Source organism: Pseudomonas sp. FG98, assembly GCF_057808595.1.
This window is the reverse complement of sequence record NZ_JBMDIJ010000002.1, coordinates 167,291-221,909: the sequence shown is the minus strand read 5'-3', so window position 1 is coordinate 221,909 and position 54,619 is coordinate 167,291. Positions and strand designations below refer to the sequence as shown.

At 60.5% G+C, this 54,619-nt stretch carries 61 protein-coding genes and 3 tRNA genes (2 of these 64 cut by a window edge); 55 read left to right on the top strand and 9 right to left on the bottom strand.

The window, feature by feature from the left end; all coding sequences use genetic code 11:
• From ACODSK_RS02700 to ACODSK_RS02485, 44 genes are all read left to right on the top strand, one after another.
• A protein-coding gene (locus tag ACODSK_RS02700; RefSeq protein ID WP_489013688.1) for an ATP-binding protein crosses the window boundary here: on the top strand, positions 1 to 769 show its 3' portion. 41 nt of this gene lie to the left of the window's left edge; the window shows 769 of its 810 coding nt (coding positions 42–810); its start codon lies beyond the left edge, outside the window; the stop codon is at positions 767 to 769.
• A complete protein-coding gene (locus ACODSK_RS02695; RefSeq protein ID WP_489013686.1) occupies positions 766 to 954 on the top strand; it encodes a DUF1382 family protein in 189 nt (62 codons plus the stop codon). Before ACODSK_RS02700 ends, ACODSK_RS02695 begins: the two co-directional genes overlap by 4 nt.
• Complete coding sequence (locus tag ACODSK_RS02690; protein WP_489013684.1) at positions 951 to 1,286, top strand: hypothetical protein; 336 nt, start codon at positions 951 to 953, stop codon at positions 1,284 to 1,286. The genes ACODSK_RS02695 and ACODSK_RS02690 overlap by 4 nt, the downstream gene beginning before the upstream one ends.
• Positions 1,286 to 1,438 carry a hypothetical protein gene (locus ACODSK_RS02685; protein WP_489013682.1) on the top strand — a complete coding sequence of 51 codons (153 nt, stop codon included), beginning with the start codon at positions 1,286 to 1,288 and terminating at the stop codon, positions 1,436 to 1,438. The genes ACODSK_RS02690 and ACODSK_RS02685 overlap by 1 nt, the downstream gene beginning before the upstream one ends.
• Positions 1,438 to 1,875 carry a phiTE_015 family protein gene (locus ACODSK_RS02680; RefSeq protein ID WP_489013680.1) on the top strand — a complete coding sequence of 146 codons (438 nt, stop codon included), beginning with the start codon at positions 1,438 to 1,440 and terminating at the stop codon, positions 1,873 to 1,875. Before ACODSK_RS02685 ends, ACODSK_RS02680 begins: the two co-directional genes overlap by 1 nt.
• Complete coding sequence (locus tag ACODSK_RS02675; RefSeq protein ID WP_489013678.1) at positions 1,872 to 2,342, top strand: ead/Ea22-like family protein; 471 nt, start codon at positions 1,872 to 1,874, stop codon at positions 2,340 to 2,342. Before ACODSK_RS02680 ends, ACODSK_RS02675 begins: the two co-directional genes overlap by 4 nt.
• Positions 2,335 to 2,589, top strand: coding sequence for a hypothetical protein (locus tag ACODSK_RS02670; RefSeq protein ID WP_489013676.1), 255 nt, complete (start codon positions 2,335 to 2,337; stop codon positions 2,587 to 2,589). The genes ACODSK_RS02675 and ACODSK_RS02670 overlap by 8 nt, the downstream gene beginning before the upstream one ends.
• Positions 2,582 to 3,052 carry a hypothetical protein gene (locus ACODSK_RS02665; protein WP_489013675.1) on the top strand — a complete coding sequence of 157 codons (471 nt, stop codon included), beginning with the start codon at positions 2,582 to 2,584 and terminating at the stop codon, positions 3,050 to 3,052. Before ACODSK_RS02670 ends, ACODSK_RS02665 begins: the two co-directional genes overlap by 8 nt.
• Positions 3,049 to 3,327 carry a hypothetical protein gene (locus ACODSK_RS02660; protein WP_489013674.1) on the top strand — a complete coding sequence of 93 codons (279 nt, stop codon included), beginning with the start codon at positions 3,049 to 3,051 and terminating at the stop codon, positions 3,325 to 3,327. The genes ACODSK_RS02665 and ACODSK_RS02660 overlap by 4 nt, the downstream gene beginning before the upstream one ends.
• Positions 3,318 to 3,899: a recombination protein NinG gene (locus ACODSK_RS02655; RefSeq protein ID WP_489013672.1), complete on the top strand. Its 582-nt coding sequence runs from the start codon at positions 3,318 to 3,320 to the stop codon at positions 3,897 to 3,899. Before ACODSK_RS02660 ends, ACODSK_RS02655 begins: the two co-directional genes overlap by 10 nt.
• Entirely contained in the window at positions 3,896 to 4,045 is a 150-nt protein-coding gene (locus tag ACODSK_RS02650; RefSeq protein ID WP_489013671.1) for a hypothetical protein, read from the top strand. The genes ACODSK_RS02655 and ACODSK_RS02650 overlap by 4 nt, the downstream gene beginning before the upstream one ends.
• A complete protein-coding gene (locus tag ACODSK_RS02645; protein WP_489013670.1) occupies positions 4,042 to 4,728 on the top strand; it encodes a hypothetical protein in 687 nt (228 codons plus the stop codon). Before ACODSK_RS02650 ends, ACODSK_RS02645 begins: the two co-directional genes overlap by 4 nt.
• Before the next feature lie 216 nt (positions 4,729 to 4,944).
• Positions 4,945 to 5,325, top strand: coding sequence for a hypothetical protein (locus ACODSK_RS02640; protein WP_489013669.1), 381 nt, complete (start codon positions 4,945 to 4,947; stop codon positions 5,323 to 5,325).
• Between the two features lie 3 nt (positions 5,326 to 5,328).
• Positions 5,329 to 5,398 (top strand) — tRNA-OTHER (locus ACODSK_RS02635).
• A gap of 80 nt (positions 5,399 to 5,478) precedes the next feature.
• The gene (locus ACODSK_RS02630; protein WP_489013668.1) at positions 5,479 to 5,802 is read left to right on the top strand and encodes a peptidase M48, Ste24p; all 324 of its coding nucleotides are present in this window, start codon (positions 5,479 to 5,481) and stop codon (positions 5,800 to 5,802) included.
• A gap of 1 nt (position 5,803) precedes the next feature.
• On the top strand, positions 5,804 to 6,067 hold the full coding sequence (locus ACODSK_RS02625) for a hypothetical protein (protein WP_489013667.1): 264 nt from the start codon (positions 5,804 to 5,806) through the stop codon (positions 6,065 to 6,067).
• Positions 6,068 to 6,124: 57 nt separating this feature from the next.
• Positions 6,125 to 6,472: a crAss001_48 related protein gene (locus ACODSK_RS02620; RefSeq protein WP_489013666.1), complete on the top strand. Its 348-nt coding sequence runs from the start codon at positions 6,125 to 6,127 to the stop codon at positions 6,470 to 6,472.
• Between the two features lie 8 nt (positions 6,473 to 6,480).
• Complete coding sequence (locus ACODSK_RS02615; protein WP_489013665.1) at positions 6,481 to 6,939, top strand: Ntn hydrolase family protein; 459 nt, start codon at positions 6,481 to 6,483, stop codon at positions 6,937 to 6,939.
• Positions 6,905 to 7,513, top strand: coding sequence for a putative metallopeptidase (locus tag ACODSK_RS02610; protein WP_489013663.1), 609 nt, complete (start codon positions 6,905 to 6,907; stop codon positions 7,511 to 7,513). Before ACODSK_RS02615 ends, ACODSK_RS02610 begins: the two co-directional genes overlap by 35 nt.
• 31 nt (positions 7,514 to 7,544) lie before the next feature.
• The gene (locus ACODSK_RS02605; RefSeq protein WP_489013662.1) at positions 7,545 to 8,066 is read left to right on the top strand and encodes a DUF2280 domain-containing protein; all 522 of its coding nucleotides are present in this window, start codon (positions 7,545 to 7,547) and stop codon (positions 8,064 to 8,066) included.
• Positions 8,041 to 9,321 carry a terminase large subunit domain-containing protein gene (locus ACODSK_RS02600; protein ID WP_489013660.1) on the top strand — a complete coding sequence of 427 codons (1,281 nt, stop codon included), beginning with the start codon at positions 8,041 to 8,043 and terminating at the stop codon, positions 9,319 to 9,321. Before ACODSK_RS02605 ends, ACODSK_RS02600 begins: the two co-directional genes overlap by 26 nt.
• Before the next feature lie 2 nt (positions 9,322 to 9,323).
• Positions 9,324 to 10,703 carry a DUF4055 domain-containing protein gene (locus ACODSK_RS02595; protein ID WP_489013658.1) on the top strand — a complete coding sequence of 460 codons (1,380 nt, stop codon included), beginning with the start codon at positions 9,324 to 9,326 and terminating at the stop codon, positions 10,701 to 10,703.
• A complete protein-coding gene (locus tag ACODSK_RS02590; RefSeq protein WP_489013657.1) occupies positions 10,703 to 11,779 on the top strand; it encodes a putative phage head morphogenesis protein in 1,077 nt (358 codons plus the stop codon). The genes ACODSK_RS02595 and ACODSK_RS02590 overlap by 1 nt, the downstream gene beginning before the upstream one ends.
• A gap of 148 nt (positions 11,780 to 11,927) precedes the next feature.
• Positions 11,928 to 12,692 carry a DUF6651 domain-containing protein gene (locus ACODSK_RS02585; protein ID WP_489013656.1) on the top strand — a complete coding sequence of 255 codons (765 nt, stop codon included), beginning with the start codon at positions 11,928 to 11,930 and terminating at the stop codon, positions 12,690 to 12,692.
• Between the two features lie 99 nt (positions 12,693 to 12,791).
• Entirely contained in the window at positions 12,792 to 13,955 is a 1,164-nt protein-coding gene (locus ACODSK_RS02580) for a major capsid protein (protein ID WP_489013655.1), read from the top strand.
• Between the two features lie 45 nt (positions 13,956 to 14,000).
• Positions 14,001 to 14,327 (top strand): HeH/LEM domain-containing protein, encoded by a 327-nt coding sequence (locus ACODSK_RS02575; RefSeq protein WP_489013653.1) that lies wholly within the window; start codon positions 14,001 to 14,003, stop codon positions 14,325 to 14,327.
• Complete coding sequence (locus ACODSK_RS02570; RefSeq protein WP_489013651.1) at positions 14,327 to 14,698, top strand: hypothetical protein; 372 nt, start codon at positions 14,327 to 14,329, stop codon at positions 14,696 to 14,698. Before ACODSK_RS02575 ends, ACODSK_RS02570 begins: the two co-directional genes overlap by 1 nt.
• Position 14,699: 1 nt before the next feature.
• A complete protein-coding gene (locus ACODSK_RS02565; protein WP_489013649.1) occupies positions 14,700 to 15,083 on the top strand; it encodes a glutamate 5-kinase in 384 nt (127 codons plus the stop codon).
• A gap of 2 nt (positions 15,084 to 15,085) precedes the next feature.
• Positions 15,086 to 15,475: an HK97 gp10 family phage protein gene (locus ACODSK_RS02560; protein WP_489013647.1), complete on the top strand. Its 390-nt coding sequence runs from the start codon at positions 15,086 to 15,088 to the stop codon at positions 15,473 to 15,475.
• Positions 15,472 to 15,879: a phage tail terminator-like protein gene (locus ACODSK_RS02555; RefSeq protein WP_489013646.1), complete on the top strand. Its 408-nt coding sequence runs from the start codon at positions 15,472 to 15,474 to the stop codon at positions 15,877 to 15,879. Before ACODSK_RS02560 ends, ACODSK_RS02555 begins: the two co-directional genes overlap by 4 nt.
• Positions 15,879 to 16,070 carry a hypothetical protein gene (locus tag ACODSK_RS02550; RefSeq protein ID WP_489013644.1) on the top strand — a complete coding sequence of 64 codons (192 nt, stop codon included), beginning with the start codon at positions 15,879 to 15,881 and terminating at the stop codon, positions 16,068 to 16,070. The genes ACODSK_RS02555 and ACODSK_RS02550 overlap by 1 nt, the downstream gene beginning before the upstream one ends.
• A 66-nt stretch (positions 16,071 to 16,136) precedes the next feature.
• Positions 16,137 to 17,306: a phage tail tube protein gene (locus tag ACODSK_RS02545; RefSeq protein ID WP_489013642.1), complete on the top strand. Its 1,170-nt coding sequence runs from the start codon at positions 16,137 to 16,139 to the stop codon at positions 17,304 to 17,306.
• Between the two features lie 57 nt (positions 17,307 to 17,363).
• Positions 17,364 to 17,804: a hypothetical protein gene (locus tag ACODSK_RS02540; RefSeq protein ID WP_489013640.1), complete on the top strand. Its 441-nt coding sequence runs from the start codon at positions 17,364 to 17,366 to the stop codon at positions 17,802 to 17,804.
• Between the two features lie 419 nt (positions 17,805 to 18,223).
• Positions 18,224 to 18,550 (top strand): superinfection immunity protein, encoded by a 327-nt coding sequence (locus ACODSK_RS02535; protein WP_489013638.1) that lies wholly within the window; start codon positions 18,224 to 18,226, stop codon positions 18,548 to 18,550.
• A gap of 60 nt (positions 18,551 to 18,610) precedes the next feature.
• On the top strand, positions 18,611 to 21,634 hold the full coding sequence (locus tag ACODSK_RS02530; RefSeq protein WP_489013636.1) for a phage tail length tape measure family protein: 3,024 nt from the start codon (positions 18,611 to 18,613) through the stop codon (positions 21,632 to 21,634).
• Entirely contained in the window at positions 21,634 to 22,101 is a 468-nt protein-coding gene (locus ACODSK_RS02525; RefSeq protein WP_489013635.1) for a hypothetical protein, read from the top strand. The genes ACODSK_RS02530 and ACODSK_RS02525 overlap by 1 nt, the downstream gene beginning before the upstream one ends.
• Entirely contained in the window at positions 22,098 to 22,601 is a 504-nt protein-coding gene (locus tag ACODSK_RS02520; RefSeq protein ID WP_489013633.1) for a DUF1833 family protein, read from the top strand. The genes ACODSK_RS02525 and ACODSK_RS02520 overlap by 4 nt, the downstream gene beginning before the upstream one ends.
• Positions 22,601 to 22,981, top strand: a complete 381-nt coding sequence (locus tag ACODSK_RS02515; protein WP_489013631.1) for a nitrite transporter — start codon at positions 22,601 to 22,603, stop codon at positions 22,979 to 22,981. Before ACODSK_RS02520 ends, ACODSK_RS02515 begins: the two co-directional genes overlap by 1 nt.
• The gene (locus ACODSK_RS02510; protein ID WP_489013629.1) at positions 22,978 to 26,004 is read left to right on the top strand and encodes a host specificity factor TipJ family phage tail protein; all 3,027 of its coding nucleotides are present in this window, start codon (positions 22,978 to 22,980) and stop codon (positions 26,002 to 26,004) included. Before ACODSK_RS02515 ends, ACODSK_RS02510 begins: the two co-directional genes overlap by 4 nt.
• Positions 26,005 to 26,062: 58 nt before the next feature.
• On the top strand, positions 26,063 to 28,408 hold the full coding sequence (locus ACODSK_RS02505; protein ID WP_489013627.1) for an SGNH/GDSL hydrolase family protein: 2,346 nt from the start codon (positions 26,063 to 26,065) through the stop codon (positions 28,406 to 28,408).
• Positions 28,409 to 28,463: 55 nt separating this feature from the next.
• Positions 28,464 to 28,952, top strand: coding sequence for a glycoside hydrolase family 24 protein (locus ACODSK_RS02500; protein ID WP_489013626.1), 489 nt, complete (start codon positions 28,464 to 28,466; stop codon positions 28,950 to 28,952).
• Positions 28,949 to 29,464, top strand: a complete 516-nt coding sequence (locus ACODSK_RS02495; protein ID WP_489013625.1) for a DUF2514 family protein — start codon at positions 28,949 to 28,951, stop codon at positions 29,462 to 29,464. The genes ACODSK_RS02500 and ACODSK_RS02495 overlap by 4 nt, the downstream gene beginning before the upstream one ends.
• Positions 29,465 to 29,583: 119 nt before the next feature.
• Positions 29,584 to 29,687, top strand: a tRNA-Leu gene (locus ACODSK_RS02490).
• A 73-nt stretch (positions 29,688 to 29,760) separates the two neighbouring features.
• Positions 29,761 to 29,836 (top strand) — tRNA-His (locus tag ACODSK_RS02485).
• Between the two features lie 99 nt (positions 29,837 to 29,935).
• Here the strand turns inward: ACODSK_RS02485 and ACODSK_RS02480 are convergent.
• Positions 29,936 to 30,331, bottom strand: coding sequence for a hypothetical protein (locus ACODSK_RS02480; RefSeq protein ID WP_489013623.1), 396 nt, complete (start codon positions 30,329 to 30,331; stop codon positions 29,936 to 29,938).
• Positions 30,332 to 30,610: 279 nt separating this feature from the next.
• Here ACODSK_RS02480 and ACODSK_RS02475 point away from each other — a divergent pair, with 279 nt between their 5' ends.
• From ACODSK_RS02475 to ACODSK_RS02445, 7 genes are all read left to right on the top strand, one after another.
• On the top strand, positions 30,611 to 30,916 hold the full coding sequence (locus ACODSK_RS02475) for a DUF6388 family protein (protein WP_489013621.1): 306 nt from the start codon (positions 30,611 to 30,613) through the stop codon (positions 30,914 to 30,916).
• A 219-nt stretch (positions 30,917 to 31,135) separates the two neighbouring features.
• Positions 31,136 to 32,449: a trigger factor gene (gene tig / locus ACODSK_RS02470; RefSeq protein ID WP_489013619.1), complete on the top strand. Its 1,314-nt coding sequence runs from the start codon at positions 31,136 to 31,138 to the stop codon at positions 32,447 to 32,449.
• A 90-nt stretch (positions 32,450 to 32,539) separates the two neighbouring features.
• Entirely contained in the window at positions 32,540 to 33,181 is a 642-nt protein-coding gene (gene clpP, locus ACODSK_RS02465) for an ATP-dependent Clp endopeptidase proteolytic subunit ClpP (protein ID WP_489013618.1), read from the top strand.
• A 108-nt stretch (positions 33,182 to 33,289) separates the two neighbouring features.
• Positions 33,290 to 34,573: an ATP-dependent Clp protease ATP-binding subunit ClpX gene (gene clpX, locus ACODSK_RS02460; RefSeq protein ID WP_330075345.1), complete on the top strand. Its 1,284-nt coding sequence runs from the start codon at positions 33,290 to 33,292 to the stop codon at positions 34,571 to 34,573.
• 151 nt (positions 34,574 to 34,724) lie between these two features.
• Entirely contained in the window at positions 34,725 to 37,121 is a 2,397-nt protein-coding gene (gene lon / locus ACODSK_RS02455; RefSeq protein WP_489013617.1) for an endopeptidase La, read from the top strand.
• Positions 37,122 to 37,258: 137 nt separating this feature from the next.
• Positions 37,259 to 37,534, top strand: coding sequence for an HU family DNA-binding protein (locus tag ACODSK_RS02450; RefSeq protein ID WP_489013615.1), 276 nt, complete (start codon positions 37,259 to 37,261; stop codon positions 37,532 to 37,534).
• Positions 37,535 to 37,725: 191 nt separating this feature from the next.
• A complete protein-coding gene (locus ACODSK_RS02445; protein ID WP_489013613.1) occupies positions 37,726 to 39,597 on the top strand; it encodes a SurA N-terminal domain-containing protein in 1,872 nt (623 codons plus the stop codon).
• 136 nt (positions 39,598 to 39,733) lie between these two features.
• Here ACODSK_RS02445 and fabI read toward each other — a convergent pair whose 3' ends face one another.
• From fabI to gloB, 8 genes are all read right to left on the bottom strand, one after another.
• Complete coding sequence (fabI, locus tag ACODSK_RS02440) at positions 39,734 to 40,528, bottom strand: enoyl-ACP reductase FabI (RefSeq protein WP_042126258.1); 795 nt, start codon at positions 40,526 to 40,528, stop codon at positions 39,734 to 39,736.
• Between the two features lie 13 nt (positions 40,529 to 40,541).
• The gene (locus ACODSK_RS02435; RefSeq protein WP_489013612.1) at positions 40,542 to 42,158 is read right to left on the bottom strand and encodes an ABC transporter ATP-binding protein; all 1,617 of its coding nucleotides are present in this window, start codon (positions 42,156 to 42,158) and stop codon (positions 40,542 to 40,544) included.
• A 1-nt stretch (position 42,159) separates the two neighbouring features.
• The gene (locus ACODSK_RS02430; RefSeq protein WP_489013610.1) at positions 42,160 to 43,179 is read right to left on the bottom strand and encodes an ABC transporter permease; all 1,020 of its coding nucleotides are present in this window, start codon (positions 43,177 to 43,179) and stop codon (positions 42,160 to 42,162) included.
• A 1-nt stretch (position 43,180) separates the two neighbouring features.
• Positions 43,181 to 44,254, bottom strand: a complete 1,074-nt coding sequence (locus tag ACODSK_RS02425) for a microcin C ABC transporter permease YejB (RefSeq protein ID WP_489013608.1) — start codon at positions 44,252 to 44,254, stop codon at positions 43,181 to 43,183.
• Between the two features lies 1 nt (position 44,255).
• The gene (locus tag ACODSK_RS02420; RefSeq protein ID WP_489013606.1) at positions 44,256 to 46,109 is read right to left on the bottom strand and encodes an extracellular solute-binding protein; all 1,854 of its coding nucleotides are present in this window, start codon (positions 46,107 to 46,109) and stop codon (positions 44,256 to 44,258) included.
• Positions 46,106 to 47,935: an extracellular solute-binding protein gene (locus ACODSK_RS02415; protein ID WP_489013604.1), complete on the bottom strand. Its 1,830-nt coding sequence runs from the start codon at positions 47,933 to 47,935 to the stop codon at positions 46,106 to 46,108. The genes ACODSK_RS02420 and ACODSK_RS02415 overlap by 4 nt, the downstream gene beginning before the upstream one ends.
• A gap of 121 nt (positions 47,936 to 48,056) precedes the next feature.
• Complete coding sequence (locus ACODSK_RS02410; RefSeq protein ID WP_489013603.1) at positions 48,057 to 49,496, bottom strand: lytic transglycosylase domain-containing protein; 1,440 nt, start codon at positions 49,494 to 49,496, stop codon at positions 48,057 to 48,059.
• A gap of 100 nt (positions 49,497 to 49,596) precedes the next feature.
• Entirely contained in the window at positions 49,597 to 50,376 is a 780-nt protein-coding gene (gene gloB / locus ACODSK_RS02405; protein ID WP_489013750.1) for a hydroxyacylglutathione hydrolase, read from the bottom strand.
• Positions 50,377 to 50,455: 79 nt separating this feature from the next.
• Between gloB and ACODSK_RS02400 the strand changes: the two genes are divergently transcribed.
• The 4 genes from ACODSK_RS02400 to ACODSK_RS02385 form a co-directional block, all read left to right on the top strand.
• Positions 50,456 to 51,250, top strand: a complete 795-nt coding sequence (locus ACODSK_RS02400; RefSeq protein ID WP_489013601.1) for a class I SAM-dependent methyltransferase — start codon at positions 50,456 to 50,458, stop codon at positions 51,248 to 51,250.
• Positions 51,247 to 51,693, top strand: a complete 447-nt coding sequence (rnhA, locus tag ACODSK_RS02395) for a ribonuclease HI (protein ID WP_489013599.1) — start codon at positions 51,247 to 51,249, stop codon at positions 51,691 to 51,693. Before ACODSK_RS02400 ends, rnhA begins: the two co-directional genes overlap by 4 nt.
• Before the next feature lie 86 nt (positions 51,694 to 51,779).
• Positions 51,780 to 52,526, top strand: coding sequence for a DNA polymerase III subunit epsilon (gene dnaQ, locus ACODSK_RS02390; protein ID WP_489013598.1), 747 nt, complete (start codon positions 51,780 to 51,782; stop codon positions 52,524 to 52,526).
• 87 nt (positions 52,527 to 52,613) lie between these two features.
• Positions 52,614 to 54,619: the 5' portion of an Orn/Lys/Arg family decarboxylase gene (locus tag ACODSK_RS02385; protein WP_489013597.1), read on the top strand. It continues 250 nt past the right edge of the window; the window shows 2,006 of its 2,256 coding nt (coding positions 1–2,006); its start codon is at positions 52,614 to 52,616; its stop codon lies beyond the right edge, outside the window.

Genomic DNA, 54,619 nt, shown 5'->3' with positions numbered 1-54,619 from the left:
GCGCCGCCTCGGCGTGATCGCCAAGCAGCCCGGCAACTGCGAGAAGCATGGTGAGTTCGCGGTGATCATCCGCAAGCAGGGGCAGAGCGGATGCCCTGAGTGCGCCAGTGAAGCCCGTGAGGCGCAGGACCTGCACGAACAGCAGGAAGCCCAAGAGCGGATGGCCGCAGCACGCCTGGAGCGCAAGCTGGGCGCCTCCCTGATACCTCGCCGATTCATGGACAAGACCTTCGCCAACTACCGCGCCGAGACTGACAACCAGCGCCAGAATCTGGCTGGCAGCAAGCGGTATGCCGCCAATTTCCGCGACCACCGCGCCGCCGGACGTTGCCTGGTCATGACCGGAACCCCGGGTACTGGGAAGACCCACCTTGCAACCGCCATCGCCGGCGCAATCATGCTGAGCACCGGCATGACCGCTGTCTACCGAACCGTATCCGGCCTCCTGCAGTTCATCAAGGGCAGCTACAGCGACAAGTCCGACTACACCGAGGCGCAGGCCTTCGCCTCTCTGGTCGACCCCGATCTTCTGATCATCGACGAGGTCGGCGCAACCAAGCCGTCAGAGTTCGAACTGGCGACCCTGTTCAACGTGATCAATGGCCGGTACGAGGACCAGCGCCCGACCATCGTGATCTCCAACCTCGACTTCGAGCGCCTGGGCGAAGTGCTGGGCGAACGGTCCGTGGACCGCCTCCGTGAGGCGCGGGGGATCGGTCTGGTCTTCGAGGGCCAATCTGAGCGTCTGCGCAAGGAGACCCTGCAATGAACCGCGCCCACCCAGCCCAGCTCCGTGGAGCGGGAGAAGTAGCCCAGGCCTTCATCAAGGCCGGGATCTTGTTCGTCTGCATTCCGGTGCTGAGCGGCCAAGACCACATTGACCTTGCTCGTCAGTCGGAAGAGCGCCTTGAGCGCCTGGCGCAGATCGCTGAAGAAGAGGAGGCCCGCAAATGAATCTCCGTCGAGACGAATTCGAAAAAGCCTACGCCGAAGCTCATGACATTCCAGTCGAGGAAATCGAGAAGTACCGCATGGCTGACACCTACCGCCTTCCGATGATCGCCAAGTGCTGGAGGTTCTGGCAGATGGCGATTCAGATCGGCCTCAGCCCTGAGCAGTCCACGGCAATCCCCAAGTCAGCTTGCAAGCGCTGCGACGACAAGGGTGAAGTCTTCTCCGGTGACTACCACTACTACGGCGAGTTCGACCCACCGGAGCCGATCATGGAGCCGTGCCCAGATTGTGAAGAAGATCGAGCTGGGCAGCCGGCCGGGGAGGGGGTGTGATGAACAGAATCCACATGTGGCACCGCATGGCCTACATGGGCCTCGTCGCAGTGAAGTGCGGACGACTGGTCAAGGCCAGTCAGTTCACCCCCGAGCGGACCAGCGTCACCTGCAAGGCCTGCTTGAACGCCATGGCCAAGGAGAAGCACTGATGGACACCAACAAGATGCGCGAGCAGTTCGAGTCGACATTCCCAATTCCTGCCGGTATAGCCTGGGACGAAAGCCTTGGAATGTACAAGGTCGTCGATATTTGGAAGCTGGTGAGCACTCTGCAAATAGGCATCCACAACTCACGGTGGGAAGGCTGGCAGGCCTCCCGCGCCGCGTCCTGGCAGCCGATGGAATCCTGCCCCAAGCATGTCGAGGTTCTGTTCTACCGCGAGGACTGCGGCGTGATCAGCGGGCAGCTCACCTGCGCCGACACGTTCATGACAGACAAAGATCGAGAAAGCGGAGAGTACAGCGAGCAGGAGCAGTACAGCGAAGACGCATGGTGCTATGGCTCTGACGGCGTTGAGCGCCTGGATGGTGATCTTGTGCCAACGCATTGGATGCCTTACCCATCCGCGCCGGGAGATCAGCCATGACCATCGACAAAGCACAACTCAAGGCGCTGGCAGAGGCCGCTGGGTTCGGTGAGTGGTACGCCTCTGGCGACCTCCGTTACTGCGAAGACAAGACCGGTGAAGTCCATGGCCTGCACCATGACGACGGGCGCCTCATCGCCGCCGCCAGCCCGGCCACCATCTTGGCGCTACTCGCGGAGATCGAGCGGCTGAATTCAGAAGCCATGCATTCGGCAGCAGGCTCTCAGTCGGATCGTGAGCAAATCGGCGCGCTCAAGGCCGAACTCGCCGGCCTGCGCACCGGCTACGAAGCGCAGAACGAGGTCATTGCGGCGCTGAAGTCTCAGAACGAGGCGCTGCGCTTACCGCTCCAGTACCTGGTCCAAAACGAGGACAATCACGAAGAAAACCAAGCCGAGCGCCACATGGTAATAACCGAGGCCCAGTGCACGCTGGCAGCTATGGCCAAGGAGGCATCCCATGGGTGACCTCAACGAAATGTCTCAGGCTGCGCGCGCCGCTGCAATGCGTGGCGGCATGAATGGCTGGGGTCAAATCGGCGGGCTGCCGGGGCAGATCCGTTATCACGAGCCAGTCGGCGCGAAGTCGCGTCGCCGGTGTGGATGTGGTTGCCGCCAGCGCGCCACTCGCCGCGGCATGACCAATGGCGTTTGCCTAGTCATGGGCTGCGATCTGTCGGTGCGCCGCTGGGTGAAGGAGCAGAACCATGGCTGAGAAGATCTCCGTCAACAGCGCCAGCAAGCTCTCCGAGGCGATCACCATGCTGACCCAGCTCTACCGCGAGAAGAAATTCGTAGTGGTGAGCATGCGCCCAGGCAAGGACCGCACCTTGGATCAAAACGCACTGTGGTTCGCCATGTACGACCGCATCACCAAGACAACCGATATGGGCGACGTCGAGGATGTGCGCCGGTACTGCAAGCTGCACTTCGGCGTGCCGATCATGCGGTCTGCAGATCGTGACTTCTTCGAGGGCTGGGCTACCAGCTTCGTGCACCTGACCTACGAGCGGAAGCTTCACCTCATGGGCGCCTGCGCAATGTTCGGCCCCGATGGCTTCCCGGTGACCCGCCTGTTCAATCGCGAGCAGGGCTGCATCTACACGGACAAGATCGCCGCGTACTTCGGCGGCAAAGGCGTCTACTTCGATGATCTGCTTGGGGAGGCTGCGGCATGAGCCATAACTTCAAGCCGGGCGACCTGGCGCTGGTGATCAATCACACGTTCCCGCCAGTAATCGGTACTTGCGTAGAGCTGATCAGCCGCCACTGCGTAGGGCCTGTTGATCGGCGAGACCCGATGGACCCAGGTGTCTACGAGAAGGAGGGCGGCGAGGTCGTATGGGTGATCAGCGAGGACAAGGCCATTGTCTGGGAAAAATGGCTCATGCCCCTGCGCGGCGACTTCGATCCCGAGCAGCAGAAAGCCAAGGAGGCCGAGCCATGCGCGTAGCTGAGATCAAGCCGAAGAAGTGCAAGGCACCAGGTTGCGGAAAGCTCTTCGAGCCGGCCATGTCCACGCAGAAGGTGTGCAGCGTTGCCTGTGCGCTGGCTTTAGCCAAGAAGCCAGAGAACCAAGCAATGGCCCGCAAGGCGATTGCCCAGCGTGAGCGCCGCGAGATCCAGGTGCGCAAGCAGAAGCTCAAGAGCCGGGCCGACTACGTACGCGAGGCCCAGGCGGTATTCAACCAGTGGGTGCGCCTGCGCGATGAGGCGCAGCCATGCATCAGCTGCGGCCGGCACCACCAGGGCAAGTACGACGCCGGGCACTACCGCACCGTTGGTGGAAACCCGGAGCTGCGCTTCGAGCCGCTCAATTGCCACAAGCAGTGTGTGCCCTGCAACCAGCACAAGTCGGGCGACATCGTGAACTACCGGATCAACCTCGTGCAGCGCATCGGCGCCGAGCAGGTTGCCTGGCTGGAAGGCCCTCATAAGGCCCAGCGCTACACCATCGACGAGCTCAAGGCCATCAAGGCCGAGTACCGCGACAAGATCAAGCAGCTGAAGGAGAAGGCAGCATGACGCCAGCATGGGCATTTTTCATTTTGGCCGCCCTCACGGTGGTCAGCGGCGGGGCCCTGTCTTGGGCTGGCGCAGTGCGCCGCAAGCGCAGCTACGAAGAAATTTTGCTGAAGAAGAAAAATCGCATCCAGGGGGAACAGCCATGAAAGTAATCAGCGCTCGCCAAGTTTGGCACGACGCACTGCACGAGAATCGCGCATCCGCCCTGGCCGTGGCTGCGGAGCAAGCAGCACTGGGCAAGAAAGGTGGCTCTGGCGATGTGAAGATCATGGTCATGCTGGAGAACCACGACGGGCAGGAGGTGTGCAAGGTGTATGAGGTTCGCAAGGAAGGGGTGCAGGAGACCCGCCCGGGGCGCCGCCTCACCAACGACCGCTGCGCGCACATGCTGACTGCCGGGTTGGTCATTCAGGCGATCGATTCCCTGCCAAAGTCGCTGCGCCACCTGGGAAACTTCATGTACTCGCCCGTGGCCAGCGGAAACGACCTGAGCATTGCCCATGGACTGGTGTGGCTTGGAAGCGGCCTGGAAGCGCTCACAGACCGCAAGAAGCAGCGCGCCTACTGGATGGCCATGGCTGCGCTCCAATCGCACAAGATGATCGTCCATGGCGGCGAGGCGATGGGTCCCGGAGCGGTGTGCATGTTCGTTGAGGATCGCACCGGCGAGAAGATGAACCCGCAGAACTGGGCAAGGGACTGGCAGGAGGTATGGGATGCTCTCGGCGCTCAGGTCGACAAGCTCGACAAGCAGGCGCTCAAGCCTGTCGCTCGGGTGGTGGAAAGGCTCCGTGAACGAAATGACGAGACGCAGGAAATAGCCGCTTGACAGTTTGAGGAGTGTTTTGGCACTATTTCGCCATCGTCATAATTTCGCCTTTGGCGAAAACATTCAAAGCCCGGCCCAAAAAGCCGGGTTTTTTATTGCCCGAAGAGGGCCTCAAGAGTCCCGGCCAAGTGCCGGGATTTTTGTTTCTGGTGCGGGACCCACAGCCAGAGTGGCCCGAAAGGGGTATCTGGACGCGGATAAGCCGGTAGTGCCGCGATGCAGAAAAACACCGGCAGCCCGCGCACCCATTCTCACTGTGCTTGTGGGTGGCGCGAGACTGGATTGGCGAGACTGGTGCATTGGGGTGCCAGCGCTGCTAAGGTCTTTGGCGGACAGGCGGGGAAAGACCCGCGCTACTTCCTGAGGAATGCCATGAACTGTTTGACTGTTGGCGACCTGCGTAAGGCGCTGGAAGGCGTTGAGGATGATCGCGTGCTCGTTCTCCGCATTTACGATGAGCGAGACCAGAGCGAGTTCGTGTATTCGAGCGAAATCGACCTCACGTCGTTCAGTATCGACTTGCAAGGCGCCAGGCAAACGGCTGACGGAGACAAGGATATTGCCCGTCTTCACATGACCATTGATCTCGAAGACTGAATTGCGGGTAGCGCAGGTCGCTAGACAGCCTTCCAAGCTGACGATCGGGGTTCGATTCCCCGTATCCGCTCCAATTCGTTATGTGCTGCTCCGCACGCTTGCCCTGGTCCTCATTAGGGACTCCCCAGGGCCTTTTATTCCAAGGGACACCCCATGGCCGAACCAACCAGCACCGCTGCGAGCGTAGTGCTCGGCAAGTACGGGGTAGTGATGGCAGCATTCATTGGCTCCATTCTCTCCCTTGGCTTCCTGAAGGATCTGACCCGGTTCCAGGCTGCCACAGCGGTCGCCACCGGTTTCGGGTTCTCCACGTACCTGACGCAGCCGGTAACCATGTGGCTCGCCCCCAAGCTTGAGATGGCCGTAACCGACGACCTCCTGTGCGGGGTTGCCTTCATTCTCGGCCTCACGGCCATGAACATCATCCCGGCCATCAAAGCCGCCATGGGCTCGTTCGTGGCTGCGCGAGGTGCCTGACATGAATTCCATCCTGACATCGGCGCTGACTGCGCTGGATGCGTTCCTGTGCGTGATGGTCGTGCTTGCCGCGTGTGAGTACCTGCGCAAGGTTCGCCCGGTTGACCAGCCTCTTCTGAGCATCGCTTTCTACCTGGTCGCGATTGGCGGGTTCGGCGCATTTGTCACCGCCCTGCAAGGCCACTGGGTCAACCCTTTCGGTGTGATGCTTCATGCCGGGGTTGTCGCCTATGCCTGGGCTCGTCGCGGCCACGTCTTCACCTGATCCGCGCCACAGATTTGACCTGCGCCGTATCGTGGCGCGAAAACACGAGGAATAGGCATGACTCAGGAATACATCGGAACCAAGCAGATCACCGGCTGGCCATTCGAGAAGGACGGCGAGCAGGGATACAAGGTGCAGTACGAGGATGGCTATACCAGCTGGAGTCCGAAGGACGTGTTCGAGAAGGCCTACATCGGCATCGGCCACGTCAAGCACCTGCCGCCCCACGTCCAGCGCATGATCGGCGAGAAGGCTCAGAACGATGATCGCCTGGCGAAGCTGCGCGCCTTCATCGAATCCCCGGCCTTCCGCGACCTGAGCGTCAAGTCCCAGGAACTGCTCACCACTCAGGCCGGCGCCATGGGCGAACTGTCGGAAATCCTGGCCGAGCGTATCGCTCTTTGAGGTGAAGATTGACAACCATCGCCTACAAGGACGGCATCATCGCCTACGACTCCCGCGTCACCCGAGGCGACCTGATCACCGATGACGACTGTGACAAGTGCATTGAGCGCGACGGCGTGAAGTTCTTCATGTCGGGCGCCCTTTGTGACTATGACGCATTGGTCGGGGCCTACTTCGGCACTGCGCCATCCGGGAAGGTCGACGCATCTGCAATTGTCGTGGATGCCGGCAAGCTGATGATGGTGGCGGTGGATGACGATACCGGTCTGTGGAAGTCGCCAATCAAGCCTGATCGTCCGTACGCCATCGGTAGCGGCACGCCATACGCATTCGCTGCGATGGACATGGGCGCATCTGCCGAGAAGGCCGTCGAGATGGCGGCAAGGCGCGACACCAGCACTGGCGGAAAGATCAGAACAGTGAGGATCGGGTATGAGTCGGCCAATTCCACCGGCGGATCTGCTTGATTCAGTCTGGCTTACCCTCCGCCCGGCTCCCGAGGTCTGGGAGTGGATCCAGAGCGAAGTCCTGGCCGAGACCGGCAGCATCCACAACCCAGAGCATTCTCACCTCATCGACGCCAGCATCGGCGTGCTCTGGGCATCGTCTGCTTTCAACAAGAAGGGTCGCTCAGTGCTGGGCCAGGCCGAGCAGTTGATGATCCGAGCAGGCGGCTGGCAGAAGGCGCGCCAGGAACAGCAGATGCGGGACTGGTTTGGCGAAGAGCCAGATTTCCTCATTACGCTGGCCGCCGACTACTGTGCCGAGTGCTCCGACATAGAATTCTGCGCGCTCGTTGAGCATGAGCTATTCCACATAGGCCAGAAGCTCGACAAGTACGGTGCTCCCGCGTTTACCGAATCAGGCATGCCGAAGCTTGAGTTGCGTGGCCACGACGTCGAGGAATTCGTTGGCGTGGTCCGCCGCTACGGTGCCAGCCATGACGTACAGCAGCTGATCGACGCTGCAAGCCGGCCGCCTGAGGTGGCCAAGATCAACATTTCGAGGGCCTGCGGAACCTGCCTGCTTAAGTCGGCTTGATATTTGACAGGCGATTGACGGAACCCAACTTATGGCAGCCCTGAGCAACGAGGTGAAGGCCTTCATCGTTCAGGCGTTGGCCTGCTTCGATACACCGTCTCAGGTGGCCGAGGCCGTCAACAAAGAATTCGGCATTGAGATCAGTCGCCAGACGGCTGAAAGTCACGATCCCACTAAGCGGCAGGGGCGCAACCTGGCCAAACGCTGGGTAGTCCTGTTCGAAGACACCCGCAAGCGCTTCCGTGAGGAGACGGCAGAGATCCCCATTGCCAACCGGGCCTATCGGCTCCGCGCTCTCGCCAGGATGGCCGAAAAGGTCGAAGGCATGCGCAACTACGGGTTGGCCCTGCAAATCCTTGAGCAGGTCGCCAAGGAGGTTGGAGATGTCTATGTGAACCGTAAGGTCGAGCCTGACAAGTCTCTGGACGATGAGATCAAGCGACTGAACATCCAGAAGCTTCAGCGCGAACTGGCAGATCCAGACAAGGATGTGCCGGAGCCCAAGCAAGTAATCATTGGGGTTGAAGATGCAAGCAACCCTGAAGCTGAATAAGCCCCAGTTCGAATTCATCAGCCACCCGAAGAAGTTCTCCGCGTTCGTGGGTGGATACCGTAGCGGCAAGACTTTCGTCGGCTGCGTGCGCATGTGCATCAACGCACTGGAGCACCCGAGAATCCCCCAGGGTTACTTCGCGCCGACTTACCCGCATATTGCGGACATCTTCTATGACACCATCCCGGTCGTTGCCGAGGCGTTTGGGCTGGTCGCGGACATTGTGCCGAGCAACAAGCGCGTCCACCTGAGAGATCGTCGCGGGCGCCTGCTATCGACGATCATCTGCAAGAGCATGGAGCACCCGCACAAGATTGTGGGCTTCAACATCGCCCATGCCCTGGTGGATGAGATCGACTGCATGCCGATCAAAAAGGCCGACAGTGCGTGGAAGAAGATTATCGCGCGGATGTCGACTGTCTGGCCGAGTCGCAGCGAGAACACGGTGGATGTGACCACCACGCCAGAGGGGTTCAACTGGGTCTATCGCAAATTCGTGCGCGAGATCGCCGAGGATCCCGAGCAGGCAGGGTTGTACGGCATAGTCCACGCCTCAACGCGCGACAACGCCAAGAACCTGCCGCTCGATTACATCCCATCGCTGCGCAAGTCCTACCCAGCCAACCTGGTGGATGCTTACATCGACGGGAAGTTCGTCAACCTGACCTCTGGCTGCGTTTACCCGAACTTCTGCAGGCGACTAAACCACACGGACGAGGTGATCAAGCCTGGCGAGCCCTTGCACATCGGCATGGACTTCAACATCAACCGCATGGCGGCTTGTGTGTTCGTGCTGCGAGATGGAAGGGCGTTGATGCTGGACGAGTTCACCAAGCTATTTGATACGCCCGCAATGATCGCGGCTATCAAGGCGCGGTACCCAGACCGCAGCATCACGGTGTACCCGGATGCCAGCGGCAAGAACCGCAAGAGCGTCAACGGCAGCGAGTCGGACCATGCGCTGCTGCGGCAGGCCGGGTTCGGCGTACAGGTCAACCCGTCCAACCCCCTGGTCCGCGATAGGGTGCTGGCGGTCAACGCCCAGTTCCTGAATGGCCATGGCGAGCGGTCGTTGCTCATCAACACCGACCGCTGCCCGCAGACCACGCAAATCATCGAGCAGCAGGCATACAACGAACACGGCGAGCCGGCGAAGGACGGCACCGAAGACCCCGCCGACGCATTCGGCTACTTCGTCGTCCAGCGATTCCCGATCAACGTGATGCTGATGATGACCCAGACCCTGAGAGTGTGACCATGTCCAACAGCCCCGATACCACGCTGCCAGCGGTCAACGCCATGCGCGTGTACTGGGAGCGGATTACCCCTTTGATGCTCGGCACCCTGGCTATGCGCGAGGCTGGCCAATGCCTGTTGCCGAAGTATCCGGCAGAGGATGACTGCGTGTACAAGGAGCGACTGGCTCTATCCACGCTGCTCCCGGCCTACTCCGAGACGGTAGGCAACATGACCTCCAGGGTGTTTGCCGAGCCGCTGCAGCTGGGCGACGACGTTCCCCAGCAGATTGCCGAGATGGCCAAGAACATCGACAACGCCGGTAACGACCTCAACTCTTGGTCGGTCGCCTTCTTCGGTGAAGGCCTCAGTCACGGCCTGTGTCACGCCTTCATAGACCACGCGCGGGTCGAGGGGGTGCGCACCCAAGCCGATGAGCAGGCCGCTGGCGTTCGCCCTTACGCGGTAATGGTGAAGCCTGAGCAAGTTCTGGGCTGGCGGTCCAAGGGCGGCGTTCTGACCATGGTCCGATACAAGGAAGTGGTCGAGGAGGAGGATGGCGAGTTTGGCGCCAAGTGCGTCGAGCAGATCCGCGTCCTTGAGCCAGGTTCCTGGCGCATCTACCGCAAGGGCGAAAAGGCTGGCGAGTGGGTGGTGCACGACGAAGGCGTCACGAGCCTGCCTGTCATCCCTTGGGTGACCTTCTACACCGACCGCACCGGCTTCATGACCGCCAAGCCGCCACTGATGGAGCTGGCCCACCTGAACGTCAAGCACTGGCAGAGCCAGAGCGACCAGGACAACATTCTGCACGTCATCCGTGTTCCTATCTTGGCCCGGATCGGCGTGCAGCAGCAGTACGACAACCAGGGCAAGCCCCTGCCCACCGAATTCAAGGTGGGTGTCGGGGCGCTGACTGACCTGCCCATGAATGGCGACATGAAGTACGTCGAGCACACCGGAAAGGCCGTGGAGGCTGGACGCACCGCCCTGAAGGATCTCATCGACGAGATGCGGATGGCCGGGGCCAAGCTGCTCACACCTGAGAAGGTGGCGACCAAGACCGCCACGCAGGCTGAAGAGGACGCGGCCCAAGAGCTATCCCCACTGGAGCGCATGGCGCATCAGTTCGGCGATTGCCTGGCGCAGTTGCTCCAGTACATGGCCGATTACCGTAGCCTTGGCGACGGCGGCACTGTCGAGATGCGCGGCAACTTCGACGTTGACTACATGCCGGAAGTCTCGCTGCCTACCCTGGTATCCATGGCCAACGCTGGCATGCTCTCGCACGAAACCCTCTTCACCGAGATGCAGCGCCGCGGCGTGATCAGCGACGAGTACAAATGGCCTGAAGAGCTTGAAAGGATTGGGGCCCAGGGCCCAGCTCTCGGAGCGATCTGATGAAGACGGTCAACGAGAAGCTGCTGGACGAACTGATCGGGCACGAGGTTGATCTCGCCAGGCTTAGCAACAGCCAGGTCGTGGCGATCATCAGGATCCTGAACAGTTCCGGCCCGGATTTGCGGGCTGCGCTGATAGCGGCCATCGACAGCCTGAGCGCGGACGCGTCCGTTGCGCAGATCGATGCGGCGCTGGCGCCTGTACTGCGCATCAACCAGGCAACCTTCGTTAGCCTTCAGCAGGCGCTCACTGCGTCGGTCGAGGGTGTGGCCAGCTATGAGATCGCCTACCAGGCCAGCGTGCTGCGCTCGATTGTGCCGAAGCTTGTGCAGGAGAAGTTTCCGATTGCCGTGGCTGAGTTCAGTCAGGTGCGCGCCATTGCGCTGGCAAGGCCATTCCAGGGGCGACTGCTAAGCGAGTGGATGGCTGGTATCGAGGCTGACCGGGCCGCGTCGATTCGCAGCGCTGTGCGGTCCGGTGTTCTCGAAGGCCGCACGACGCCGGAGATCGTCCGTCAGATCATGGGCACCAAGGCTGAAAAGTACGCCGACGGCATCCTGCAGAAGCCTCGCCGCGAGGTAGAGGCGGTTGTCCGGTCCGCGGTATCCAGCACGGCAGAGGCGGCAAGCGACAAGGCGTTCGAGGCCAACAGCGACATAATCAGCCATGTCGAGTGGCTGAGCACGCTGGACAATCGGACCTCGACGACTTGCCGAATCCGTGACCGCCTGCCCTACACGCTTGGCGCATACCAGCCCATCGGGCACAAGGTTCCGTGGCTCGCTGGGCCTGGCCGCATCCACTTCTGCTGTCGCTCAACCAAGCTGCCGATCCTCAAGAGCGCTCTGGCGCTGGGGATCAGTGATGCGGCGACGCGGGCAAGCATGGATGGCCAGGTGCCGCAGCAGACCACCTATGCGCAATGGCTTGCACGCCAGCCTGCCGCTCGTCAGGACGAGATCCTCGGCCCGGAGCGTGGGAGGCTGCTGCGACAGGACAAGCTGAAGCTGCAGGACTTCTACAACGACCGTGGGAAATTTTTGTCGTTGGAAGAACTGAGGGAGCGGCTGTTGTAGCCCGCGCCACAAAACACCGAAGCGCCATATCGTGGCGCGCAATTTCATAGCCTCGCCCAGTGCGGGGCTTTTTCATGCCTGAGACCCGGATGGGTAGAGGCGCACAGCGGCGGATGCCGCGCAGATGGGCGGATGCCCGGAGAACCGCATGAAACTGAAGCTCGACGACCAAGGCCACGTTGTTGTTCAAGACGGCAAGCCGGTGTATGTGCATGACGACGGCAAGGAGGTGGCATTCGATGCCGCTGGTACCGTCAACACCATTTCCCGTCTGAACGCTGAAGCCAAATCTCACCGTGAGCGTGCTGAAGCCGCTGAAAGCACCCTGAAGGGGTTCGAAGGCATCACCGATCCCGCAGCCGCCATCAAGGCGCTGGCCACCGTGAAGAACCTGGACGACAAGAAGCTGGTCGATGCCGGCGAGGTAGAGCGGGTCAAGAACGAGGCGGTGAAGGCGTTCGAGGAAAAGTACGCGCCGGTCGTGAAGGAAAACGAAAGCCTGAAAGGGCAGCTGAACAACCACCTGATCGGTGGCGCGTTCTCCTCGTCCAAGTTCATCGCCGAGAAGTTCGCCGCTGAAGGCCCGGCTGGCGTTGAGATCGCCCGCGCGCTGTTCGGCAACAGCCTCAAGGTCGAAGACGGCAAGGTCGTCGGTTACGACGGCAACGGTCAAAAGCTGTTCTCCCGCGCCCGCCCTGGCGAACTGGCCACCGCAGACGAAGCAATCGAGCTGCTGGTGGATGCCTACCCGCACAAGGCGCACATCCTGAAGGCATCCGGTGCCAATGGCAGCGGCGCTCAGCCTGGCAATGTGCCGGCAGGCAAGAAATCCATGTCGCGCACGAACTGGAATGCTCTCGACCCAGCAGGGCAGGCCGCGTTCGCTCGTGAAGGTGGCGTCGTTACCGAATGACGCCAGACAACATGCCGGTCCCCGGATGGAGGATCGGTGCTTGGGTCGGATGGCCCGGAAGTCTGAAAACTCAAACATCGATCCCTTAGGAGTATCACCATGGCCAACACCCTCACCGGCCTGATCCCGACGCTTTACAACGCCCTGGACGTGGTTTCCCGCGAACTGGTCGGCTTCATCCCTGCAGTCACCTCCGACATGACCTACGAGCGCGCTGCGGTCGGTCAGACCGTCATGTCGCCGGTTACTCCTGCTGCCGTGGCCACTGACATCGCGCCGGCGGTAACTCCGCCGAACGACGGCGACCAGGACATCGGCAACGTGGCCATGACCATCACCAAGGCCCGTCGCGTGCCGATCCGTTGGAACGGCGAAGAGAAGCGCGGCCTGGACAACAACGGCGCGTCGTACAACGTCATCCTGTCGCAACAGATCCAGCAGGGCATGCGCACCCTGGTCAACGAAATTGAATCTGACCTGGCTGGACTGCATGTCAAGGCGTCCCGCGCCTACGGCACTGCCGGTACCGCTCCATTCGGCACTGCTGCCGACCTGAGCGACTCGGCCGGCGCCCTGCGAATCCTGGAAGAAAACGGCGCACAGGGTCTGGACTTCCAGCTGGTGCTCGGCACTGGCGCGATGGCCAACCTGCGCGGCAAGCAGTCCGTCCTGTTCAAGGTCAACGAAGCCGGCCGCGAAGACATGCTGCGCAACGGCATCACCGACCGCCTGCAGAACCTGGCTCTGCGTCAGTCTGCCCAAGTCAAGACCGTGGTTTCTGGTACCGGCGCCGCGTCGACCACCAATGCCGCAGGCTACGCTGTCGGGGCAACCGTCATCACCCTGGCTTCGGCCGGCACCGGCACCATCCTGGCCGGTGACGTGATCAGTTTCGCAGGCGACGCCAACAAGTACGTGGTTGTTGCCGGTGACACTGACGTGTCCAACGGCGGTGCGATCACCATTGCCGCGCCCGGCCTGATGAAGGCCATCCCGGCTGCGGCAACTGCCGTGACGCTGTCGGCCACCAGCGCGCGCAACATGTTCTTCGCCCGCTCGGCAATTGCCCTGGCCACCCGAGCCCCGGCTCTGCCGGAGCAGGGCGACTCGGCTGTAGACCGGATGATCGTGACCGACCCGCTGACCGGCCTGAGCTTCGAGATCTCGATGTATGCACAGTACCGCCAGATGCAGTACGAGATCGCCATGGCTTGGGGCTGCGCGGCCGTCAAGTCCGAACACATCGGCCTGCTGCTGGGCTAAACCCTGTCGGGGCCTTCGGGCCCCATTCTTCCACTGGAGAACCGCATGAATCTGATCAAGGTAAAGCCGTGGGGCGAAGGGCAGGGCGACTTCGTGCACATCAACGAAGAAGACTTCAATCCTGACTTCCATGAGCTGCTGGACGAGGCCGAGAAGCCCAAGAAGGCCCCGACGATCGACGATATCCGAGTCGCACTGTCGGCCAAGGGCATCCAGTTCGATGAAAAGGCCAAGAAGCCTGAGCTTCAGAAGCTGCTCGACGACGCTGCCAAGGCTGATGAGCTGAAGGCCAAGCTGACCGATAAGGGCGTCGACTTCACTGCCGCCGTCACCCTGGAAGACCTCCAGAAGCTGCTGGACGAGGCCGCGTAATGACCATCTACATCACCGTCGAGCAGGTAGACGCCCTGCTTGGGCCGACCTGGGCGCCCGACGACCAGAAAGCTCGGGCGGTGCTGATGGCCAACACCTGGCTCACCAATCTCTGCTTGCCTGAATTCGATCTGGTGCCGGGCGACGTCATTCAGGCCGGCGCCGAGATCGCCCGAGAGGCTGCGGCCGGCAACATCTACGGCAGCAAGGAAACCGGCGTGCTGAGCAAGTCGGTTGACGCTGACGGGGTGTCCAGCAGCAAAACCTACTCGGAATCATCCCGAACCATCAGCGCTGGCGAGTCGTTCGCCCTGGCACTGCTGGCGCCCTACCTTAACGGCAGTGGACAGACCAAGATCGTGAGGTGCTGACATGGGGCTTCGCGAAGAACTGCAGGCTGACCTGGCCGAGGCGTTCAACACTGACCTGTCCGACGCGGTGCTTGCCTTTACCGGCGAGTACATGGGGCCTGGCGTATGGGATCCGGTCAACGAAACCACTACGGCCCAGCCAGTGACGTACACGGGCCGTGGCGTGCTGTCGCGCTACGAAGACAGCCGGATCGACAACATCAACATCCTCGTCGGAGACCTGCGCCTTACCGCGCTGGCCAACGAGGTCACGGATACCCCGGATGTTGGCCACAAGGTCGCCGCGCCAGACCTGATGGATCGAGCCAAGCAGGTGGTCTACCTGGTCAAGTCGGTGAGCTCTGACCCGGCCTCGGCCACCTATCGACTGCAGCTGAGGAAGTGACCATGGACAACGGAAGAGGGTGGAGCACACCGCCGAGCCTGTTCGCGGGCGTGGTTGAGGAAGCGCTTACCCAGCGCGTCCGAGTCATCGCCATGGCCATGCTAAACGAGATCGTGCTGCGGTCTCCGGTCGATACTGGACGCTTCCGTGGAAACAACATCGTGAGCGTCGGCGCCCCGGTCTACACGCCAACTACCAATGCGGACAAGAGCGGCGGCGAGACCATTCGGCGCGGTCTTTCGGTGATGACTGGGCTTGAGCCATACACGCAGGTTTTCATACAGAATTCACTTCCATACGCCATAGCGCTTGAACAGGGTCATTCGAAACAGGCGCCAGCCGGCATATACGCCGTTTCATTCCACAGCGTTTCCCAGGCCTATAGCTCATGAACTTCGAACAGATCCGCGCCATCGTCATTGGCCGCATGCAGCAGTGGGCGGGGATTCCCGCTGACGCCATCGACTACCCGAACAACCCCCAAGGCCCGTTCAGTCCAGCCGGGAAATCCATCTGGGCCCGGCTGGCGGATATCCCCGGCCTGTCCAGCACACCAGAGGTCGGCAACGGCCCTAGCGTGCGGCGAACAGGGATCATGGTCATTCAGCTGTTTGTACCGAGCAACAAGGGCACCCTGGCCATCACCAAGGCCGCCGATACGCTGGTGCAGCACTTCGAGTACTACAGCGCGCCAGAAGGCACGCTGGACTTCTTCGCCGCATCGCCCAGCAACGTCGGCGACGACGGCAACGGCTGGTACCAGGTCAACCTCTCGCTGCCATACAGGGCCTACTGATGAGTGAAACCATGCAGGTGCGCATCGATGGCGAGGTGGTGGACCGTGAGGTTGCGCACATCACCCGTGCGATCCAGCCTGACAGCTCGGTGATCGAGTACCCAGAGCCGAAGCTTGCATATGACGAGGTGGTTTTCCGCCCTGACGACGATCAGCTGCCAATTATCGTTGTCCGCACCATCCCAGCCTGACCCAAGCACCCAATCTTGCACCGCCACATGGCGGTTTTTTTACGCCTATCGATAGGAGAAACACCCATGTCCAGTGGTGCCAAGCGCTCGACCGCGTGGATTCGCGAAGTAACACCAGGTATCACCCCGCCGGGCAACTGGAACGTGCTGACCCGCGTCAGCTTCGGCCTGGTTCCCACATACAACACCGAAGATAACAACGAGATCGGCGAAGACCGTATGTCGCAGGGCACCGCCCAGACGACCGTGGATGTCGGCGGCGATATCGAAACCAAGTTCCGCTACGGCGCCCTGGATGAGTTCCTGGCCTCCTGCTTCGGCAAGGACTGGGCCGGCAACGTGCTGACTATGGGCAACGACCGCATCTCGTTCTCCATCGGCGCCTACGATGCCGATGTGGGCATTGCCGGCATCGCCCGTGGCGCACAGGTAGCGACCCTGAACATCGAAGTCCCGAACGACAACGAGATCAGCGTCACCACCACTTTCGCTGCGCTCGACTGGGACGACAAGGCCGACAACACCTCGTTCATCGTCAGCCCAGTGGCCGAGACCAACCAGCGCCGCTACGGCTTCAAGGATGTCACCGGCCTGAAGATCAACGGCGTGCAGCTGGGCGAGGACAACGCCTGCGTCGACAGCTTCAACCTGCAGTTCGACAACAACGTCCAGACCCAGCGCTGCATCGGCAATGGTAACCCGTTCCCGGGAAACATCATCCCGACCACCTTCACGCCGTCGGGCTCGATCACCATGAGCTGGTCCAAGACTGCCTACCAATACTGGAAGGCTCAGCAGACCAGCGACGCTCTCAGCTTCGAGTTCACCCTGAACAACGCCGATGGCGGCTACACGTTCTTCATCCCCGAGATGGAAGTGAGCGGCGACTGGCCCGACGGCGGTGCTACCGACATCATCCAGGTTGAACTGTCCTACACCGCCCGCCGCGTGCCGCCGACCATCACCCGTCTGCCGGCGCCGATTGTCATCGCGGCGGTCGCCGTCACCCCGGCCACCCTGAGCCTGGAAGTTGGTGATACCGACGACCTCGAAGTCGTGGTCACCCCGGCCGGTGCCAGCCAGCAGGTCACCTGGACCAGTTCCGCCCCAGCCATCGCCAGCGTGAGCGAGACCGGCCTTGTCACCGGCCTGGCCGTGGGCACCGCCACCATCACCGCGACCAGCGCCGCAGACGGCACCAAGACCGACACCTGCGCTGTCACTGTCACCGCTTAAACCTTTGCCCGACGCGCCCTGCGGTGTGCGTCGGGCCTTTTACCGCAGAGGAATACCATGGGCATCACCATTGCAAAGAAGCCTGAGCTTGACCTCAATGGTCAGCGCTGGGTCGAGTTCGCCCCGGGCGCCGAGATTCTGGTCGGCTCCATTGCCAATCCGCTCTACAAGTCGCACCAGGCCCTGATCAATCGCCACCTGGCGCTGATCAACCAGCAGGCCCGCGTCGGCACCGCTGAATTCAGCCTTTCCGATATCCCCGATGTCGAACTGGAGACTGATGACGACCTGTTCATCGAGCTCGCTGCCAAGCACCTGATCAAGGATTGGAAGGGCGTCGATGTTGAGGAGAAGCCCGGTGAGCCCGCACCATACAGCCCAGAGCTGTGCATCCAGCTGATCAAGCAGATGAACAGCGTGTACTTCCTGGCCCTGCGAACCGGCAACGACATTGCGCGCCGAGTCGAGGAGAAGGCCAAGGCCACCGTGGAAAAGTAGTCGCGGCGTATCAGTGGGGGCGGGAGTGGGCAGGAGACAGCAACGAGAAGAAACGCTGGAAGCATGAGCGCTTTGGCCTAGACATACCGGAACCGCCAGAGATCGATGGTGTTACCGCAGAAATCTTGGAGGCCTACGCCTACATCAGTCGGTCCAGGCAGTATGTAGGCATGGCAGGTGCTCCGGCGCCTATCTCCCCATCGGCCATTACCGAGTATCTCGGCCGGTACCCCACAGCGATATGCCGCGAAGAGCTAGATTCCGCAGTTTTCGCGCTGGATGACCAGTTCCGGAAAAGCTGGGACGAGCAGCAGGAGAAGGCCAGAGCGGAATCTGAAGGAAAGAGTAGGCCAAAGAAGAGCTGATATTCATGCGGCTGACATGTGTTAAATTCTGATCATCTTTCAGGGAGATCGAACATGTCGGATTTTCTCGCTTTCTTGATGGCTGTCGCCGCCTTCATTCTCTATTTCGCGCCAACCTTCGTGGCGGCTAAGCGGAAGCACCCGAATGGCACGCCCATTGCCTTGCTGAATATTTTCCTTGGATGGACGTTCATTGGCTGGCTGGCAGCCCTTATCTGGTCTGCTTCGGCAATCAAGACTGAGGCGCAGACCCAGCCTGTGACTGAATCGAAATCCAGCAATCGTTATGGTGAACTGGAGAAGCTTGCTTCCCTCAAGGAGAAGGGGCACATCAGCGAGGCTGAATTCAACCGAGAAAAGTCAAAGCTACTCGGAAGCTGACCTCCGGAAAGACAAACAACAACCCGCCTTGAGCGGGTTTTTTTACGCCTGGAGAAAGATATGGCGCAGGAATCCCGCCTTGCGGTAACGATCGACTCGCGCGGGGCCAAGCGCAACGCAGATGACCTGACTGGTTCGCTTGAGGGGATGACGCGGGCCGGGGATGCTGCAGCGGCATCGGCGGATGACGTATCCGGCAGCCTGGAGGATCAGCGCAAGGCTCTCACCCAGCTGTTGGGGCAGATCAATCCCACCACTGCTGCCTTGGGTCGGCTGGACGACATGCAGGAGCGGCTGGCCAAGTTCAAAAAGGCCGGAATCGTTGAGAGCGACACATTCGTCGAGTACACGCAACGCATCAACACCATGCGGGAGGCGCTGGGCGAAACTTCGGACGGCATGAATAAGGCCGGTATGTCGGCGAAAGCCTACAACGCTGCCCTTAGGGGAATTCCTGCGCAGTTCACTGACATCGCAGTGAGCCTTCAAGGAGGTCAGGCTCCACTCACCGTGTTCCTTCAGCAGGGTGGGCAGCTCAAAGATATGTTTGGCGGAATCGCCCCGGCCGCCAGAGCGATGGGCGGATACATTCTTGGCCTGGTGAACCCATTTACCGTTGCAGCTGCTGCTGCAGCAACCCTAGGCCTGGTCTTCTATGACGTAGAGAAGCAGGTCTCAGCGTTCAATAAGGCCTTGTTTTCTGGCTCTGCTGACTCTGGCCAGACGGTGGAAAGCATGGCCCTGATTGCCATGTCGGTTGCCGATATCACTGGCGACCTGTCCGAAGCCAAAAACGCCGTAATAGCCCTTGGCGCGAGCGGAAGGGTCAGCGAAATCCAATTCAGGAATCTTGCGCAGGCATCTGCTTCGATTGCGCAGTTCACTGGGCAGAGCGCCACGGATGTAGCGAAGTCATTTGGCGGGCTTGGAGATAGCGCCACCAAGGCAGCGCAAAAAATCAGCGAGCAGTACGGACTCATAACCTCTGCGCAATATGAGGTTATTGCTGGCCTAGAGAGCCAGGGAAGGAAGCAGGAGGCCCTGGACGCCCTCAGCGAGAGCCTTAATGCCAATGCCCAAAAAAGGCTTCAGCGTTACCGAGATTCTTTGTCCGAGCTTGAGCGCGACTGGGATGATGTAGGCACCGCGATCAGCAATGCCTACAGCAAGATAAAAGCCGAGCTATTCCCTGATGACAACAAGCAGATAGAGATAGCGCAACGGATTCTTGATACAAGGAAACAGGGCGGTTTCACAGGCGCGCTTTCCAACTTGTTCAGCTTCGGGGACAACACAAACCAGGCTCTTCGCACTCAGATCAAGACGCTTACGGAGCGCCGAGAGGCTGCATCAGCTGCCGCCAAGGCAGAGTCGGCCGAAACGGATGCCAACCAGGGAAGAATTGCTGCCGCTGCGCGCTGGGCAAGCTCACAGCTTGAGTACCTCGACAAAGAGTCGAGAAAGCGCAACGAGATCGCCGAAGCCCGAGAGCTTGGGCTGAAAGCAGGTCGAAGCGAGGAGGAGATCGCTAAGCGGATCGCCGCGATCGAAAGCAAGTACGCTGACAAGGCGAAGCCGAAGACACCGCGAGAGGATAATCGGGGTGTCGCTGAAGCTCAGAACACCTTCTCCCGCCTGTACGGCCAATACGACCCTGCCGCACAGGCCGCACGCGCTCTGACCAAAGAGCAGGAGCAACTGGACCTGGCCCTGAGCAAGGGCAAGATCAGCCAGGAAGAGTACGGCAAGGCACTAGCTCAGGCTTCGCTGAACTACGCCGCCGCCATCAAGGGCGCTCAAGGCCTGACCCAGGCCGAGCAATACCGGGCGCAGCTTGAGCGGCAGCTGGCCGGCCAGCGCAGCGAATACAGCATCGCGGCAGCCGGCGTCGGCATGGGCGATCAGCAGACGCAGCGCATGCAGCAGCGCGTGCAGCTGGAGCAGCAAACCAACGACCGCATCCTGCAGCTTCGCACCGAGCTGGCCAACACCACGACGGAGAAGCAGCGGCAAGAGTTGCAGGCGCAGATCGACCTCGAGCAGGAGTACCTGCCCAAGCGCCTGGCGGCCCTGCAAACTGGCTTCGCCCAGTACGATGCAGCGATCTCAAGCCCGCTTAATGGTTGGAATGCGGCCTTGGCCAACTTCCAGGTGAGCGCAGCAAACGTGGCCGGGCAAACTCAGGCCTTGTTCAGCGGTGCGTTCGGTAGCATCCAGTCAAGTGTCGGCAGTGCTTTCGAGAGCATGGCCCTGGATGGCCAGACCTTCGGCGAGTCTGTATCACAGATCACTCGCAGCCTTGTTGGTGGGGTGATCAACTCGCTGGGCCAGATGGCAGCTCAGTGGGCGGTTAACCAGGCGCTGCAGCTTGCATTCGACCAGACCAGGCAGGCTTCTTCTGCTGCCGAGATGGCTAGGATTGCTGCGGAGACCACAGCGCAGACTGCTGGCATTTCGACTGTGACCACGGCCAAGCTGGCTGGTGATGCTGCGGCGACCACCTCTAGCATCGCGGCAACCACGGCCACAACAACTGCTCAGACCGCTGCCGCTGCAACGACAGCCAGCGCCTGGCTGCCGGCCGCCCTGGTTGCGTCTATCGGCTCGTTCGGTGCTGCGGCTGTGGTGGGTGGCACTGCGCTGCTTGCGGCCTTTGCCTTGATCAAGGGCTTCGCTACCGGCGGCTATGTCTCCGGCAAGGGTACTGGTACATCGGACAGCATCCCGGCGCGACTGAGCAACGGCGAGTTCGTAGTGAACGCCCAGGCCACCAAGCGTAACAGGGCGTTGCTGGAAGCGATCAACTCGAACGAGCGCGTTTCCGTTGCCGGTTCCAGCGGATCTTCAATCCAGATGATGGCTGCTGTGAGTGGGGCTGGCGCTGCACCTCAAATTGCGATGCCGCCCGTTAGCATCACGGTCAACGGAAACCCTGACCAAAGCACGATTGAGATGATGAAGCAGGCTGCCGCTGACGGTGCTCGCATCGGCTATCAGCAAGTCGCAAATGATCTCGCCACTGGTCGAGGGCAGGTTTCCAAGGGCCTACAAGCCGGCTATTCGGTGGGCAGGAGAAAGACCTAATGGCTGACTTACCACAGTACCCGGCGGGGCTGCCTAACCCCCTGCAAGAGGGCTATGCATTCTCGCCGGTAAGCCCCTTGCTGCGCACGCAGATGCAGTCAGGGCGTAGCAAGCAGCGGGTCAGGTATCGGAAGACGCCGACTCAGGTTTCGGTCTCCTGGTTCTTCGAGAGCAGCCCCCAGGCCCAGCTATTTGAAGCCTGGTACGAAGAGACCATCGACAGCGGCGCCTTGTGGTTTGAGACAACGCTGCAGACCCCGCAGGGGTTCATGCCGTACAAGTGTCGTTTTGTTGATATCTACGATGGCCCGATTCTCTCGCCACCGCGGTACTGGAAGTTCACTGCGACCCTTGAGCTTGAAGAGCGGCCGGTCACCGGTGGCGGATGGGCGACGTACTACCCGGACGCACTGCTCTACTCGAACATCATCGATCTTGCGATAAACAGGGAGTGGCCAGCGCCATGACAGTGTTGAATCGCTTCTATGTGAGTGGCGGAAAGGAAGTCGAACTGCTCACGCTGCAGCTCGACGTAGCTGGAAGTGTGGCGCTCGGCATTGACGCTCAGCGCCATTTCTTTGTGCAGGGGTATGAGGATTTCACTGCACTGCTTGAGACCGGCGAGTCTGTCGATTTCAAGCAGTTTGCAATGCAAGTCGCGAAGCCGGCGCGTAACGCCGACGGCTCGCAAGATCTGAAGTTCGCGCTGTGCAACATCGAGGGTGCGGTCAGCGCTGCGATCCGCGACGCCCTGGCAAATCGACTGAAGATGACCGCAACACTGCGGACGTATTTCGATACCGACGCTTCTGCTCCGTCGCAACGTCCATTCAAGTTCGAAATCAAGAGCGGTCAGTGGAATCCTGTTCAAGTCGACGTCACCGCCGGATACCGGAACATCATGGACACGGGCTGGCCGCGCCTTCTGTACACGCTCGATAAATTCCCAGGCCTTCGGTACCTCTAATGATCGACACTGAAAAATACCTCTCTGCCAAGTGGGTAGAGGGCGGCAGAGTGTGGCCGGAAGTTGACTGCTACGGGATCATTCTTGAGGTTCGCCGCGACCTTGGTCTCGAGGAATGGCCAGCCTGGGATGGCGTCACGAAGAAGAACTCAGGATTGCATCGGTTCGGTACACAGTTTGCTGCGGAGCGCGAACGCTGCGAGCCAGAACCCGGCGCTGTCGCGTGCTGCTACACGGCAAGCCTGATGACGCACGTCGCCATTGTCGTGGAGTGCAGCGGTGCGCTGTACGTCGCTGAGTGCAATCCGAAGCAAGGTTTCACTTGCATCCCGATCCGGCGATTTCTCAAGCAGTGGCTGAGAGTGGAGTTCTACCGATGATCCGGATCTACCCGTCACGCCACGCGATCAACATTTACCCGTCGCTCTCCGGGTCGGCCATCGAAAGTCATGTGATCGCGGAGGAGTGCACGATTGAAGGGTGGCTGAAGAATACTGTGGAAGGGTTCACGGGTGACGAGGTAACGCATCCGATAACCATCGACGTTAACGGAGTCACTGTAAATTCAGGCAAATGGGCTGAGCACACCATCTATTGCGATGATGATGTGCGCATTTACCCAGTTCCGCATGCAGCTTCGGGGGCATTCATTCTCGCCGTTGTTGTTGCGGTGGGCGCTGTTGCCTACGCGATCAGCCAAGCGCTTCAGATGCCTGACATTCAGGGTGCTGGAACAGCCGGCGATAATCTCGATCTCAATCATGCGAAGGCGAACACCGCAAAGCCTTACGCGGTGATCCGAGAAACGCTGGGGAGAGACAGGATCTATCCCGACTACGTGCTTCAGCCTGTGAGTCGCTTCGTTTCGCCGCGGGATGTGAGAACCGTGATGTTCCTGTCGATCGGCATCGGCCGTTTCAGCATCGCGCCAAGCTCTATCAAGATCGGAAGCACGCCGATCAGTGCCTTCGGCGATGAAGTGGCGTATGCGATCTATCAGCCTGGTGATTACGTCGCATCAGACTACCGGTCCGAAAACTGGTACTCGGCGCCGGAGGTCGGTGGTTCAAAGTCCGCGACAGCCGGGCTCGACCTCGACTCTCCGAGCGAGACGACCACGCCATCTGCCGATGCTCTTGCGCTCAGCGGTAACTCGATATCGCTCGTAGGCGACACGGCCACAATGCCGGAATCGTGGTCAGTCGGAACAATCATCAACCTAGTCGCGCCGAACAACTTCACGGTCAGCAATAGCGGCTCAAGCAGCGTCGTGGCCGGCCCGCTTGATGAGTTGGCACCGTTTGTCGGCATGAAAGTCACGCTGTCAACGCGTACAGAGGACGTTGATCTCGTCGTCGCGAGCTACTCACCGTATGTTCCGCCAGTTGCCGGAGCAGGCGGGAGCCCGTCGAGCATTTCAGCAAGCGCGGCACCGACGACATACAACTTCACGTCATCGCCAATCGTCTGGTCGCTCACGTACAAATCTCAGACGCGCTCGCTCTCGCTTACTGCGAACTACATGAACATGTCGGGCGTCGTCTCCGAGATCACGTCGCAGCTCGCTGGGATCGGGCTTGTTGCTCAAGACGACTCCGGGCGCCTGAAAATCGTTGAGCCCAGTAGCCCGTATTCTGGCGGCGTGATTACTCAAAGCAGTTCGCCAGTGGCTATTTTTGGTGCGGGCCCGGTCTTTGTAACTGGCACAGCGAGTAGCGGTGGCACGCCGGAGCAGCTCGCAAACATCACGCTCACATACGAAGATGGAACTCAGTTCTCTGGCCTTCCTGCCGGGGTACAGCGCCTCGCGCTTGGCTACCGGCAGAATCGCTACAGGATCACTCTGGTGGACGGGATCACTATCGAGGTCACTCGGCTGAACGCCGAAGGTGATGCGGATACTGGGTGGCTTGGATTCATCGGAAGAACGCTTCTCGACTTCCAGCTTTCGTCTGTTTCTGTCGTCGGTGACAACTGGATCGGCCCGTTTATGGGCTGCCCGGAGGGCGAGACAGTGGACAGAATCGAGTGGGATGTTCTGTTCCCCGGCGGACTTCAGTCGACGACGAAAAAAGGCGGCGAGTACGAGATGATCTCGAACGTCATTGTTCAGTACGCTGACGTGACGACGGGGGCCTGGATCGAGGTCAACAAGGTCTATCGTGGCAACACGCGGGACGGGATTGGCTACACCGAGTTCGCCAACCTTCCTACTCCCATCAGACCGATGATTCGCATGCGTCGAGCTGAAGTCGGCGGATATCAAGTCGTTGCTGACGGAGTGCAGTGGCTTGCGCTCCGCGGGAGACTGCTCGAGCGCCCGCTTCGCTATGACGACGTCACTACGATAGCTCTGACAATCCGCACCGGATCTCGACTATCCGCACAGTCAGACCGCCAGATCAATCTTGTTGCGACCAGGCTCTATGACGAAGGGGAAGGGCGCTCTATCTCTGCGGCTGTTCGGTATGTTCACCAGAGTCTCGGCGAAGGTGATGACGGCATCGACCTCGATCAACTCCAGGTTCTTCAAGATGACTTCTGGACCCCGCGCGGCGAGACGTTCGATCACTCGTTCGACGAGCAGATCACGGCGCTTGAAGCAATGCAGACGATCCTTGGTGCCGGGATGTCCCACCTTGTAATCGACGATTCACAGGTCTCTGCTTTCCGGGAGGGCGTTCAGCCGATCCTCGGCGCGGTAACCCCGCACGATCAATCCGCAGAGCTTGTTACAACGTTCATCGCGCCATCAGCCGACGACTACACGGGTGTCGACGTCAAGTACAAAGACCCTGTTACGTTCAGTGAAGAGACAGTGAGCTGTCGTGTCGCGGGCGTCGACGCGATCAAGATCGAGGAGTTCACGCTCGATGGTGTGCATGACCGCGACCGAGCCTGGCGGATCGGTATGCGGCGGCTGATGAAGTACCTGTATCAGCGGATGACCCATACAACAGGCACCGAAATGGATGCGCTTGCGTATCGCTTCGGCGACCGGGTCGCGATGACTGACGACATCCCCGGCAGTCAGACAATCAGCTGCATCGTTGAGAGCATCGAGACTGGTTCGGGGCTGGCGACAATCACAGTCAGTGAGCAGCTTGACTGGAGCTTCCCCAACCCTAGGTGCCTCATTCGCTGGCAGGACGGATCGGTTTCAACCCTGCTGACGCCATCGATGGTCTCTGACTACTCGCTTACCGTCCCTGCCAGCGCTGCCGACCAGACTGTTGACTGGTCAATCGAGCCGCCAAGGATGATCTTCTGCTCATCAACATCTGTCGGATATTCCGCAATGATCGACAGCATTGAACCTGATGCCGACGGTATCTGCAGTGTGGTCGCAAAGCAGTACAGCGACCGGTTCTACGAAAACGACGACAACTTCGCGCCGGCTTAGTCCGGAACCTAAACGAGCATGCCCGCCTAGAGCGGGCTTTTTTATGCCCGGAGAAAACATGCGCTACGAAACCAACAACCCGGTCGGAACCGATGGATCTAGCGATCCGCGCGATCTATTCGACAACGCCGGAATTGCAGATTTACTGCTTAACGGCCCGGACCTCACCTACCTCGGGCGTATTGGGCAGGCGCTCAAATCGTGGCGCGGACTTCAACAGCAAGTGACCGATTACCTCATCGCCCAGGGTTACGAGTCTACGTACCTTGTGTACGGGGCAGGGGTTGTTGTTCAGCGGCAGACCCAGCTTGTGCAGCGCAGCGGTGAACTGTATCGAGTGCTCAATGCGAACACTCTGCCGCTTACGCTAACCGGAACCTGGGCAACTGACTCGCCGAAGCTGCAGGCCGTTGGAGATGCTGCGCTGCGTCAGCTGCTCGCGAGCTCCGCAGGCTCTGCGAACGTTGGGCATCTTGCGCAGACCCTCTCGAACAAGCTGAAGGAGACTGTATCGATCCGGGATTTCGGCGGCGGCGAAGAGGTGGCCGACAACTATGCGGCATGGAACGCTGCAAAGGCTGCCGTGGGCGCGGGCGGCTATGTCGAGCTACCGAAGCTCTCGACTGGCGATTACAACTTCGTCGCCGGGCAAGCTGACCTGCGCGGTGTTGTTGTCGTTCCTGACAAAGGAATCCGGATTCTTACGGCATCGGGCCTAGGTCAGTTTTCTTCGGAAATCATGACGACTGAAGATCTGGTGATCCGTATCGACAAAGGCCGGCCAGAGAACCCGGCGAAGGACTATGACCTCGTCTTACGGAAAAACTTTGTGCGGGGAACGAAGCTTGCGCGCAAAGAGGTCTTCATCTCCGACACTCAGCTTCGAGACTCTGCGCCTACCCCGATCATTGCCAGCACCCAGCTTCTATTCAGGCAGGTGTTGCTCGGCGCATCTGACACGCTTACGTCGTTCACGCCGGTGCAGGGGGTTACCGCTAGCGGCCTCGCGCTCGCGCCGCCCTCCGGTGGATACACGCAGCTCGGTGTTTACCCACTGCGACCCGGGCATGAGATGACAGCCGGGCTGAACGTCACGCCGGAAAACACCGGCGAGATCGCAGTCGGCGTGATCTTCTCGACAGGCCTCATTGTACTTCGCGGGACGTCGCAGACTGGCACATGGCGTCTTTCTACTAAGTACACTGGTACGGCTGTTGTTGAAACCGACATCGTTAGGCCCGATGGAAACGGAAACACCCTGGGTTACTATCCGTCCCAGAACCATTTCACGATCCGCTTCCTTTCTTACAACCGGTTCCAGATCCTAATTTCTGGGATCGTGGCCGTAGATGTTCAGCTCACATCAGGCTATCTCATGCACGCTGGCTTCGGCGGAACCTCGCTCAGCGCAGAGACCTTGATCACTTGGAACGGCTGGTACCGTGGCCGCTTTGTTGCAAGTACAGGGGTCCGAACAGTGTGGCTTGGCGCATGCGGTGACTCGCTGACCGACGACCAGCATGGAGCGTGGATGTGGCATGCAGCACGAGCGCTAGACGGGTCTCTCGGCATTCGTGTTGCGGGCATCGAGAACCGCGCGGTATCCGGCGATACAACGAGCATGCAGTACTACCGGCTCACCGATAACCCTTTCATAAACGCATCTAACGTCGTGATATTCCTCGGCACGAACGATATTCAGACGAACAACACACTCACTGCGTTCCAGAACCTTTACTCGGCTTTGATTGCGAAGCTGATCGCCGAAGGCAGGCAAGTTAGCCTCGTTCTGCCCCCGCTGTGGTACACGAAAGACCAGTCCGGGACTGGTGGTGGCGCCGTTCGTTCGCAATACGGCGGAAACATTCGCGCGGCAATCGGACGATATGCAGCTGACAACGGCGTCCAGTTGATCGATTTGTCGCAGCTCTCTGGCGTGATCTCGGCGGGGTTCCTGACGAATTCATTCACCGACCCGATGGTTCGGGACAACCTCCACGAAAGCACGTACTTCAACGAGATCATCGGTGAAGCAATTGCACGCGGGATCGCACCACAGATCACTGCGATGCCTGCGAGGTTCCATGCCTGGGTGCCGCTGATCAGCACGGTCTATGCCGCCAACATCACCGGCACTGTCAACTACCGCATTCATGACAACGGTGACATCGAGTTTCGCGGTTCGGCAACGCTGACTAGCGGCACTGCAACGGAAGGCATGACGGTATTTACGCTACCTGAGCATCTGAGGACCGCCGCGACCAGGAAAGGCGCGGTATTCGGTGCTTCGACCTCCTCGGGTTACACAGGGAACTGCAGCGTCCAGAGCGACAACCTCGTGCGGGTATTCAACGTAACCGGCGCAACCACTATCAGCTTTGATGGCGTGCGCTACACGCCGTGATTGCCTTCCATAACAGTGCCCGCCATGAGCGGGCTTTTTTGTGCCTGGAGAAAACATGGCCAGACTCACCGAAACCAAGGCCGGAGGCGCGAATGTGCTCCGGTTTCTGGATCTGATCGCATTCTCAGAAGGCACCTCGACCGTCAAAGGAAGCGATGACGGCTACAACGTGCTGTACGGCGGCGGTCTGTTCCAGGGTTATGCCGATCACCCGCGGCGCAAGCTGACCTTTCCCATCAACGGCAAGCCTGTGACCAGCACCGCCGCCGGCCGCTACCAACTGCTCGAACGGTACTGGGATGCGTACCGGGTCAGCCTTCGCCTGTCGGGCGGGTTCACGCCGGAGAACCAGGACAGAATCGCGCTGCAGCAGATCCGGGAGCGCAAGGCCATGGACGATATCAAGGCAGGCCGCATCGAGCAGGCGATCGCCAAGTGCTCGAATATCTGGGCATCGCTGCCAGGTAATAACTATGGGCAAAACCCGCACCGCCTGGAAAAGCTGCTGGCTCAGTGGCAGAAGCTCGGCGGGGTGCTGAGATGACCTGGCTCGGCGCGGTACCGACCTGGTGCTGGTGGCTGATCGCTTTGGTGCTGGTCGCCGGTGGCCAGCAGTACCGAGTGGTGGTGGCGCAGGGCGATGCAGAAGTCGCGCGGGGCGAACTGGCCGCTTACCGGCTCGAGGTATCCGAGCGCGACCGGCGCGCCGCCGCCCGGGCTAGAGCCGAAGAACAGCGCCGCCAGGCCGTGGCGGACGAGGAGGGTGAGAGTGCACGACAACAACTTGAGTTGGCCCAGGGCCGCGCTTCTGCTGCTGAGTCTGCTGCTGGCGGGATGCGCGGGGAAATCGCCAGACTGCGGGCCGGTCACCGAGCCACCTGCGACACCATCGCTGCCCAGCAGCGCCAGGCAGGAACCTCTGCCGTCGTGGTGCTCGGGGGATTGCTTGAAGAGTCTGACCGAATGGCGGGCAGCTGCGCAGCAGCGCTTGAGCGAAGCCGAATAGCTGGCCTTGCTTGTGAGGCTATTGCTGATCAGTGGAAGAAGGGGAAGTAATGCCAGCCAGGACGGCGGCATGTCGGCAGAACGCCGGAGGAGGGTGATGTGAAAAGAATGTGTTGCACGTTTTGAAACATGTGACACAATGCGGCACGTTTTGGACAGGTGTGACGATTGCGGGCGTCCTAACCTATTGATTTATCTGGTCTTTACATTGACCGTCATGATTTAGGTTCCAGCGGCGCAAGCTGTAAGAGTTCGAGTCTCTTCGTCCGCACCATTCAAGCTTTCCCCGTCGCACGCTGAGGCGGGAAGGCCAGCAACACCGCGCTGTGAAGCGCACCGCAACAATGGTGGACGTAGCTCAGTTGGTAGAGCGCAGGATTGTGATTCCTGTGGTCGAGGGTTCGATTCCCTTCGTCCACCCCATATTCAGAGGCGCCTGGTGAGAACCAGGCGCCTTTTTCGTTTTGGTTCTGGGCAGGTTTCGCCGGTTTGTGTCTTCGGTTTGCGAGGTGGCTGGGTTTCTTACTGCGTGTTTGCGCTGAGTGTCGCTCGTTGCTGGGGCGGGTTTTCCGGTGGCGATGGGGCGTTTTCGCAGGCGATGTCGCTGATGGCGCGAGAGAGTGAGCCTTTGAAGATTGGCGTGGCCTCTTCGTCTGCTCGTGCATTCGCCAGGTCTTGTAGTGATCTTCCAGAGCCCATGATGCGAACGGTGCGGGTGATGCAGTTGAATTGACGGGCAGCGTAGCTGGTCCCGCTTATGCCGGTTCGCTGGGTGATTACCGATAGCTTTTCTGGTGCGCCACTGATTTCGACGATCGCGTACTGCGCTTCGGGGTCGAAGAAGGTTTGCAGGGGGGTGGCAAAAGCTGGCGCCCAATGAGCGGGCAGGACACAGGCGATGAGAAGTTTCTTCAACACGGTTACGTCCTTGCAGTGCCGCTCTTCTATGCCTGTTCGAGGCAGTGATGTGAATGAAACGCATTGTGCTTGCTGTGGGGCGCTAGGTTAGCGGTGCACGACGCTTTTTTGCAAACCGAGTTCCATGCCGTTCGTAGGAAAATTCCAATTTTTCCTGAAGGACTATGGACTTGTCTTAGGGGAATCTACGACAAGGTGTGGCTGGTAACGTTCAAATGAAAGCTGATAGATTTCAGCGGGTTGACCAAGTGCCGATGTCTCGGCAAGCAGGTGGTGAAGATGATTGCTAAGGAATCCCGCCAGGCGATTGCGCTGGAGCGTTTCATTCAGGCCAACCCAGAGCTGGCGGTGGAAGTCGCCGCGCTGAGCGAGGCTGAGCAGCACCAGCAGATCCAGTGGGCATTCGAAGACGAGGCGCAAGCCCAGGGAATCGAGCCTTGGGAGCTGGCGTTGCGTTTGGTTGCCGGGTCGCCCGAGGAGTTGCAGGTCATGCGTCTGGAGGTTCATCGGGAGGTGGCCGAGGCGCTGGGTATGGATTGGGAAGAGTATTGCGACTTCAACGAGATCGATGGTCACGCTTCCTAGGTCTGTTGCAGTTCTTTTTTGGGGCAGTGGAACCGCTCTGCTGCGGGTGTTGCGGCGGTGCCGTTTCGCTGTCTGGTCTTATGTCGAAAATAATGAGGGCCGATGCTGTTCGTCTCAGGGTCGAACGGGGTGACTTCTGGTGTTTGAGCTACTAGAATGCTTGCCCTTGATTCTGGAGTCGGGTATCGCCGGCTAACGTCTGTGCAACGAGGAATATCCATGCAAGTTTCTGTTGAAAATACTTCCGCTCTCGAGCGTCGTATGACCATCGCCGTTCCGGCAGAGCGCGTCGAGACTGAAGTCAACAAGCGTCTGCAACAGACTGCCCGTCGCGCCAAGGTTCCAGGCTTCCGTCCTGGCAAGGTGCCTATGAGCGTGATCCGTCAGCGTTACGAGGATGCTGCTCGTCAAGAAGCTTTCGGTGATCTGGTCCAGGCTTCCTTCTATGAAGCCGTGGTCGAGCAGAAGCTGAACCCGGCCGGCGCTCCTTCTGTCGAGCCGAAATCCTTCGAAAAAGGCAAGGACCTGGAGTTCGTCGCCATCTTCGAAGTGTTCCCTGAGTTTGCCGTTGCCGGCTTCGACTCGATCGCCGTTGAGCGCCTGAGTGCTGACGTCACCGACGCTGATCTCGACAATATGCTGGATGTCCTGCGCAAGCAGAACACCCGCTTCGAGGTCGCCGAGCGTGCTGCGCAGAACGAAGACCAGCTGAACATCGACTTCGTCGGCAAGATCGACGGCGAAGCCTTCGCCGGTGGTTCCGCCAAGGGCACCCAACTGGTGCTGGGTTCCGGCCGCATGATCCCGGGCTTCGAAGAAGGCCTGGTAGGCGCCAAGGCAGGTGAAGAGCGTGTTCTGACCCTGAACTTCCCTGAGGACTATCAGAACCTGGATCTGGCCGGCAAGGCCGCCGAGTTCACTGTCACCGTCAATAGCGTTTCCGAGCCGAAGCTGCCTGAGCTGAACGAAGAGTTCTTCGCCCAGTTCGGCATCAAGGAAACCGGTCTGGACGGCTTCCGCACCGAAGTTCGCAAGAACATGGAGCGTGAACTGCGCCAGGCGATCAAGACCAAGGTCAAGAATCAGGTAATGGACGGCCTGCTGGCTGCCAACCCGATCGAAGTGCCGAAAGCCCTGCTGGAAAACGAAGTCAACCGCCTGCGCGTCCAGGCCGTCCAGCAATTCGGTGGCAACATCAAGCCTGAGCAACTGCCGGCCGAGCTGTTCGAAGAGCAGGCCAAGCGCCGCGTTGTGCTGGGTCTGATCGTTGCCGAGGTGGTCAAGCAGAACGAGCTGAAGCCGGACGAAGACCGCGTACGCGAACTGATCCAGGAAATGGCGTCGGCCTACCAGGAGCCAGAGCAAGTTGTGGCCTGGTACTACAAGAACGACCAGCAAATGAACGAAGTTCGTTCGGTTGTGCTGGAAGAGCAAGTTGTAGATACTGTCCTGCAGAAAGCGACTGTGACCGACAAGTCGGTCTCGTACGAAGAAGCTGTCAAGCCAGCACAGGCACCTGCCGCCGCTGAGTGATTTCCTCCTTCGTAGGAAAACCCCACAAGCCAGCCTTCGCGCTGGCTTGTGCGTATTCAAGCCACGACTATTTGGGAGTGAGTGCAGGACATGTCCCGCAATTCTTATATTCAGCAGAGCTCTGACATCCAGGCCGCCGGTGGTCTGGTCCCGATGGTTATCGAGCAGTCCGCCCGTGGCGAACGCGCCTACGACATCTACTCGCGCCTTTTGAAGGAGCGTGTGATCTTCCTGGTTGGTCCGGTAGAGGACTACATGGCCAACCTGGTAGTGGCGCAACTGCTGTTCCTTGAAGCGGAAAACCCGGACAAGGATATCCATCTGTACATCAACTCCCCTGGTGGCTCGGTAACTGCTGGCATGTCGATCTACGACACCATGCAGTTCATCAAGCCGGATGTATCCACCATCTGTATCGGCCAGGCTTGCAGCATGGGTGCGTTCCTGCTTGCGGCCGGTGCTGCCGGCAAGCGTCACTGCCTCCCTAACTCGCGGGTGATGATTCACCAGCCGTTGGGTGGCTTCCAGGGCCAGGCGACCGATATCGAGATCCATGCCCAGGAAATCCTCAATATCAAGGCGCGCCTGAACGAGTTGCTGGCCCATCACACTGGCCAGGATCTGGAGACGATCAAGCGCGATACCGAACGCGACAACTTCATGAGCGCCCAGCGCGCAGCCGAGTACGGCCTGATCGACTCGGTCTACGACAAGCGGCAACTGGTGTCCTGATCCCGGGTGCCAGAGCAGATAGGCGCGGAAAGCGCCTACCTGCGGACTTGAAAAAGCCCGCAATTGCCTTCATCTTGTGTTGCAAGCCTACCGGATTGGATCGATCGAATGACTGACACCCGTAACGGCGAGGACAACGGCAAATTGCTCTATTGCTCCTTCTGCGGCAAAAGCCAGCATGAAGTGCGCAAGTTGATTGCCGGCCCCTCGGTATTTATCTGCGACGAGTGCGTCGACCTGTGCAACGACATCATCCGTGAGGAGGTGCAGGAAGCCCAGGCCGAGAGCAGTGCACATAAATTGCCTTCGCCGAAAGAAATCAGCGCCATCCTGGACCAGTATGTCATTGGTCAGGAGCGCGCGAAAAAGGTTCTGGCCGTAGCGGTGTACAACCACTACAAGCGTCTGAATCAACGCGACAAGAAAGCCGACGATGTCGAATTGGGCAAGAGCAACATCCTGCTCATCGGCCCGACCGGTTCGGGCAAGACGCTGCTCGCGGAAACTCTCGCTCGCCTGCTCAATGTACCGTTCACGATCGCCGACGCCACAACCCTGACCGAAGCCGGTTATGTAGGCGAAGACGTCGAGAACATCATTCAGAAGTTGCTGCAGAAGTGCGACTACGATGTGGAAAAAGCCCAGATGGGCATTGTCTACATCGACGAGATCGACAAGATCTCGCGCAAGTCCGACAACCCGTCGATCACTCGCGATGTCTCTGGCGAAGGTGTGCAGCAGGCCCTGTTGAAGCTGATCGAAGGTACTGTTGCCTCGGTTCCGCCTCAGGGTGGTCGCAAGCACCCGCAGCAGGAGTTCCTGCAGGTCGATACGCGCAACATTCTGTTTATCTGCGGTGGCGCATTCTCCGGTCTGGAGAAGGTCATCCAGCAGCGTTCCACTCGCGGTGGCATCGGCTTTGGTGCCGAAGTCCGCAGCAAGGAGGAAGGCAAGAAAGTTGGCGAGTCGCTGCGTGAGGTCGAGCCGGACGATCTGGTCAAATTCGGCCTGATCCCCGAGTTCGTGGGACGTTTGCCAGTTCTGGCAACGCTCGACGAGCTGGATGAAGCTGCATTGATGCAGATCCTCACCGAGCCGAAGAACGCCTTGACCAAGCAGTACGGCAAGCTGTTCGAGATGGAAGGTGTGGACCTGGAGTTCCGCAGCGATGCGCTGAAGTCCGTTGCCCGCAAGGCGCTCGAGCGCAAGACCGGTGCTCGTGGCCTGCGTTCCATCCTCGAGGGCATCCTGCTCGATACCATGTATGAAATTCCTTCGCAGAAGGATGTCAGCAAGGTGGTTATCGACGAGAGCGTCATCGATGGCACTTCGCAGCCTCTGCTGATCTACGAGAACAGCGAGCCGCCAGCCAAAGCCGCGCCAGACGCCTGAGTCTGAGAGGCAGAGAAACCAGCAAGGGGCCTACGGGCCCCTTTGCTTTTCCTGTCGCAGAGCTTGTTTTTTTCCGGGGCTGCCCCCACATTAACTCCAAGCTCAAATTTCCATCGGATTACGGCCACAAGGCCGCTGTAGAGGCGAAATCATGAAGACAACCCTCGACTTGCCTCTTTTGCCATTGCGCGATGTCGTTGTTTACCCGCATATGGTCATCCCGCTGTTCGTGGGGCGTGAAAAGTCCATCGAGGCCCTTGAAGCCGCGATGACCGGTGAGAAGCAAATCCTTTTGCTGGCTCAGAAGAATCCCGCCGATGACGATCCAGGCGAAGACGCCCTGTATCGGGTCGGCACCATCGCTACCGTTCTCCAATTGCTCAAGCTGCCCGATGGCACCGTCAAGGTGCTGGTCGAGGGTGAGCAGCGTGGTTCGGTCGAGCGTTTCGTCGAGGTCGAAGGTCACATCCGTGCGGAAGTTGCCCTGATCGAGGAAACCGACGCCGCTGATCGCGAGTCCGAAGTGTTCGTTCGCAGTCTTCTTTCCCAGTTCGAGCAATACGTCCAGTTGGGCAAGAAGGTTCCCGCCGAAGTCCTGTCGTCGCTCAATAGCATCGATGAGCCGGGGCGCCTGGTCGATACCATGGCAGCGCATATGGCGCTGAAGATCGAGCAGAAACAGGAAATCCTCGAAATCATTGACCTGGCTGCTCGTGTCGAGCATGTGCTGGCGCTGCTGGATGCGGAAATCGACCTGCTGCAGGTAGAGAAGCGTATCCGCGGTCGGGTCAAGAAGCAGATGGAGCGCAGTCAGCGCGAGTACTACCTGAATGAGCAGATGAAGGCCATTCAGAAAGAGCTCGGCGACGGTGATGAAGGGCATAACGAAGTCGAAGAGCTGAAGAAGCGACTCGATGCGGCAGGCTTGCCGAAGGACGCCTATACCAAGGCTCAGGCCGAGCTGAACAAGCTCAAGCAGATGTCGCCGATGTCGGCCGAAGCCACCGTGGTACGTTCCTACCTCGATTGGCTGGTGCAGGTTCCGTGGAAGGCTCAGAGCAAGGTTCGCCTCGACCTGGCCAAGGCTGAGGAAATTCTCGATGCCGATCACTATGGCCTGGAAGAGGTCAAGGAGCGCATTCTCGAATACCTCGCGGTGCAGAAGCGTGTGAAGAAGATTCGCGGCCCGGTACTCTGCCTGGTTGGTCCGCCTGGCGTGGGCAAGACCTCGCTGGCCGAGTCCATCGCCAGTGCGACCAACCGCAAGTTTGTGCGCATGGCCCTCGGTGGGGTGCGTGACGAGGCCGAGATCCGTGGTCATCGGCGCACTTACATTGGCTCCATGCCAGGTCGTCTGATCCAGAAAATGACCAAGGTAGGTGTGCGCAACCCACTGTTCCTGCTTGATGAAATCGACAAGATGGGCAGCGACATGCGTGGCGATCCTGCCTCGGCGCTGCTTGAGGTGCTTGATCCCGAGCAGAACCACAACTTCAACGATCACTACCTGGAGGTCGACTACGACCTGTCGGATGTGATGTTCCTCTGCACGTCCAACTCGATGAACATCCCGCCAGCGCTGCTGGACCGGATGGAGGTCATCCGGTTGCCTGGCTACACCGAGGACGAGAAGATCAACATCGCGGTCAAGTACCTTCTGCCGAAGCAGATCAAGGCCAATGGCTTGAAGAAGGGTGAGCTTGACGTGGAGGTTGCGGCAATTCGTGACATCATCCGCTACTACACGCGTGAAGCGGGTGTGCGTGGTCTGGAGCGCCAGATTGCCAAGGTCTGCCGCAAGGTGGTCAAGGAATACACCGGGCAGAAGCAGGCTCAGGTCAAGGTCGGCAGCGACCGCCTGGAGCACTTCCTCGGCGTGCGCAAGTTCCGCTACGGCCTGGCCGAGCAGCAGGATCAGGTCGGGCAGGTGACCGGTCTGGCGTGGACCCAGGTGGGTGGCGAATTGCTGACCATCGAGGCCGCAGTCGTGCCGGGCAAGGGGCAACTGATCAAGACCGGCTCTCTTGGCGATGTGATGGTCGAATCGATCACCGCAGCGCAGACCGTGGTGCGCAGCCGGGCGCAGAGCCTCGGGATTCCTGCCGACTTCCATGAGAAGCGCGATACCCACATCCATATGCCCGAAGGAGCGACGCCGAAGGATGGTCCTAGCGCCGGTATCGGTATGTGCACCGCGCTGGTTTCCGCGCTGACGCAGATTCCGGTTCGTGCCGATGTGGCAATGACGGGTGAAATCACCCTGCGTGGTCAGGTGCTGGCGATTGGCGGCTTGAAGGAAAAATTGCTGGCCGCACATCGTGGTGGAATCAAGACGGTGATCATTCCGGAAGAAAACGTGCGTGATCTGAAAGAAATTCCTGACAATATTAAGCAGGATCTTCAGATTAAGCCGGTTAAATGGATTGACGAAGTCCTCCAAATTGCGCTGCAATACGCCCCGGAGCCCTTGCCGGATGTGGCTCCTGAGATTGTCGCCAAGGATGAAAAACGCGACAGTGATTCCAAGGAACGAATCAGCACGCATTGAAAGTATTTAGCTGGGTGGCCCGCCTGACTGTTTTCCAGGTCCTTGCCATTAGAGGCACTCAAGTGTCACGGGCCACTTGGCGTTGATTCAAATTACATAGTTAGAAACAAACTCAAATAGAAATAAGGGGACTTAGAGTGAACAAGTCGGAACTGATTGACGCTATCGCTGCATCTGCTGATATTCCAAAAGCTGCCGCTGGCCGTGCGCTGGACGCAGTCATCGAATCCATCACCGGTGCCCTGAAGACTGGTGACTCCGTGGTTCTGGTCGGTTTTGGTACCTTCTCGGTAGCTGACCGTCCTGCTCGTACCGGTCGCAACCCGCAAACCGGCAAGGCCCTGGAAATCGCGGCCGCCAAGAAGCCTACGTTCAAGGCTGGCAAGGCACTGAAAGACGCGGTCAACGAATAAGACGCTCTCTTCAGGCTTTCGCCTAATCGGGCTGGTTCCCGCGACTGGCCCGTTGGCGGGGTGGAAAGAATCACGAATTCCTCTGCTCCGCCCGTTACGAGAAGGCGCATCCCCGGATGCGCCTTTCTTCTATCAGGATTCTACCCACGCTCCGCGGTTGTGCAGCCGCCACAGCCGTTTCTGGGGGACGCATGCTGCAAAATATCAGGGACAATTCACAAGGTTGGATTGCCAAGACCATCATCGGTGTCATCGTGGTACTGATGGCGCTGACCGGCTTCGACGCCATCTTCCAGGCAGTCAGCCACAACAAGGATGCTGCCAAGGTCAATGGCGACACCATCAGCCAGAATGAGCTGAGCCAGGCTGTCGACACGCAACGCCGGCAATTGATGCAACGACTGGGCAAGGACTTCGACCCCTCCCTGCTGGACGACAAGATGCTGCGCGAAGCCGCTCTCAAGGGGCTGATCGAGCGCCAACTGCTGCTCCAGGGGGCGCATGATGCCAAGTTCTCGTTCTCCGAGGCTGCGCTGGACCAGGTGATCCTGCAGACCCCCGAGTTCCAGGTGGACGGCAAGTTCAGCGCCGAACGCTTCGACCAGGTCATTCGCCAACTGGGCTACGGCCGTATGCAGTTCCGCGAGATGCTGGCTCAGGAAATGCTCATTAGCCAATTGCGCGCCGGTCTGGCGGGTAGCGGTTTCGTGACCGATGCCCAGGTAGATGCCTTTGCCCGTCTGGAAAAGCAGACCCGTGATTTCGCTTCGCTGACCTTCAAGGCTGACCCTGCCGCGGTCAATGTCACCGACGAGCAGATCAAGGCCCACTACGACCAGCACGCCAAGGAGTTCATGAGTCCGGATCAGGTCGTCATCGACTATATCGAGCTGAAGAAGGCTGCGTTCTTCGATCAGGTCAAGGTCAACGAAGACGAGCTGCAGTCGCTGTATCAGAAGGAAATCGCCAACCTCGCCGAGCAGCGCCACGCCGCGCACATCCTCGTCGAAGTCAACGACAAGCAGGACGAAGCCCAGGCCAAGGCCCGCATCGAGGATATCCAGCAACGCCTGGCCAAGGGCGAGGACTTCGCCAAGCTGGCCAAGGAGTTCTCCCAGGACCCAGGTTCGGCGAACAACGGTGGTGACCTCGGTTACGCCGGCAAGGGTGTCTATGATCCGGCCTTCGAAGACGCACTGTACGCGCTGAACAAGGATCAGGTTTCCGCACCCGTGCGTACCGAGTTCGGTTTCCACCTGATCAAGTTGCTGGGTGTGCAGGCTCCGGAGGTCCCGACCTTTGCCAGCCTGAAAGACAAACTGACCCGTGAACTGAAAACCCAACAGGTCGAGCAGCGTTTCGTCGAGGCTACCAAGCAGTTGGAAGATTCAGCCTTCGAAGCCTCGGATCTGGCCCAGCCGGCCCAGGACCTGGGTCTGAAGGTGCAGACATCGGCACCGTTCGGTCGTGAAGGCGGCGATGGTATCACCGCCAACCGTCAGGTCATCCAGGCTGCATTCAGCCCTGAGGTGCTGGATGAGGGCTCCAACAGCTCGGCGATCGAACTGGATCCTGAAACCGTGGTGGTCGTTCGCGCCAAGGAGCACCGCAAGCCAGCACAACTGCCGCTGGAGGCCGTTGCCGGTCCGATCCGCGATCATCTGGCCCAGGAGCAGGCGACCGCTGCCGTGAAGAGCAAGACCGACGCCCTGGTGGCTGGTCTGCGCGATGGCAATATCGCCTACGCACCGGTGCAGGATGGCCAGGCCTGGAAGGTCCAGGAAGCGGCTACCCGCATGCAGGAAGGTGTCGATCCGGTCGAACTGCAGGCGCTGTTCCGCATGAGCAAGCCAGAGGCCAAGGACAAGCCGGTCTACTCCACCGTCACCCTGGGTGATGGCAGTGTGGTTGTCCTGCGTTTGAACGGCGTGAACGATGGCAGCGCGGCTAGCGAGCAGGAGAAGGGCGAGTATCGTCGCTATCTGGCTTCTCGTGCCGGCCAGCAAGACTTCGCGGCCTATCGCAAGCAACTGGAAGCCAAGGCGGAAATCACTCGTTACTGAGTGCCTCCACCTTGAACGAAAAAGGCCGCGTCAGCGGCCTTTTTCATTTCCGTTATCCGCTGCTGAAAGCTGCAGCCCCGGAAATCCTCGCACAAAGAAAAGGCCGCAATAGCGGCCTTTTCCCTTCACCGGAAACTTATTCCGAGATGTCGCCCATGGCGGTGGTGTTGAAGCCACCGTCCACGTACATGATTTCACCGCTGACGCCCGACGCCAGGTCGGAGCAGAGGAAGGCGCCGGCGTTGCCGACTTCTTCGATGGTCACGTTGCGACGCAGTGGGGTCTGAGCCTCGTTGGCGGCCAGCATCTTGCGGAAGCTCTTGATGCCGGAGGCGGCCAGGGTGCGGATCGGACCGGCGGAGATGGCGTTGACGCGGGTGCCTTCCGGGCCGAGGCTGCCGGCCAGGTAGCGAACACCGGCTTCCAGGCTGGCCTTGGCCATGCCCATGACGTTGTAGTTCGGCATGGTGCGCTCGGCGCCCAGGTACGACAGGGTCAGCAGGCTGCCGTTGCGGCCTTTCATCATCTCGCGACCAGCCTTGGCCAGGGCGACGAAGCTGTAGGCGCTGATGTCGTGGGCAATGCGGAAACCTTCACGGGTGGTCACTTCGGTGAAGTCGCCGTCGAGCTGGTCGCCCGGTGCGAAGCCCACGGAGTGCACGATGCAGTCCAGGCCGTCCCACTTCTTGCTCAGTTCCTCGAAGACCTTGGCGATGTCGTCGTCGTTGGCAACGTCGCAAGGGAAGCACAGCTCAGGGTTGGAGCCCCAGCCAGCGGCGAACTCTTCGACGCGGCCCTTGAGCTTTTCGTTCTGGTAGGTGAAGGCAAGTTCTGCACCCTCGCGATGCATGGCGGCAGCGATGCCGGATGCGATGGACAGTTTGCTGGCGACACCGACGATCAGTACGCGCTTACCGGCGAGAAAACCCATGTGTTGTTCCTCTTCAGGTTATATCGACAGCCGTGGGAGCCAAAAAGGCGGCTTCCAGCAGCTGCTGTGTATAAGAATGTTGTGGTGCAGCGAAAATCTGCGCAGCCGGACCTTGTTCAACCACCTGACCCTGCTTGACCACCATCAGCTGATGGCTCAGCGCCTTGACCACCGCCAGATCGTGGCTGATGAACAGGTAGGTCAGGTTGTACTTGGTCTGCAGCGCGCGCAGCAGTTCCACCACCTGACGCTGAACGGTGCGGTCGAGCGCCGAGGTGGGCTCGTCCAGCAGGATCAGCGCCGGTTTCAATACCAGTGCCCGGGCAATGGCAATCCGTTGTCGTTGGCCTCCGGAAAACTCGTGAGGGTAGCGGTGCCGGGTTTCCGGGTCCAGACCTACTTCCCTGAGTGCCTCCATGATGGCCTGTTCCTGTTCCGCTTCCGTGCCTATCCGATGAATGCGCAGGCCTTCTCCGACGATATCGCTCACGCACATGCGCGGGCTGAGACTGCCGAAGGGGTCCTGGAACACCACCTGCATCTCTCGTCGCAACGGCCGCACCTGCTGCTGGCTCATGCCATCCAGCCGCTGGTTCTCGAAGCGGATGGCGCCCTGGCTGGCAATAAGCCGCAGGATCGCCAGACCCAGCGTAGACTTGCCCGAGCCACTTTCGCCAACGATTCCCAGGGTCTGGCCCTGGGGCAGGCTGAAGTTGATACCGTCCACCGCCTTGACGTGGTCCACGGTACGGCGCAGCAGGCCCTTCTTGATCGGGAACCAGACTCGCAGATCCTCGACCTCCAGCAGCGGCGCACCTTCCGGATTACCGGCCGGCCCGCCACTGGGCTCGGCACCGAGCAGCATTTTCGTGTACGGATGCTGTGGTGCGCGGAACAGTTCTTCGCACGACGCCTGTTCGACGATGCAACCGCGCTGCATGACACATACACGGTGCGCAATTCTTTTCACCAGGTTCAGATCGTGACTGATCAGTAACAGCGCCATGCCCAGCTTGGCCTGTAAACGCTTGAGCAGTTCGAGGATCTTCAACTGGACGGTGACGTCCAGGGCGGTGGTCGGTTCATCGGCGATCAGCAGTTCTGGCTCGTTGGCCAGCGCCATGGCGATCATCACCCGTTGCCGTTGGCCGCCGGAGAGCTCGTGAGGCAGGGCCTTGAGGCGCTTGACCGGGTCAGGGATACCAACCAGCTCCAGCAGCTCCAGGGTCCGTGCAGTGGCTTCCTTGCCGCGCAGGCCCTTGTGCAGCATCAGCACTTCGTTGATCTGCTTTTCGATGTTGTGCAGCGGGTTCAGCGAGGTCATCGGTTCCTGGAAGATCATGGCGATGCGATTGCCACGGATATGGCGCATCTTCTTCTCGTCCAGGTGCAGCAGGTCCTGGTTGTCGTAGCGGATGGTCCCGGCCGGGTGCCGTGCCAGGGGGTAGGGCAGCAGGCGCAGGATCGAATGCGCAGTGACCGATTTGCCCGAGCCGCTTTCGCCGACCAGGGCCAGGGTTTCGCCACGACGGATGTCGAAGCTGACGCTCTCCACCACACGTTGCTGCTGGGCGCCGCTGACGAATTCGACGGCGAGGTCGCGTACTTCGATCAAGGTGTCCTTGTTCATGTCATTTCCTCGGGTCGAAGGCATCGCGGGCGGACTCGCCGATGAACACCAGCAGGCTCAGCATCAGGGCCAGTACGGCAAAGGCACTGATGCCCAGCCAAGGCGCTTGCAGGTTGGATTTGCCCTGGGCGACCAGCTCTCCCAGGGACGGCGCGCCTGGCGGCAGGCCGAAACCGAGGAAGTCCAGGGCGGTCAGGGTGCCGATGGCGCCCGTGAGAATGAATGGCATGAAGGTCATGGTCGATACCATGGCGTTGGGCAGGATATGCCGGTACATGATCGCGGCGTTCTGCATCCCCAGGGCGCGTGCCGCGCGCACGTATTCCAGATTGCGCCCGCGGAGGAACTCGGCACGCACCACGTCGACCAGGCTCATCCAGGAAAACAGCAACATGATCCCCAGCAGCCACCAGAAATTCGGTTGCACGAAGCTGGCCAGGATGATCAGCAGGTACAGCACCGGCAGGCCCGACCAGATTTCCAGGAAACGTTGTCCGGCCAGGTCGACCCAGCCGCCATAGAAGCCCTGGAGTGCCCCTGCGATCACGCCGATGATGGAACTGAGCACGGTCAGGGTCAGGGCGAACAGCACCGAGATGCGGAAGCCATAGATCACCCGGGCCAGCACGTCGCGGCCCTGGTCGTCGGTGCCCAGCCAGTTTTGCGCCGAGGGTGGGGCAGGGGCGGGGACCTTGAGGTCGTAGTTGATGCTTTGGTAGCTGAACGGAATCGGTGCCCACACCACCCAGCTCTGCTTCTTCTCCAGCAGGTCGCGGATATAGGGGCTCTTGTAGTTGGCTTCCAGGGGGAACTCGCCGCCGAAGGTGGTCTCCGGGTAGCGTTTGAATGCCGGGAAGTAGAACTCGCCGTCGTAGCGCACTACCAGCGGCTTGTCGTTGGCAATCAGTTCGGCGCCGAGGCTCAGGCCGAACAGGATCAGGAACAGCCACAGCGACCACCAGCCGCGGCGGTTGGCCTTGAAGCGCTCGAAGCGGCGGCGATTGAGAGGGGACAGTTTCATCTCAGTGCTCCCGGCTTTCGAAGTCGATGCGTGGATCGACCAGGGTGTAGGTCAGGTCGCCGATCAATTTCACCACCAGCCCCAGCAGGGTGAAGATGAACAGGGTGCCGAAGACCACCGGGTAGTCGCGGTTGATAGCTGCCTCGAAGCTCATCAGGCCAAGGCCATCGAGGGAAAAGATCACTTCCACCAGTAGCGAGCCGGTGAAGAAGATGCCGATGAAAGCCGAGGGGAAGCCGGCGATCACCAGCAGCATGGCATTGCGGAACACATGGCCGTAGAGCACGCGATTCGGCGTCAGGCCCTTGGCCTTGGCGGTGACCACGTACTGCTTGTTGATCTCGTCGAGGAAGCTGTTCTTGGTCAGCAGGGTCATGGTGGCGAAGTTGCCGATGACCAGCGCGGTGATCGGCAGGGCCAGGTGCCAGAAATAGTCACCTATCTTGCCCCAGGTGCTCAGTTCGTCGAAGTTGCTCGAAGTCAGGCCGCGCAGAGGGAACCAGTCCAGGTAGCTGCCACCGGCGAACACCACGATCAGCAGGATGGCGAAGAGGAACGCGGGAATGGCATAGCCGATGATGATTGCCGAGCTGGTCCAGACATCGAAGTGACTGCCATGTCGGGTGGCCTTGGCGATCCCCAGGGGAATCGATACCAGGTACATGATCAGCGTGCTCCACAGGCCGAGGGAGATCGACACCGGCAGCTTCTCGGCGATCAGGTCGACCACCTTGGCGTCACGGAAGAAGCTGTCGCCGAAATCCAGCTGGGCGTAGTTCTTGACCATGATCCACAAGCGTTCCGGCGCCGACTTGTCGAAGCCGTACATGCGCTCGATTTCCTTCACCAGTGCCGGGTCCAGGCCTTGTGCGCCGCGATAGTTGGAGCCGGCCACAGAGACTTCGGCGCCGCCGCCGGCAATCCGGCTGGTGGCGCCCTCGAAGCCTTCGAGCTTGGCGATCATCTGCTCCACCGGACCACCGGGGGCGGCCTGGATGATGACGAAGTTGATGATCAGGATGCCGAACAGGGTCGGGATGATCAGCAGCAGGCGCCGCAGGATATAGGCCAGCATGTCACTGCTCCCCGTTCGCTGCGGCTTCGGCTTCGGCGGCCTTGACCTGGGTGGCCGGTGTCACTTCGGGCTTGATCCACCAGGTATTGATGCCGATGTCGTACTTGGGCGGGGTGTCCGGGTGACCGATATGGTTCCAGTAGGCCACGCGCCAGGTCTTGATGTGCCAGTTCGGCACTACGTAGTAGCCCCACAGCAGCACGCGGTCGAGGGCACGGGTATGGGTGACCAGGTTCTTGCGCGAGTCGGCGTTGATCAGCGACTCCACCAGGCTGTCCACCGCTGGATCCTTCAGGCCCATGTAGTTGCGGCTGCCCGGATTGTCGGCGCTGCCGCTCTGCCAGAACTCGCGCTGTTCGTTGCCCGGCGAATTGGACTGCGGGAAGCCGCCGACGATCATGTCGAAGTCCCGCGAGCGCAGGCGGTTGATGTACTCGGCCACGTCGACGCGGCGGATGTTCAGGGTGATGCCGAGGTCGGCGAGGTTGCGCTTGTAGGGCAGGAGGATGCGTTCGAACTCGGTCTGGGCCAGGAGGAACTCGATAGTCAGCGGCTTGCCCTGGGCATCCACCATCTTGTCGTTCTCGATGCGCCAGCCGGCGTCCTGGAGCAGTTTGTAGGCCTCGCGCTGTTGCTCGCGGATCATGCCGCTGGCATCGGTGACCGGGTTCTTTAAGGCTTCGCTGAAGACTTGCTCGGGAATCTTGCCCCGCAGTGGCTCAAGCAGTTTCAGCTCGTCCGCGTCGGGCAGGCCTTTGGCGGCCATCTCGGAGTTTTCGAAGTAGCTGCCGGTGCGGGTATAGGCGCCGTTGAACAGTTGCTTGTTGGTCCACTCGAAGTCCAGCAGCAGGCTCAGCGCCTGGCGCACCCGTACATCCTGGAACACCGGGCGGCGCAGGTTGAAGACGAAGCCCTGCATGCCGGTTGGGGTGCCATTGGGGATTTCTTCGCGAATCAGGCGTTTTTCCCGTACCGCCGGGATGTTGTAGGCAGTCGCCCAGTTTTTTGCGCTGGTCTCGTACCAGTAATCGAACTGCCCGGCCTTGAGCGCTTCGAGGGCCACGGTGTTGTCGCGGTAATAGTCGACGGTGATGGCGTCGAAATTGTAGAAGCCGCGATTGATCGGCAGGTCCTTGCCCCAATAGTTCTTGTCCCGTTCCAGGCGGATCGAACGCCCGGGTTTGACCTCGGCCACCTTGTACGGCCCGCTGCCCACCGGGATTTCCAGGCCGCCCTTGGTAAAGTCGCGACCTTCCCAGAAATGCTTGGGTAGCACGGCAATCTGGCCGAGGATCAGCGGCAGTTCGCGGTTGTTGCTGTGCTTGAACTTGAACAGCACCTTCAGCGGATCTTCGGCGACCACCTCGGCGACGTCCGCGTAGTAGCCGCGGAACAGCGGGGCGCCGCTTTTCATCAGGGTGTTGAAGGTGAAGACCACGTCTTCGGCGCGTACCGGCTGTCCATCCTGGAAGCGGGCTTCGGGGCGCAGATAGAAGCGCACCCAACTGTTGTCCGGGGCCTTTTCGATCTGTTTGGCCAGCAGGCCGTACTCGGTGAAAGGCTCGTCAAGACTGGCCCGGGCCAGGGTGTCGTAGACCAGGTCGATATTGTCCGCCGGCACACCCTTGCTGATGAACGGGTTGAGGCTGTCGAAGCTGCCGAATCCGTTCTCGCGAAAAATGCCACCCTTGGGCGCGTCCGGGTTCACGTAGTCGAAATGCTTGAAGTCCGCAGGGTATTTCGGTGCTTCGTTATAGAGGGTTACGGCATGCTGCGGTGCAGCCAGGCCTGGAAGGCTCAGGCCAGCCAGCAGCAGGCCGCCGAACAGCTGGCGCAAACGGGGCATTGGCATCATTGGGCGTTCTCCGAAGGCTTGAGCCACCAGGTATTCAGCCCCAGGGTGTAGGGCGGCGTGGTGACGAAGGCGAACCGGTTGCGGTAGGCCAGGCGGTGATAGTCGAGATACCAGTTTGGAATCATGTAGTGCTGCCAAAGCAGGACCCGGTCCAGGGCGCGGGTGGCGGCCACTTGTTCATCGCGGGTCTGTGCGGCGAGGAGGGTGTCGAGCAGGTGGTCGACCACCGGGTTGTCGACGCCAGCATAGTTTTTGCTGCCCTTGGTGTTGGCCTGGCTGGAATGGAAGTACTGCCATTGTTCCAGCCCGGGGCTGAGGGTTTGGCTCAGGGTCATCAGGATCATGTCGAAGTCGAATTGATCCAGGCGCTGTTTGTATTGGGCGCGATCGACGGTACGCAGGCGCGCATCGATGCCGATGCTGGCAAGGTTTTCCACGTAAGGCTGGAGAATGCGTTCGAGGTTCGGGTTGACCAGGAGGATTTCCAGCTTCAGTGGTTGGCCGTTGCTGTTGAGCAGGCGCTGGCCATTGAGTTTCCAGCCGGCCTTGCCGAGCAGTTCAAGGGCCTGGCGCAGATTATCGCGACCGATACCGCGGCCATCGGTCTGGCTGACGGTGAAGGGCTGAGTGAAGAGGGGGGCTGGCAGTTGATCGCGATAGGGCGCCAGCAGCAGCCACTCCTTGCCCACTGGCAAGCCCTCGGCGCTGAACTCGCTGTTGGGATAGAAACTGGTGGCGCGCCGGTAGGCACTGCTGAACAGCGTGCGGTTGGTCCATTCGAAGTCGAGCATCAGGCCCAATGCCTTGCGCACGCGGCGATCGGCGAAGGCTGCGCGCCGGCTGTTCATGAACAGGCCTTGGGTCTGGGTCGGGATCTGGTGCTTGATCTGCGCCTTGATCACCTGGCCGCGGCGTACTGCCGGGAAGTTGTAGCCATTGGCCCAGTTCTTTGCCTGGTGCTCGATATAGATGTCGAACTCGCCAGCCTTGAAGGCTTCGAACGCCACGTCGCTGTCGCGATAGAACTCGTATTCGACACGATCGAAGTTGTACTTGCCGCGATTGACCGCGAGGTCCTTGCCCCACCAGTCCTTGACGCGCTGGAACACCAGACGTCGACCTGGCTGCACCTCGGTGATGCGATAGGGGCCGCTGCCCAGCGGGGGCTCGAAGGTGGTGGCCTTGAAATCCCGGCCTTTCCAATAGTGTTGTGGCAGCACTGGCATTTCGCCGAGGCGCAGGATCAGCAGCGGATTGCCGGAGCGCTTGAACACGAAGCGGATACGCTGTGGGTTGAGCACATCGACCCGTTCGACCTCCTGCAGATTGGTGCGGTAGATCGGATGGCCTTCCTTGAGCAGGGTGCGGTAGGAAAACGCCACATCGGCTGCAGTGATCGGCTTACCGTCATGGAAGTGCGCTTCCGGGCGCAGGTTGAACACCACCCAACTGCGGTCCTCGGCATATTCCACCGAGCGGGCAATCAGTCCGTAGCTCGATGTGGCTTCGTCCCCCGAGGGATCGTACTGGCCAGTGCCGACCATCAGGGTTTCGTTGAGCTCGTTGACCCCGTATTGCTGGAAGTTCGGCGTGGTTACCGGACTGCTGCCCTTGAAGGTGTAGGGGTTGAGGGTATCGAAGGTTCCGAATGCCATTGCACGCAAGGTGCCGCCCTTGGGCGCTTGCGGATTGACCCAGTCGAAGTGGGTGAACTTGGCAGGGTACTTGAGCGTGCCGAACTGGGCGTAACCGTGACTTTCGGTGATGGTAGCGCCCGCGGGAAAGCTCAAGACCAGGCTGAATGACAGCAGGAGGGGACGTATCAAGTCGGCGATCCGATCCAGGCGGCTTGGGCTTTGTGCGTCCTACAGTAACAGCTTGTATCGGCAGGAAAAAGAGCGTGTCCCTGGAGCCTGGGCGCCGCTCTTGCGTGCTGCTTTCCTCGTATCAGTGAGGCAGGTAGACAGTGAGGGTCTGACCAGGCTTCAAGGCTTGCCCGCTGCGAGGATTCCAGCGCTTGAGATGCTGCATCTCGACGTTGAAGCGCTTGGCGACCAGATACAGCGAATCACCCTTGCGCACCTTGTACTGGGTCGCGCGTTGCTTGCCATTGGCGGAGGTGGACTTGGCGGTGGAAGCCACGGCGATCGGCTGGCTGCTTTGCATGACCAGGGTCTGGCCGGCCGTCAGGCGATTGCCCTTGAGCTTGTTCCAGCGCTGCAGGTCCTTGACGCTGACCCGGTTGGCCTTGGCGATACTGCCCAGGCTGTCGCCGCGCTTGACCCGGTAGCGCACGCTGCGCGCTGGTGGGGTGTTGGCTTCGGCGAGGGCGGCCTCGAATACGGCGGCCTTGGGCTGCAGTGCCAGCAACTCCTCGGGCTTCATGCTCGACAGGCTGCTGGTCAGCAACTGCGCCTTGGCGGTCGGTACCAGCAGTTGCTGCGGGCCGTCCACGGTCATGCGCTTCTTGAAGGCCGGGTTGAGCTGGAACAGTTCGTCCTCGTCGATCTCGGCCAGGGCGGCAACCCGGGACAGGTCGAGCCGGTCCTTGATGGCCACGGCCTCGAAGTAGGGCTCGTTGGCGATCGGGTTGAGGTTCACGCCGTAGGCTTCGGGGGTCAGAACCACCTGGGACAGGGCCAGCAACTTGGGTACGTAGTCGCGGGTTTCCTGGGGCAGCGGCAGGTTCCAGTAGTCGGTGGGCAGGCCGAGACGCTCATTGCGCTCGATCGCCCGGCTGACCGTGCCTTCACCGGCGTTGTAGGCCGCCAGGGCCAGCAGCCAGTCGCCGTTGAACATGTCGTGCAGGCGGGTCAGGTAGTCCAGTGCGGCATTGGTCGACGCGGTGATGTCACGTCGGCCATCGTAGAAGCGGGTCTGGCGCAGGTTGTAGTGACGCCCGGTGGAAGGGATGAACTGCCACAGGCCGACCGCATGGGCGCGGGAGTAGGCCATCGGGTTGTAGGCGCTCTCGATGGCCGGCAGCAGTGCCAGCTCCAGCGGCATGTCGCGTTCTTCGAGGCGCTCGACAATGTAGTGGATGTACAGGCTGCCGCGGTCGCCAGCGGTTTCGAGGAAGGTCGGGTTGCTGGCGAACCACAGGCGCTGCTGCTCGATGCGCGGGTTGACGCCGATGTCGTCCTGCAGCTGGAAGCCCTGGCGAATACGGTCCCAGACGTCCTGTGGCGCTTGCTCGACGGGCTTGGCCTGGACGAACACAGGCTTGTGCTTCACGCGCGGCTGGACGTGTACGCGAACGCTTTCGTCGTCACCCAGGTGACTGGTGCTCTGGCAGCCCACGAGCGTGGCTGTCAGGCCGAGCGCGACGGCCTGTGCCAGGCGCGTCAGGGCGACGGAATTGAAGGTTCTGCGGCGATTGGACGACATTGGCTGGGACAGAGTTCCGGGCGAAAATGTCGGGCGATTCTAGAAAGCGCCCCCCACCGGGTCAACCTTTCAGAACCCGCCGGTCATCAAGCAGCAATGCTTAGAACCTATCCTTCCAAGCCCTCAACCCAGCAAAAACAGCACTTGGCGTAGGGTTTAAGCCCCCCGTCCGTTCGTCTGCTTTTTCTTTAACGGATGTTTCGTTTACCCGCAAAAACGGGTTGGTCAGGCGCTCTTGCTCGATGGTTGACGGCAACGTGATGCGATTTTCCGCGCGCAAGCGGGAAACTTCTTCGAACCTTGCGAGGACGTGCGGGTTGTCCGGTTCGACCGCGCAGGCGAAGCGCAGATTGCTCAGGGTGTACTCGTGGGCACAGTACACCCGGGTGGCTCCGGGCAGGCTGACCAGGCGCTGGAGCGATTCATGCATCTGTTCCGGCGTGCCTTCGAACAGTCGACCGCAACCGGCGGCGAACAGGGTGTCGCCACTGAACAGCAGGGGCGTGGCCGGGACGTCACTGAAATAGGCGATATGCCCCAGGGTGTGGCCGGGGACCGCGAAGACCTGGAAGTCGGTGTCCAGGACCTGGACCACATCATCGTCATCCAGCGCCACGTCGCGAGCTGGAATGCGCTCGTTGACCGGCCCGCTGACCCGCGCCCCGGTGGCGGCCTTGAGGGTCTCGACACCGCCGACATGGTCGTTGTGGTGATGGGTGATGAGGATGTCCTCGAGGCGCCAGCCAGGGTTCTGTTCAAGCCAGGCCAGCACCGGTGCTGCATCGCCCGGATCGACGACCGCGCAGCGACGGTTGGCGGTGTCCTGCAACAACCAGATGTAGTTGTCATTGAAAGCGGGCAAGGCTTCTATCTGTATCATCGAGCGATTCGCCAAACGTGGGACAAGGGTGCATCTTAGTAGCTATGTGTCCCATCGAGAACCTTCCAGGGAGAACGCAATGACCGATCAAGCCTTCGCCCAGGCCGATCCCGAGTGGCTCGAACTGATCAGCCTGGCCCGTGACTGGTTCGCCGGTCCGCTGGGGCAGTTGATGCTTGCCGAAGAGCAGCGTCTGCTGGAGGAAGAACTGGGCCGTTATTTCGGCGGCTACCTGGTGCACTACGGGCCCTGCGCCGAACCGCCGCCCACCGCACCCCAGGTGCAGCGCAACGTTCGCCTGGGCGCGCCCTTGCCGGGAGTGGAGATCGTCTGCGAAGAGCAGGCCTGGCCGCTGAGCGAACACGCGGCCGATGTGGTGGTGCTGCAGCACGGCCTGGATTTCTCGCTGTCCCCACACGGCCTGTTGCGCGAGGCAGCCAGCAGCGTGCGCCCGGGTGGTCACCTGCTGATCGTCGGAATCAATCCGTGGAGCAGTTGGGGCCTGCGGCGGGTGTTCGCTCACGATGCCTTGCGCAAGGCCCGCTGCATCTCGCCTTCACGGGTGGGTGACTGGCTCAACCTGCTCGGTTTCGCGCTGGAGAAACGCCGGTTCGGGTGTTATCGTCCGCCGCTTGCCTCGCCCGCCTGGCAAGCCCGGCTGGCCGGGTGGGAGCGGGTTGCCGGGCGTTGGCAGAGCTCTGGTGGCGGTGTCTACCTGCTGGTGGCGCGCAAGATGGTGGTCGGCCTGCGGCCGCTGCGCCAGGAGCGTCGCGAGCCGATGGGCAAGCTGCTGCCCCTGCCGCTGGCCAAGGTCAATCGCCAGGCGCCTCACCCGGAAGGCAGACCCTTCAACGATGAAAAAGGCTGTACATGAGCGAGAGCGTAGAGATCTACACCGATGGCGCCTGCAAGGGCAATCCCGGGCCCGGCGGCTGGGGCGTGCTGATGGTGTACAAGGGGGTCGAGAAGGAACTCTGGGGTGGCGAGCGTGAAACCACCAACAACCGCATGGAACTGATGGCGGCGATCAAGGGCCTCGAGGCGCTGCGTCGCGAATGCGAAGTGCTGCTGGTGACCGACTCCCAGTACGTGATGAAAGGCATCACCGAGTGGATGACCAACTGGAAGAAGCGCGGTTGGAAAACCGCCGCCAAGGAGCCGGTGAAGAACGCCGACCTCTGGCAGTTGCTCGACGAGCAGGTCAACCGGCACAAGGTCACCTGGAAATGGGTTCGCGGTCACATCGGCCACCACGGCAACGAGCGCGCGGATCAGTTGGCCAACCGCGGCGTCGACGAGGTTCGCGGCGTGCGCTGAGGCGCCCGCCGATGAATCTCCGGGACGCGGCGGCGAAGCTGGGTTAAGATTCGCCGCTTTGAGCAACACGGCAGGAGAGCACCGACGTGGATTTGCAAAACAACAGGTCGGTAGTCCTCGATACCGAAACCACCGGTATGCCGGTGACCGACGGCCACCGGGTCATCGAGATCGGCTGCGTCGAGCTGATCGGCCGACGCCTGAGCGGGCGTCACTTCCACGTCTACCTGCAGCCGGATCGTCCGAGCGACGAAGGCGCTATTGGTGTCCACGGCATCACTGATGCCTTCCTGGTGGGCAAACCACGTTTCGCCGAGGTCGCCGACGAGTTCTTCGACTTCATCCAGGGTGCGCGCCTGGTCATCCACAACGCGGCGTTCGACGTCGGCTTCCTCAATAACGAATTCGCCCTGATCGGCCAGCAGGATCGCGCCAATCTTTCCGCGCATTGCGAGATCCTCGACACCCTGATGATGGCCCGCGAGCGTCATCCGGGTCAGCGCAACAGCCTCGATGCCCTGTGCAAACGCTATGGCATCGACAACTCCGGTCGTGATTTGCACGGCGCCTTGCTCGACTCCGAGTTGCTTGCCGATGTCTTCCTGGCGATGACCGGTGGCCAGACCAGCCTTTCGCTGGCAGGCCATGATGGTGAAGGCGAGGGCGCTGCGACCCAGGGCAGCGAGATCCGGCGCTTGCCGGCCAGCCGTCAGTCCGGGCGCATCATCCGGGCCTCGGCCGATGAACTCGAAGCCCATGTGGCGCGTCTCGAAGCCATCGCCAAGTCGGCCGGCGGACCGGCTCTCTGGCAGCAACTGACCCAGAGCAATTGAGGCATTCGCCGCGCGTGATGGCGGCGACCTTCTACCCTGAGAGGAACGGCCCGTGGGGCCTGCCGCAGGAAGAAGGTAACGCCGCTCATGTACAAGGATCTCAAGTTTCCCGTTCTGATCGTTCACCGTGACATCAAGTCCGACACCGTAGCCGGTGACCGCGTCCGCGGCATCGCCCAGGAATTGGCGCAGGATGGGTTCACCATCCTCAGTGCCATCGATTACGCCGAAGGCCGCCTGGTTGCGGCGACCCATCATGGCCTCGCCTGCATGCTGATCGCCGCCGAAGGTGCAGGGGAAAACACTCATCTGCTGCAGAACATGGTCGAGCTGATCCGCCTGGCCCGTTCCCGCGCACCCCATCTGCCGATCTTCGCCCTCGGCGAGCAAGTCACTCTCGAGAACGCCCCCGCCGACGCCATGAGCGAGCTGAACCAGTTGCGCGGCATCCTTTACCTGTTCGAAGACACCGTGCCCTTTCTTGCCCGCCAGGTAGCCCGCGCCGCGCACAATTACCTGGATGGCCTGTTGCCGCCGTTCTTCAAGGCGCTGGTCCAGCACACGGCGCAATCCAACTATTCCTGGCATACCCCGGGGCATGGAGGCGGCGTGGCCTATCGCAAGAGTCCCGTGGGCCAGGCCTTCCACCAGTTCTTCGGGGAAAACACCTTGCGTTCGGACCTGTCGGTTTCTGTGCCGGAGCTAGGTTCGCTGTTGGACCACACCGGCCCGCTGGCGGAAGCCGAAGCTCGTGCCGCGCGCAATTTTGGCGCCGACCATACCTTTTTCGTGATCAACGGCACGTCGACGGCGAACAAGATCGTCTGGCATTCGATGGTCGGTCGTGACGATCTGGTGCTGGTGGATCGCAACTGCCACAAGTCGGTGCTGCACGCGATCATCATGACCGGCGCGATTCCCCTGTACCTGTGCCCGGAGCGCAACGAACTGGGCATCATCGGCCCGATTCCCTTGAGCGAGTTCAGTCCCGAATCGATCCAGGGGAAGGTTCTCGCCAATCCCTTGACCAAGGGCCGCGAGCCGCGGGTCAAGATGGCGGTAGTGACCAACTCCACCTACGACGGCCTGTGCTACAACGCCGAACTGATCAAGCAGACCCTTGGCAGCAGTGTCGAGGTCTTGCACTTCGACGAGGCCTGGTATGCCTACGCCGCTTTCCATGAGTTCTTTGCCGGACGCTACGCCATGGGGACTTCGCGCAGCGCCGAAAGCCCGCTGGTATTCAGTACCCATTCCACCCACAAGCTGCTGGCCGCTTTCAGTCAGGCGTCGATGATCCATGTGCAGGATGGTGGCCGCCGGCAATTGGACCGCGATCGCTTCAACGAAGCCTTCATGATGCATATCTCCACCTCACCGCAATACAGCATCCTCGCGTCGCTCGATGTGTCCTCGGCGATGATGGAGGGGCCTGCGGGGCGTTCGCTGCTCCAGGAAATGTTCGACGAAGCGCTGAGTTTTCGTCGGGCCCTGGCCAATCTGCGTCAGCACCTGGATGCCGAGGACTGGTGGTTCAGCGTCTGGCAGCCGCCCCGGGTAGAGGGGATCCACCGGGTCGCCACCGAGGACTGGTTGCTTGAGCCCCAGGCGCAATGGCATGGCTTCGGTGATGTCAGCGAGGACTATGTACTGCTGGATCCGATCAAGGTGACCCTGGTCATGCCCGGGCTGGATGCCGGGGGCAGCCTCGACCGTCATGGTATCCCGGCGGCGGTGGTCAGCAAGTTTCTCTGGGAGCGCGGACTGGTGGTGGAGAAAACCGGGTTGTATTCCTTTCTGGTGCTGTTCTCCATGGGCATCACCAAGGGCAAATGGAGCACCTTGCTCACCGAGTTGCTCGAGTTCAAGCGCAACTATGACGCCAACACCGAACTGACCCAGTGCCTGCCCTGCGTTGCCGGCGAAGGGGCGCAACGCTATCGCGGCATGGGCTTGCGCGACCTCTGCGACGAACTGCACGGCTGTTATCGCAGCAATGCCACGGCCAAGCAGCTCAAGCGTCTCTATACCCGCCTGCCGGAAGTCGTGATGAAGCCTGCCGACGCTTACGACAAGCTGGTTCGTGGCGAGGT

Excerpts from the sequence above, each read along its gene's own strand:
- ACODSK_RS02695 (WP_489013686.1), top strand. The coding sequence starts at position 766 with ATGAACCGCGCCCACCCAGCCCAGCTCCGTGGAGCGGGAGAAGTAGCC.
- ACODSK_RS02690 (WP_489013684.1), top strand. The coding sequence starts at position 951 with ATGAATCTCCGTCGAGACGAATTCGAAAAAGCCTACGCCGAAGCTCAT.
- ACODSK_RS02685 (WP_489013682.1), top strand. The coding sequence starts at position 1,286 with ATGAACAGAATCCACATGTGGCACCGCATGGCCTACATGGGCCTCGTC.
- ACODSK_RS02680 (WP_489013680.1), top strand. The coding sequence starts at position 1,438 with ATGGACACCAACAAGATGCGCGAGCAGTTCGAGTCGACATTCCCAATT.
- ACODSK_RS02675 (WP_489013678.1), top strand. The coding sequence starts at position 1,872 with ATGACCATCGACAAAGCACAACTCAAGGCGCTGGCAGAGGCCGCTGGG.
- ACODSK_RS02670 (WP_489013676.1), top strand. The coding sequence starts at position 2,335 with ATGGGTGACCTCAACGAAATGTCTCAGGCTGCGCGCGCCGCTGCAATG.
- ACODSK_RS02665 (WP_489013675.1), top strand. The coding sequence starts at position 2,582 with ATGGCTGAGAAGATCTCCGTCAACAGCGCCAGCAAGCTCTCCGAGGCG.
- ACODSK_RS02660 (WP_489013674.1), top strand. The coding sequence starts at position 3,049 with ATGAGCCATAACTTCAAGCCGGGCGACCTGGCGCTGGTGATCAATCAC.
- ACODSK_RS02655 (WP_489013672.1), top strand. The coding sequence starts at position 3,318 with ATGCGCGTAGCTGAGATCAAGCCGAAGAAGTGCAAGGCACCAGGTTGC.
- ACODSK_RS02650 (WP_489013671.1), top strand. The coding sequence starts at position 3,896 with ATGACGCCAGCATGGGCATTTTTCATTTTGGCCGCCCTCACGGTGGTC.
- ACODSK_RS02645 (WP_489013670.1), top strand. The coding sequence starts at position 4,042 with ATGAAAGTAATCAGCGCTCGCCAAGTTTGGCACGACGCACTGCACGAG.
- ACODSK_RS02640 (WP_489013669.1), top strand. The coding sequence starts at position 4,945 with ATGCAGAAAAACACCGGCAGCCCGCGCACCCATTCTCACTGTGCTTGT.
- ACODSK_RS02630 (WP_489013668.1), top strand. The coding sequence starts at position 5,479 with ATGGCCGAACCAACCAGCACCGCTGCGAGCGTAGTGCTCGGCAAGTAC.
- ACODSK_RS02625 (WP_489013667.1), top strand. The coding sequence starts at position 5,804 with ATGAATTCCATCCTGACATCGGCGCTGACTGCGCTGGATGCGTTCCTG.
- ACODSK_RS02620 (WP_489013666.1), top strand. The coding sequence starts at position 6,125 with ATGACTCAGGAATACATCGGAACCAAGCAGATCACCGGCTGGCCATTC.
- ACODSK_RS02610 (WP_489013663.1), top strand. The coding sequence starts at position 6,905 with ATGAGTCGGCCAATTCCACCGGCGGATCTGCTTGATTCAGTCTGGCTT.
- ACODSK_RS02605 (WP_489013662.1), top strand. The coding sequence starts at position 7,545 with ATGGCAGCCCTGAGCAACGAGGTGAAGGCCTTCATCGTTCAGGCGTTG.
- ACODSK_RS02600 (WP_489013660.1), top strand. The coding sequence starts at position 8,041 with ATGCAAGCAACCCTGAAGCTGAATAAGCCCCAGTTCGAATTCATCAGC.
- ACODSK_RS02595 (WP_489013658.1), top strand. The coding sequence starts at position 9,324 with ATGTCCAACAGCCCCGATACCACGCTGCCAGCGGTCAACGCCATGCGC.
- ACODSK_RS02590 (WP_489013657.1), top strand. The coding sequence starts at position 10,703 with ATGAAGACGGTCAACGAGAAGCTGCTGGACGAACTGATCGGGCACGAG.
- ACODSK_RS02585 (WP_489013656.1), top strand. The coding sequence starts at position 11,928 with ATGAAACTGAAGCTCGACGACCAAGGCCACGTTGTTGTTCAAGACGGC.
- ACODSK_RS02580 (WP_489013655.1), top strand. The coding sequence starts at position 12,792 with ATGGCCAACACCCTCACCGGCCTGATCCCGACGCTTTACAACGCCCTG.
- ACODSK_RS02575 (WP_489013653.1), top strand. The coding sequence starts at position 14,001 with ATGAATCTGATCAAGGTAAAGCCGTGGGGCGAAGGGCAGGGCGACTTC.
- ACODSK_RS02570 (WP_489013651.1), top strand. The coding sequence starts at position 14,327 with ATGACCATCTACATCACCGTCGAGCAGGTAGACGCCCTGCTTGGGCCG.
- ACODSK_RS02565 (WP_489013649.1), top strand. The coding sequence starts at position 14,700 with ATGGGGCTTCGCGAAGAACTGCAGGCTGACCTGGCCGAGGCGTTCAAC.
- ACODSK_RS02560 (WP_489013647.1), top strand. The coding sequence starts at position 15,086 with ATGGACAACGGAAGAGGGTGGAGCACACCGCCGAGCCTGTTCGCGGGC.
- ACODSK_RS02555 (WP_489013646.1), top strand. The coding sequence starts at position 15,472 with ATGAACTTCGAACAGATCCGCGCCATCGTCATTGGCCGCATGCAGCAG.
- ACODSK_RS02550 (WP_489013644.1), top strand. The coding sequence starts at position 15,879 with ATGAGTGAAACCATGCAGGTGCGCATCGATGGCGAGGTGGTGGACCGT.
- ACODSK_RS02545 (WP_489013642.1), top strand. The coding sequence starts at position 16,137 with ATGTCCAGTGGTGCCAAGCGCTCGACCGCGTGGATTCGCGAAGTAACA.
- ACODSK_RS02540 (WP_489013640.1), top strand. The coding sequence starts at position 17,364 with ATGGGCATCACCATTGCAAAGAAGCCTGAGCTTGACCTCAATGGTCAG.
- ACODSK_RS02535 (WP_489013638.1), top strand. The coding sequence starts at position 18,224 with ATGTCGGATTTTCTCGCTTTCTTGATGGCTGTCGCCGCCTTCATTCTC.
- ACODSK_RS02530 (WP_489013636.1), top strand. The coding sequence starts at position 18,611 with ATGGCGCAGGAATCCCGCCTTGCGGTAACGATCGACTCGCGCGGGGCC.
- ACODSK_RS02525 (WP_489013635.1), top strand. The coding sequence starts at position 21,634 with ATGGCTGACTTACCACAGTACCCGGCGGGGCTGCCTAACCCCCTGCAA.
- ACODSK_RS02520 (WP_489013633.1), top strand. The coding sequence starts at position 22,098 with ATGACAGTGTTGAATCGCTTCTATGTGAGTGGCGGAAAGGAAGTCGAA.
- ACODSK_RS02515 (WP_489013631.1), top strand. The coding sequence starts at position 22,601 with ATGATCGACACTGAAAAATACCTCTCTGCCAAGTGGGTAGAGGGCGGC.
- ACODSK_RS02510 (WP_489013629.1), top strand. The coding sequence starts at position 22,978 with ATGATCCGGATCTACCCGTCACGCCACGCGATCAACATTTACCCGTCG.
- ACODSK_RS02505 (WP_489013627.1), top strand. The coding sequence starts at position 26,063 with ATGCGCTACGAAACCAACAACCCGGTCGGAACCGATGGATCTAGCGAT.
- ACODSK_RS02500 (WP_489013626.1), top strand. The coding sequence starts at position 28,464 with ATGGCCAGACTCACCGAAACCAAGGCCGGAGGCGCGAATGTGCTCCGG.
- ACODSK_RS02495 (WP_489013625.1), top strand. The coding sequence starts at position 28,949 with ATGACCTGGCTCGGCGCGGTACCGACCTGGTGCTGGTGGCTGATCGCT.
- ACODSK_RS02475 (WP_489013621.1), top strand. The coding sequence starts at position 30,611 with ATGATTGCTAAGGAATCCCGCCAGGCGATTGCGCTGGAGCGTTTCATT.
- tig (WP_489013619.1), top strand. The coding sequence starts at position 31,136 with ATGCAAGTTTCTGTTGAAAATACTTCCGCTCTCGAGCGTCGTATGACC.
- clpP (WP_489013618.1), top strand. The coding sequence starts at position 32,540 with ATGTCCCGCAATTCTTATATTCAGCAGAGCTCTGACATCCAGGCCGCC.
- clpX (WP_330075345.1), top strand. The coding sequence starts at position 33,290 with ATGACTGACACCCGTAACGGCGAGGACAACGGCAAATTGCTCTATTGC.
- lon (WP_489013617.1), top strand. The coding sequence starts at position 34,725 with ATGAAGACAACCCTCGACTTGCCTCTTTTGCCATTGCGCGATGTCGTT.
- ACODSK_RS02445 (WP_489013613.1), top strand. The coding sequence starts at position 37,726 with ATGCTGCAAAATATCAGGGACAATTCACAAGGTTGGATTGCCAAGACC.
- fabI (WP_042126258.1), bottom strand. The coding sequence starts at position 40,528 with ATGGGTTTTCTCGCCGGTAAGCGCGTACTGATCGTCGGTGTCGCCAGC.
- ACODSK_RS02435 (WP_489013612.1), bottom strand. The coding sequence starts at position 42,158 with ATGAACAAGGACACCTTGATCGAAGTACGCGACCTCGCCGTCGAATTC.
- ACODSK_RS02430 (WP_489013610.1), bottom strand. The coding sequence starts at position 43,179 with ATGAAACTGTCCCCTCTCAATCGCCGCCGCTTCGAGCGCTTCAAGGCC.
- ACODSK_RS02425 (WP_489013608.1), bottom strand. The coding sequence starts at position 44,254 with ATGCTGGCCTATATCCTGCGGCGCCTGCTGCTGATCATCCCGACCCTG.
- ACODSK_RS02420 (WP_489013606.1), bottom strand. The coding sequence starts at position 46,109 with ATGATGCCAATGCCCCGTTTGCGCCAGCTGTTCGGCGGCCTGCTGCTG.
- ACODSK_RS02410 (WP_489013603.1), bottom strand. The coding sequence starts at position 49,496 with ATGTCGTCCAATCGCCGCAGAACCTTCAATTCCGTCGCCCTGACGCGC.
- gloB (WP_489013750.1), bottom strand. The coding sequence starts at position 50,376 with ATGATACAGATAGAAGCCTTGCCCGCTTTCAATGACAACTACATCTGG.
- ACODSK_RS02400 (WP_489013601.1), top strand. The coding sequence starts at position 50,456 with ATGACCGATCAAGCCTTCGCCCAGGCCGATCCCGAGTGGCTCGAACTG.
- rnhA (WP_489013599.1), top strand. The coding sequence starts at position 51,247 with ATGAGCGAGAGCGTAGAGATCTACACCGATGGCGCCTGCAAGGGCAAT.